General features: G+C 36.9%; 55 protein-coding genes, 3 pseudogenes and 1 riboswitch (2 of these 59 running past the window's edge). Of the genes and pseudogenes, 12 read left to right on the top strand and 46 right to left on the bottom strand.

The window, feature by feature from the left end:
* The 3 genes from ACTWP4_RS04900 to serC form a co-directional block, all read right to left on the bottom strand.
* Positions 1 to 292: the 5' portion of a hypothetical protein gene (locus ACTWP4_RS04900; RefSeq protein ID WP_443127640.1), read on the bottom strand. It extends 272 nt beyond the left edge of the window; the window shows 292 of its 564 coding nt (coding positions 1-292); it begins with the start codon at positions 290 to 292; the stop codon falls past the left edge of the window.
* Positions 293 to 334: 42 nt separating this feature from the next.
* Positions 335 to 1,177 (bottom strand): AraC family transcriptional regulator, encoded by an 843-nt coding sequence (locus tag ACTWP4_RS04895; RefSeq protein ID WP_443127639.1) that lies wholly within the window; start codon positions 1,175 to 1,177, stop codon positions 335 to 337.
* A gap of 121 nt (positions 1,178 to 1,298) precedes the next feature.
* Complete coding sequence (gene serC / locus ACTWP4_RS04890) at positions 1,299 to 2,378, bottom strand: 3-phosphoserine/phosphohydroxythreonine transaminase (protein WP_443127638.1); 1,080 nt, start codon at positions 2,376 to 2,378, stop codon at positions 1,299 to 1,301.
* A gap of 57 nt (positions 2,379 to 2,435) precedes the next feature.
* Positions 2,436 to 2,517: riboswitch (ZMP/ZTP riboswitch) on the bottom strand.
* Between the two features lie 208 nt (positions 2,518 to 2,725).
* Here serC and ACTWP4_RS04885 point away from each other — a divergent pair.
* The 4 genes from ACTWP4_RS04885 (at position 2,726) to ACTWP4_RS04870 (ending at position 5,525) form a co-directional block, all read left to right on the top strand.
* Positions 2,726 to 3,433 carry an HAD family hydrolase gene (locus ACTWP4_RS04885; RefSeq protein ID WP_443127637.1) on the top strand — a complete coding sequence of 236 codons (708 nt, stop codon included), beginning with the start codon at positions 2,726 to 2,728 and terminating at the stop codon, positions 3,431 to 3,433.
* Position 3,434: 1 nt separating this feature from the next.
* On the top strand, positions 3,435 to 3,809 hold the full coding sequence (locus ACTWP4_RS04880) for a PilZ domain-containing protein (protein ID WP_443127636.1): 375 nt from the start codon (positions 3,435 to 3,437) through the stop codon (positions 3,807 to 3,809).
* A gap of 25 nt (positions 3,810 to 3,834) precedes the next feature.
* Entirely contained in the window at positions 3,835 to 5,001 is a 1,167-nt protein-coding gene (locus ACTWP4_RS04875; RefSeq protein WP_443127635.1) for an MFS transporter, read from the top strand.
* A 107-nt stretch (positions 5,002 to 5,108) separates the two neighbouring features.
* Positions 5,109 to 5,525 carry a DUF4395 domain-containing protein gene (locus ACTWP4_RS04870; RefSeq protein ID WP_443127634.1) on the top strand — a complete coding sequence of 139 codons (417 nt, stop codon included), beginning with the start codon at positions 5,109 to 5,111 and terminating at the stop codon, positions 5,523 to 5,525.
* Positions 5,526 to 5,582: 57 nt separating this feature from the next.
* On the opposite strand, the gene ACTWP4_RS04865 is transcribed toward ACTWP4_RS04870, so the two are convergent.
* Together ACTWP4_RS04865 and ACTWP4_RS04860 are read right to left on the bottom strand one after the other, a co-directional pair.
* The gene (locus tag ACTWP4_RS04865) at positions 5,583 to 6,194 is read right to left on the bottom strand and encodes a hypothetical protein (protein WP_443127633.1); all 612 of its coding nucleotides are present in this window, start codon (positions 6,192 to 6,194) and stop codon (positions 5,583 to 5,585) included.
* 249 nt (positions 6,195 to 6,443) lie between these two features.
* On the bottom strand, positions 6,444 to 7,172 hold the full coding sequence (locus ACTWP4_RS04860) for an EcsC family protein (protein ID WP_443127632.1): 729 nt from the start codon (positions 7,170 to 7,172) through the stop codon (positions 6,444 to 6,446).
* A 114-nt stretch (positions 7,173 to 7,286) separates the two neighbouring features.
* On the opposite strand from ACTWP4_RS04860, the gene ACTWP4_RS04855 reads away from it, so the two are divergent.
* Entirely contained in the window at positions 7,287 to 8,021 is a 735-nt protein-coding gene (locus ACTWP4_RS04855; protein ID WP_443127929.1) for a MerR family transcriptional regulator, read from the top strand.
* A gap of 271 nt (positions 8,022 to 8,292) precedes the next feature.
* Here ACTWP4_RS04855 and ACTWP4_RS04850 read toward each other — a convergent pair whose 3' ends face one another.
* Positions 8,293 to 9,423 carry a GGDEF domain-containing protein gene (locus ACTWP4_RS04850; RefSeq protein ID WP_443127631.1) on the bottom strand — a complete coding sequence of 377 codons (1,131 nt, stop codon included), beginning with the start codon at positions 9,421 to 9,423 and terminating at the stop codon, positions 8,293 to 8,295.
* Positions 9,424 to 9,685: 262 nt separating this feature from the next.
* Here ACTWP4_RS04850 and ACTWP4_RS04845 point away from each other — a divergent pair, with 262 nt between their 5' ends.
* On the top strand, positions 9,686 to 9,865 hold the full coding sequence (locus ACTWP4_RS04845; RefSeq protein WP_443127630.1) for an H-type small acid-soluble spore protein: 180 nt from the start codon (positions 9,686 to 9,688) through the stop codon (positions 9,863 to 9,865).
* 374 nt (positions 9,866 to 10,239) lie between these two features.
* Complete coding sequence (locus ACTWP4_RS04840; RefSeq protein WP_443127629.1) at positions 10,240 to 10,419, top strand: hypothetical protein; 180 nt, start codon at positions 10,240 to 10,242, stop codon at positions 10,417 to 10,419.
* 479 nt (positions 10,420 to 10,898) lie between these two features.
* Here the strand turns inward: ACTWP4_RS04840 and ACTWP4_RS04835 are convergent, their stop codons facing one another.
* Positions 10,899 to 12,938, bottom strand: a complete 2,040-nt coding sequence (locus tag ACTWP4_RS04835; RefSeq protein ID WP_443127628.1) for a catalase — start codon at positions 12,936 to 12,938, stop codon at positions 10,899 to 10,901.
* A gap of 443 nt (positions 12,939 to 13,381) precedes the next feature.
* Here ACTWP4_RS04835 and ACTWP4_RS04830 point away from each other — a divergent pair, with 443 nt between their 5' ends.
* On the top strand, positions 13,382 to 13,831 hold the full coding sequence (locus ACTWP4_RS04830) for an AraC family transcriptional regulator (protein WP_443127627.1): 450 nt from the start codon (positions 13,382 to 13,384) through the stop codon (positions 13,829 to 13,831).
* 60 nt (positions 13,832 to 13,891) lie between these two features.
* Here the strand turns inward: ACTWP4_RS04830 and ACTWP4_RS04825 are convergent, their stop codons facing one another.
* Together ACTWP4_RS04825 and ACTWP4_RS04820 are read right to left on the bottom strand one after the other, a co-directional pair.
* Positions 13,892 to 14,632: a class I SAM-dependent methyltransferase gene (locus tag ACTWP4_RS04825; protein ID WP_443127626.1), complete on the bottom strand. Its 741-nt coding sequence runs from the start codon at positions 14,630 to 14,632 to the stop codon at positions 13,892 to 13,894.
* A 91-nt stretch (positions 14,633 to 14,723) separates the two neighbouring features.
* A complete protein-coding gene (locus ACTWP4_RS04820; RefSeq protein ID WP_443127625.1) occupies positions 14,724 to 15,440 on the bottom strand; it encodes a YwaF family protein in 717 nt (238 codons plus the stop codon).
* Between the two features lie 613 nt (positions 15,441 to 16,053).
* Here ACTWP4_RS04820 and ACTWP4_RS04815 point away from each other — a divergent pair.
* Positions 16,054 to 16,455 (top strand): hypothetical protein, encoded by a 402-nt coding sequence (locus ACTWP4_RS04815; RefSeq protein WP_443127624.1) that lies wholly within the window; start codon positions 16,054 to 16,056, stop codon positions 16,453 to 16,455.
* Positions 16,456 to 16,599: 144 nt separating this feature from the next.
* Here ACTWP4_RS04815 and ACTWP4_RS04810 read toward each other — a convergent pair whose 3' ends face one another.
* The 5 genes and pseudogenes from ACTWP4_RS04810 to ACTWP4_RS04790 form a co-directional block, all read right to left on the bottom strand.
* Complete coding sequence (locus ACTWP4_RS04810; protein WP_443127623.1) at positions 16,600 to 16,917, bottom strand: hypothetical protein; 318 nt, start codon at positions 16,915 to 16,917, stop codon at positions 16,600 to 16,602.
* 88 nt (positions 16,918 to 17,005) lie between these two features.
* Positions 17,006 to 17,473: a hypothetical protein gene (locus tag ACTWP4_RS04805; RefSeq protein WP_443127622.1), complete on the bottom strand. Its 468-nt coding sequence runs from the start codon at positions 17,471 to 17,473 to the stop codon at positions 17,006 to 17,008.
* A 225-nt stretch (positions 17,474 to 17,698) separates the two neighbouring features.
* Positions 17,699 to 18,256 (bottom strand): GNAT family N-acetyltransferase, encoded by a 558-nt coding sequence (locus ACTWP4_RS04800; protein ID WP_443127621.1) that lies wholly within the window; start codon positions 18,254 to 18,256, stop codon positions 17,699 to 17,701.
* Between the two features lie 62 nt (positions 18,257 to 18,318).
* On the bottom strand, positions 18,319 to 18,723 hold the full coding sequence (locus ACTWP4_RS04795) for a DUF3888 domain-containing protein (RefSeq protein ID WP_443127620.1): 405 nt from the start codon (positions 18,721 to 18,723) through the stop codon (positions 18,319 to 18,321).
* 82 nt (positions 18,724 to 18,805) lie between these two features.
* Positions 18,806 to 19,255, bottom strand: a pseudogene (locus ACTWP4_RS04790) (GrpB family protein).
* A gap of 26 nt (positions 19,256 to 19,281) precedes the next feature.
* On the opposite strand from ACTWP4_RS04790, the pseudogene ACTWP4_RS04785 reads away from it, so the two are divergent.
* A pseudogene (locus ACTWP4_RS04785) lies at positions 19,282 to 20,057 on the top strand (ATP-dependent metallopeptidase FtsH/Yme1/Tma family protein); the annotation flags it as partial.
* Positions 20,058 to 20,162: 105 nt separating this feature from the next.
* Here ACTWP4_RS04785 and tatC read toward each other — a convergent pair.
* The 14 genes and pseudogenes from tatC to ACTWP4_RS04715 all read right to left on the bottom strand — a co-directional run bounded on the left by tatC (position 20,163) and on the right by ACTWP4_RS04715 (position 39,596).
* A complete protein-coding gene (gene tatC, locus ACTWP4_RS04780; protein WP_443127619.1) occupies positions 20,163 to 20,888 on the bottom strand; it encodes a twin-arginine translocase subunit TatC in 726 nt (241 codons plus the stop codon).
* 60 nt (positions 20,889 to 20,948) lie between these two features.
* Positions 20,949 to 21,164: a twin-arginine translocase TatA/TatE family subunit gene (locus tag ACTWP4_RS04775; RefSeq protein WP_443127618.1), complete on the bottom strand. Its 216-nt coding sequence runs from the start codon at positions 21,162 to 21,164 to the stop codon at positions 20,949 to 20,951.
* Complete coding sequence (locus tag ACTWP4_RS04770) at positions 21,164 to 21,358, bottom strand: hypothetical protein (RefSeq protein WP_443127617.1); 195 nt, start codon at positions 21,356 to 21,358, stop codon at positions 21,164 to 21,166. The genes ACTWP4_RS04775 and ACTWP4_RS04770 overlap by 1 nt, the downstream gene beginning before the upstream one ends.
* Before the next feature lie 162 nt (positions 21,359 to 21,520).
* Positions 21,521 to 22,951: an alkaline phosphatase PhoX gene (locus ACTWP4_RS04765; RefSeq protein ID WP_443127616.1), complete on the bottom strand. Its 1,431-nt coding sequence runs from the start codon at positions 22,949 to 22,951 to the stop codon at positions 21,521 to 21,523.
* A 488-nt stretch (positions 22,952 to 23,439) separates the two neighbouring features.
* On the bottom strand, positions 23,440 to 25,269 hold the full coding sequence (locus ACTWP4_RS04760) for a fibronectin type III domain-containing protein (RefSeq protein WP_443127928.1): 1,830 nt from the start codon (positions 25,267 to 25,269) through the stop codon (positions 23,440 to 23,442).
* Between the two features lie 572 nt (positions 25,270 to 25,841).
* Positions 25,842 to 26,750, bottom strand: a pseudogene (locus tag ACTWP4_RS04755) (IS1380 family transposase); the annotation flags it as partial.
* Positions 26,751 to 26,847: 97 nt separating this feature from the next.
* Complete coding sequence (locus ACTWP4_RS04750) at positions 26,848 to 27,555, bottom strand: SAM-dependent methyltransferase (protein ID WP_443127615.1); 708 nt, start codon at positions 27,553 to 27,555, stop codon at positions 26,848 to 26,850.
* A gap of 39 nt (positions 27,556 to 27,594) precedes the next feature.
* Positions 27,595 to 28,185, bottom strand: coding sequence for a DJ-1/PfpI family protein (locus ACTWP4_RS04745; RefSeq protein WP_443127614.1), 591 nt, complete (start codon positions 28,183 to 28,185; stop codon positions 27,595 to 27,597).
* A 16-nt stretch (positions 28,186 to 28,201) separates the two neighbouring features.
* Positions 28,202 to 29,137 (bottom strand): hypothetical protein, encoded by a 936-nt coding sequence (locus ACTWP4_RS04740; protein WP_443127613.1) that lies wholly within the window; start codon positions 29,135 to 29,137, stop codon positions 28,202 to 28,204.
* Complete coding sequence (locus tag ACTWP4_RS04735) at positions 29,109 to 29,459, bottom strand: hypothetical protein (RefSeq protein ID WP_443127612.1); 351 nt, start codon at positions 29,457 to 29,459, stop codon at positions 29,109 to 29,111. The genes ACTWP4_RS04740 and ACTWP4_RS04735 overlap by 29 nt, the downstream gene beginning before the upstream one ends.
* 87 nt (positions 29,460 to 29,546) lie before the next feature.
* Positions 29,547 to 30,059 (bottom strand): D-glycero-alpha-D-manno-heptose-1,7-bisphosphate 7-phosphatase, encoded by a 513-nt coding sequence (locus tag ACTWP4_RS04730; protein WP_443127611.1) that lies wholly within the window; start codon positions 30,057 to 30,059, stop codon positions 29,547 to 29,549.
* A gap of 858 nt (positions 30,060 to 30,917) precedes the next feature.
* Positions 30,918 to 33,227 (bottom strand): RNA polymerase recycling motor HelD, encoded by a 2,310-nt coding sequence (gene helD, locus ACTWP4_RS04725; protein WP_443127610.1) that lies wholly within the window; start codon positions 33,225 to 33,227, stop codon positions 30,918 to 30,920.
* A 105-nt stretch (positions 33,228 to 33,332) separates the two neighbouring features.
* The gene (ppsA, locus tag ACTWP4_RS04720; RefSeq protein WP_443127609.1) at positions 33,333 to 35,930 is read right to left on the bottom strand and encodes a phosphoenolpyruvate synthase; all 2,598 of its coding nucleotides are present in this window, start codon (positions 35,928 to 35,930) and stop codon (positions 33,333 to 33,335) included.
* Positions 35,931 to 36,410: 480 nt separating this feature from the next.
* Positions 36,411 to 39,596, bottom strand: coding sequence for a glycosyl hydrolase 53 family protein (locus tag ACTWP4_RS04715; protein WP_443127608.1), 3,186 nt, complete (start codon positions 39,594 to 39,596; stop codon positions 36,411 to 36,413).
* A 308-nt stretch (positions 39,597 to 39,904) separates the two neighbouring features.
* On the opposite strand from ACTWP4_RS04715, the gene ACTWP4_RS04710 reads away from it, so the two are divergent.
* Positions 39,905 to 41,071 carry a DUF4317 domain-containing protein gene (locus ACTWP4_RS04710; RefSeq protein ID WP_443127607.1) on the top strand — a complete coding sequence of 389 codons (1,167 nt, stop codon included), beginning with the start codon at positions 39,905 to 39,907 and terminating at the stop codon, positions 41,069 to 41,071.
* Positions 41,072 to 41,362: 291 nt separating this feature from the next.
* Here ACTWP4_RS04710 and ACTWP4_RS04705 read toward each other — a convergent pair whose 3' ends face one another.
* From ACTWP4_RS04705 to ACTWP4_RS04630, 16 genes are all read right to left on the bottom strand, one after another.
* Positions 41,363 to 42,184, bottom strand: a complete 822-nt coding sequence (locus ACTWP4_RS04705) for a PHP domain-containing protein (protein ID WP_443127606.1) — start codon at positions 42,182 to 42,184, stop codon at positions 41,363 to 41,365.
* On the bottom strand, positions 42,174 to 42,896 hold the full coding sequence (gene phnL, locus ACTWP4_RS04700) for a phosphonate C-P lyase system protein PhnL (protein ID WP_443127605.1): 723 nt from the start codon (positions 42,894 to 42,896) through the stop codon (positions 42,174 to 42,176). Before phnL ends, ACTWP4_RS04705 begins: the two co-directional genes overlap by 11 nt.
* Before the next feature lie 2 nt (positions 42,897 to 42,898).
* Entirely contained in the window at positions 42,899 to 44,089 is a 1,191-nt protein-coding gene (gene phnM, locus ACTWP4_RS04695; protein ID WP_443127604.1) for a phosphonate metabolism protein PhnM, read from the bottom strand.
* 13 nt (positions 44,090 to 44,102) lie between these two features.
* Positions 44,103 to 44,942 (bottom strand): ATP-binding cassette domain-containing protein, encoded by an 840-nt coding sequence (locus tag ACTWP4_RS04690; protein ID WP_443127603.1) that lies wholly within the window; start codon positions 44,940 to 44,942, stop codon positions 44,103 to 44,105.
* Positions 44,935 to 45,801 (bottom strand): alpha-D-ribose 1-methylphosphonate 5-phosphate C-P-lyase PhnJ, encoded by an 867-nt coding sequence (locus tag ACTWP4_RS04685; protein ID WP_443127602.1) that lies wholly within the window; start codon positions 45,799 to 45,801, stop codon positions 44,935 to 44,937. The genes ACTWP4_RS04690 and ACTWP4_RS04685 overlap by 8 nt, the downstream gene beginning before the upstream one ends.
* Positions 45,791 to 46,906 carry a carbon-phosphorus lyase complex subunit PhnI gene (locus ACTWP4_RS04680; RefSeq protein ID WP_443127601.1) on the bottom strand — a complete coding sequence of 372 codons (1,116 nt, stop codon included), beginning with the start codon at positions 46,904 to 46,906 and terminating at the stop codon, positions 45,791 to 45,793. Before ACTWP4_RS04680 ends, ACTWP4_RS04685 begins: the two co-directional genes overlap by 11 nt.
* Entirely contained in the window at positions 46,906 to 47,508 is a 603-nt protein-coding gene (phnH, locus tag ACTWP4_RS04675; protein ID WP_443127600.1) for a phosphonate C-P lyase system protein PhnH, read from the bottom strand. The genes ACTWP4_RS04680 and phnH overlap by 1 nt, the downstream gene beginning before the upstream one ends.
* Positions 47,509 to 47,533: 25 nt before the next feature.
* Positions 47,534 to 47,956, bottom strand: coding sequence for a phosphonate C-P lyase system protein PhnG (phnG, locus tag ACTWP4_RS04670; protein WP_443127599.1), 423 nt, complete (start codon positions 47,954 to 47,956; stop codon positions 47,534 to 47,536).
* Between the two features lie 93 nt (positions 47,957 to 48,049).
* Complete coding sequence (locus tag ACTWP4_RS04665) at positions 48,050 to 48,775, bottom strand: GntR family transcriptional regulator (RefSeq protein ID WP_443127598.1); 726 nt, start codon at positions 48,773 to 48,775, stop codon at positions 48,050 to 48,052.
* Positions 48,775 to 49,425, bottom strand: coding sequence for a DapH/DapD/GlmU-related protein (locus ACTWP4_RS04660; RefSeq protein WP_443127597.1), 651 nt, complete (start codon positions 49,423 to 49,425; stop codon positions 48,775 to 48,777). Before ACTWP4_RS04660 ends, ACTWP4_RS04665 begins: the two co-directional genes overlap by 1 nt.
* Positions 49,426 to 49,449: 24 nt before the next feature.
* The gene (gene phnE / locus ACTWP4_RS04655; protein ID WP_443127596.1) at positions 49,450 to 50,280 is read right to left on the bottom strand and encodes a phosphonate ABC transporter, permease protein PhnE; all 831 of its coding nucleotides are present in this window, start codon (positions 50,278 to 50,280) and stop codon (positions 49,450 to 49,452) included.
* Positions 50,277 to 51,062, bottom strand: coding sequence for a phosphonate ABC transporter, permease protein PhnE (gene phnE / locus ACTWP4_RS04650; RefSeq protein WP_443127595.1), 786 nt, complete (start codon positions 51,060 to 51,062; stop codon positions 50,277 to 50,279). Before phnE (ACTWP4_RS04650) ends, phnE (ACTWP4_RS04655) begins: the two co-directional genes overlap by 4 nt.
* 16 nt (positions 51,063 to 51,078) lie before the next feature.
* Positions 51,079 to 51,849 (bottom strand): phosphonate ABC transporter ATP-binding protein, encoded by a 771-nt coding sequence (gene phnC, locus ACTWP4_RS04645; RefSeq protein WP_443127594.1) that lies wholly within the window; start codon positions 51,847 to 51,849, stop codon positions 51,079 to 51,081.
* 30 nt (positions 51,850 to 51,879) lie between these two features.
* The gene (locus ACTWP4_RS04640) at positions 51,880 to 52,815 is read right to left on the bottom strand and encodes a phosphate/phosphite/phosphonate ABC transporter substrate-binding protein (protein WP_443127593.1); all 936 of its coding nucleotides are present in this window, start codon (positions 52,813 to 52,815) and stop codon (positions 51,880 to 51,882) included.
* Positions 52,816 to 53,035: 220 nt separating this feature from the next.
* Complete coding sequence (locus tag ACTWP4_RS04635; protein WP_443127592.1) at positions 53,036 to 54,430, bottom strand: NAD-dependent malic enzyme; 1,395 nt, start codon at positions 54,428 to 54,430, stop codon at positions 53,036 to 53,038.
* Between the two features lie 43 nt (positions 54,431 to 54,473).
* Positions 54,474 to 54,641: a hypothetical protein gene (locus ACTWP4_RS04630; RefSeq protein WP_443127591.1), complete on the bottom strand. Its 168-nt coding sequence runs from the start codon at positions 54,639 to 54,641 to the stop codon at positions 54,474 to 54,476.
* A 223-nt stretch (positions 54,642 to 54,864) separates the two neighbouring features.
* Here ACTWP4_RS04630 and ACTWP4_RS04625 point away from each other — a divergent pair, with 223 nt between their 5' ends.
* A complete protein-coding gene (locus ACTWP4_RS04625) occupies positions 54,865 to 55,623 on the top strand; it encodes a DUF2087 domain-containing protein (RefSeq protein WP_443127590.1) in 759 nt (252 codons plus the stop codon).
* 269 nt (positions 55,624 to 55,892) lie between these two features.
* On the opposite strand, the gene ACTWP4_RS04620 is transcribed toward ACTWP4_RS04625, so the two are convergent.
* Both ACTWP4_RS04620 and ACTWP4_RS04615 read right to left on the bottom strand, forming a co-directional pair.
* Positions 55,893 to 56,525, bottom strand: a complete 633-nt coding sequence (locus ACTWP4_RS04620) for a YesL family protein (RefSeq protein ID WP_443127589.1) — start codon at positions 56,523 to 56,525, stop codon at positions 55,893 to 55,895.
* A 487-nt stretch (positions 56,526 to 57,012) separates the two neighbouring features.
* A protein-coding gene (locus ACTWP4_RS04615; protein ID WP_443127588.1) for a carbohydrate ABC transporter permease crosses the window boundary here: on the bottom strand, positions 57,013 to 57,671 show its 3' portion. Its footprint extends 241 nt past the window's final position; only the last 659 of its 900 coding nucleotides appear in the window; its start codon lies beyond the right edge, outside the window; its stop codon occupies positions 57,013 to 57,015.

Genomic DNA, 57,671 nt, shown 5'->3' with positions numbered 1-57,671 from the left:
TAATAAATGGCTGTAAAATGTGCAGCGAGTAAAATACTAGTCTTACTCGAGCGTTTGACAAATGATAGTTATTGGTCGAACGAGTCATATTGGCCATAATTCCGCCAAGATCATCCCAGGCAAGCAGTATGATAATAATTTTTTGTAATAAGCTGGTGTGTTCACTGATAATAGGAACGAAAAATGCTAAAACAATACCCATAAACAGAGAGAAGATATTTATCAACCATAAGTCCACTTGCCTTGGTTCCATTCCAAAGAAAAACTTAAATTCATTTTTTAACAAGCTCATACAACCATCTCCTGTATAATTATTATAATTTTAACTATACATTCAACGGTGATGGTTGTATTGTATAAAATCAGCATCATGTAATATAGATTGCTCGACAACTCCTTTGTTTGAATCATAATACGCTCTTGGTGATACGCCTGAAAACCTTTTAAATTCTCGGATCAAATGTGATTGATCATAAAACCCTATGTCTGTTATCAATTGTCCCCATTCCGGAATAGACTGAAAATGATTAAGTATTTGTGTAAAACGAATAAGCCGACTATATTGTTTAGGCGTAACACCAATAATGGTTTTAAAATGCCTTTCTAGTTGGGATACAGATAAATGATACTTATTGGCAAGCTGACTGATAGGTATATTTCCATTCTGAGATATCAAATGTTGAATAATCCATTCCATTTCTATATTTCTATTTTCACTGTATATTTTCTCTTTCATAAAGAACCTGTTAGCTAATTGAACACGTTCACTATTACAACGTGCAAGCAATAACTGATTCGGCAATCGATGTATCCTCTCTCCACAATCTCTACTCGGAATGATTCTATTCGTGAAGTCATTAGAATTCGCCTCCAAAATGAACGGCAAAGCAGACGGTTTAAACACAATTGAAAACAACCCTAAATCACCTGTATGGTAAAAATACCTTGGCTGATCTTGTAGGGGTATGAGTGTAGATTTAGGCATCACGTTCAGTTGATCCTGGCCCACCTCAAAGTACTGACCCTTATATACAACAATGAATTCTGGATAATGTAAGGGAAATATCTTTTCATGTACCCCTTGAGGTTCGGGTGAGCACTCCAGTGACCAGTAGCCGTAAATTAATGTTGACAACCGTTTTTCGGGTGGAAATTGCATATATCTTCTTCCACTCATGCTTATATTCTCCTTTAATCTTTCTACTTAAAGTTCTAATTTTTATTAAGGAAGCTTTGGGACACTATGGAGAAAGTATATTTAAAAAGGAAGCAGTCGCCACAACGCTGCTTCCTTCTCCCTAGTGATATTCTTTTTCAAATTTCTTCATAAAGGCTATTAAATCTTCTACACCTTCAACTGGCATCGCATTGTAGATACTTGCGCGCATACCACCAACAGAACGGTGACCTTTTAACGTTTCTAGTCCTTCTGCTTGTGCCGCTTTAACAAATTCCGCATCTACATCATGGTCTGGTATTACAAACGGAATATTCATAAGAGAACGACTATCTTCTTTTACCGGTGAAGCGTAAAATGAAGATTGTGCCACATAATCATAAAGCAATGCCGCCTTCTTCTCATTGCGTGCTTGCATTTCGCTTAATCCGCCTAATTCCTTCAACCATTCAAAGACAAGCTTTGCAATATATACGCCAAAAGTTGGTGGTGTATTGTAAAGAGAGTCACTCTCACTATGTGTCTGGTAGTCTAACATTGTCGGACACTGTTCAGACGCATTTCCGATTAGATCATCACGCACGATCACTACCGTTAAACCTGCAGGTCCGATGTTTTTTTGTGCACCGGCATAAATCACACCAAATTTAGATACATCGATCTCTTCAGATAAGATATTAGAAGACATATCTGCAACTAGTGGAACATTGCCAGTGTCCGGAATCTCACGGAATGAAGTACCTTCAATCGTATTATTCGTCGTAATATGCACATAATCTGCTTCAGGATCTATGTTGCTTGTATTAATCTCCGGGATATAAGTGAAGTTCTCATCTTCAGAAGATGCAATCTCGTTTACTTCGATAAACTTCTTCGCTTCTTTCATCGCTTTTTTAGACCAAGAACCAGTGTTTACATAGTCTGCCTTGCCATTTTTCTTTAAGTTCAATGGAATAGCTGCGAATTGCTGGGAAGCACCGCCTTGGACAAAAAGTACCTTATAATTGTCAGGGATTTGCATCAATTCACGTAATAGGCTTTCGGCTTCCGTGATAATATCAGTAAAAAGGCCGGAGCGGTGACTTAATTCCATCACAGACATACCGGAGTCTTTATAATTTGGTAATTCTGCTTGCGCTTTTTCCAAAACTTCTAATGGTAACATAGAAGGTCCTGCTGAGAAATTGTGTACTCGTTTCATCTTTAACCACACTCCTAATTAAAATTAAACAGAAAGAGGTAAGGAATAATATATCCTTACCTTCGCCCAGGCGAGCGGCTATCGATACTACGTGCTCCCTTGCGGTTAATCCGCACCCTCGCCAGTTACACATAGCCTTTTACTTTGTGAAAATTATAACAATATTCAAACTATTTTTCAATTAATTTTTCGTAAATGTTCTAAATAATAGTTGAAGAACTATTTTATCTTCACTCTATCCTACAAAATAATTTTCCCAAAAAAAATAAGTAAGAAAATCGTAACAGTTTCCATTTACAATGTGTGATAAAATGGCTAATAGAGAACTTAATGCTAGGAATGATAACATGCAGACGATAATCTTTGATGTTGATGACACTTTATACGATCAGTTACAGCCTTTTCGAAATGCGGTTGTTCAGCAGTTAGATACATCCTTCTCCGAATCGGAGATCGTATCTTTATATAAAATAAGCAGAAAATACAGTGATGAAGTTTTTGAAAAGTATATGAGTGGTGAGATTACTGCTCTAGAATTACAAACTTACCGCATCACCAAAGCTTGTGAAGAATTTGGCATAGCCCTCAGCTATGATCAAGCAGTTCGTTTCCAGGAAGTATATTTTACGGAGCTGCAAAACATACAATTGTTTGATCCGATGAGACAACTGCTCGAACAATTGTCCGAGCAAGGTAAACAGTTAGCGGTTTTAACCAATGGTGAGCTTGACCATCAGATGAGGAAAGTCAAGCAGCTACAGCTCACAAACTGGATTCCTGCTGATCATATTTTTGTCTCTGGAGCCGTTGGGCACTCGAAGCCTAGCCTCCAAGTCTTTGAACACATTGAGAGAAAACTAAAGTTAGAGAAACAAGAAATACTCTATATTGGCGATTCATTTGAAAATGACATCTTCGGAGCAAAAAAAGCAGGATGGAATGCCGTTTGGGTGAACCATCGAAAACGAAAAGCTTCACACCATAAAGTAAAACCCGATTATATCGTAGAATCTCCTGATGACATTTTAACGATTGCACCTAAGTGGAGGGATTAGCTTGCGATACAAAAGAGAAGAAGGCTTCCGTTATACATTTAAAATTCCTTTAGAGGCTACTTTTCAAATTACGAAAATAAATGATGAACAAACAGAAAGCAAGACAGGGAAAGCATTTATTTATGATATAAGTCCTAGAGGATTAAAGCTTTCTACTGAATTTGATTTGCACTACAAAAAAAATCAGATTGAAGTAAGAACAACCTTTACATTACAGTCTGAACATACAGTTACCGGTGAAATCGTTTGGCAAGATGAGAATTACCGAGAAGGCTATTTCTATGGCATTGACTTGCATATTAGTGACGATTCATCGAGTTCTATTGTTCACGAGTTAAAACATTATGTGAAAGATAATCATTTCCATCAGGATTGACTTCTTTCGTTTTGGAGTGAGATTGTTGAATTCAAAAAAAGTACTAGGCATATTATTTGCTGTCATGTTCTTTGTGATGGTTGGATTCGGAATTATTATTCCTGTCCTGCCTTTTTACGCAGAAGAACTTGGCGCATCACCATTTGAGTTAGGTTTATTAATGGCAACCTATTCGGTTATGCAATTTTTATTCGCCCCAATGTGGGGGAGATTTTCTGATAAAATTGGACGAAAACCTGTATTAATGATTGGTATTGCCGGTTTGGCACTATCATTTTTCTTGCTTGCCCTAGCAACACAATTATGGATGCTATTTGCCGCCCGTATTATTGGTGGCTTATTATCTGCTGCCAACATGCCTACCGTAACGGCATATGTGGCAGATATAACTAGTGAAGAAGATCGTGGTAAAGGAATGGGAATTATCGGTGCAGCTGTAGGTCTTGGTTTTATCTTCGGTCCTGCTATCGGTGGTGTCTTTTCCTCCGGTAATTTAGCGATTCCGTTCTATTTATCAGGTATTTCTTCTTTGATTACCTTTATGCTAGTTGCGCTTGTCTTAAAAGAATCGTTAACTGAAAAAGGTGTAGAACATGGAAAAAAACGACCATCTTTATTGGAAGCATTTAAAACACCTACTGCGAATTTATATGTTTTGCAATGGTTTGTTTCGGTATCTTTAGCAGGGCTTGAAGCGACATTTGCCTACTTTGCGTATGATCGTGCCGGTCTTGGAACGGTTGAGCTTGGCTATATTTTTATGATCATGGGTTTAGCAGGAGCAATTGTTCAGGGTGGTTTAGTTGGCCAAATGACGAAAAAATTAGGAGAAGGAAATGTGATTCAAATCGGAATCATCGTCTCCGCTATCGGTTTTACACTTATTTTGTTTATACAGAATTTCCTTACCGCAGCGATATTTCTGACTGTCTTTGGTTTAGGGAACGGTTTGATTCGTCCAAGCGTATCATCACTGCTAACGAAAAAAGCAACATCCGGCTATGGACAAGTTACTGGACTTTTATCTTCTTTCGATTCCTTAGGCCGAATTGTCGGACCACCACTTGGCGGAATGTTGTACGGGATGGCGATCATTATGCCTTACGTATCTGGTATCATTTTATCCGTTCTGGCTCTAGGTATTTATTATTTGTATAAGAGTCGTACAAATACCACAGTGGGACACGCATAATATCGAAAGCATGTTATCTGATAGGGTAACATGCTTTTTTATATATTCTACTTTCACACGATTGAATTACTGTGTATACTTGGATTAACACTAAAGGAGGGATTCCAATGTCTATCCCTAAACCACTTGTTCAAACAAACCAAACATTTATATTAATCACTGTTTTATTCGGTTTGTTCATTCATCCGATAATTTTACTATTACCTTTTGTCATCGGAGTTATTACCTTAATAACGAAAAATAACCCGGTAATCCGAATAGGGAAAAACTTTTTGAAAAAGCCAGCCAACGCCTATCCACTAGAAGATAAAGCACAGCAAATCTTTAACCAATGGATTGCTACAGTTTGTATTGGGCTATCGCTATTATTCTTTACTCTGCAAATCAATTGGCTTGCTTACACTTTCAGCACTATGGTTGTAATAGCTTCCGCCCTCGCCCTTGCTGGGTACTGTATCGGATGCACCATCCGTTATCGCTACATGATGTGGAGACATAAAAGAGGTTCTGAGACGCAGGGATAACCATTCCCGTTTTTCATTAAAGCATGCTATCTGGAAGAAAGATAGCATGCTTTTTGCTTACACTCTGTTTTTCAACGATCTTCCTTCTACTTTTAGTAAAGAAGAAAATATGCGCATAAAGACTTCATAGTGATCTTCTTCATCACGTAATTGCTCTTGGTAATGCCGCAAATGCCTTGCAACATCTTCTCTTGTGCGGATATCAAATTGATAAAATTCTCCGATAGGGAAATATAAAGAATCACAAAAAGGAAGGAGAATACCGGCAGTTATCGAGCCTTGCTTTGGATAGGAAAAGGTGGGCAGAGGGTGGAAAATTTCTAATGTTTTCTCCGTCTCAATATCGACTGCAACAAAAGCATTAGCACCAATACGATTACCGATATAATAGTACGCTGGAGTAACATGTCGCCATTCCTGGAACCATGATTTTAAAACAGGCCATTTTTGAAAGTAGCGTTTATTTTCTTTTACAAAGTCTAGGAAACAATTAAAGGAAGGATTTAACTTTACTTCATAGGCGAGGCGCCACCAAAAAAGATTTTCAACGATAGGGTCGTGCTTATTTTCGGGGATATTATAATCATTGGCAAATTCTTCGAAACCGGGACTAAGATCTGGCAAGTATTTTTGATAAGCATATTTCACAAACTTCAAATAAACATTCATAAGCAATTCTCCCCGAAGCTCCTCGGACAGCGTCATTTCATGCCGGAATTTCACAGGCCTTTCTTGCGGTTTTGAAAACCGGAAGTCATTTCTTTCATTTCTTTGAGTCATTACATCAATCCTCTCTTTTTAAATTGATTGCACCAAAGCACACATATATATTATTCGAGGTAATCTTGCAAATTCCTGCAAAAAAAATAAAAGTTAGTTTAGTTTGAAGGAAGCACAGGGGAAGCAGCCATAAATTGGTCATTCACCCTGTATCTTTGTTCTATCAAACACTCTTAACCGGTAGCTATTTTTAGCGGTGTGACCAAGTTGATCGAGAAGGTTATAGTTAGCGTAGGCTCCAACGATAGCTCCCAAACCTGGTACCATTTGCAATAATTTAACAAGGTCGATGTAGTCACGGTATTCTTGCTGGAAAACGCGCCAATCCATATCTGCTAAACGGTCTTTCTCTTCGTCCCAGTACTTAATTAAATGATATACTTCTCTTCTTTTATTATCATTAGAAAAAGCGAGTTGAAAAACATGCAAGATAAATAATCTTTCTTCATACTTCGATGTATCAAAACCATAAATCGTTGCCACTTCAAATAAAAATTTCATCTTAATGGATAATAGCAACGGAAAATCAGCCAAACCTAAAAAGATACCACCCGCTCCGGTTCCAGCACCTTCAATCATAGCAGTTTTTCGATAGTTCTCTAATTTCTGCTGTAATAATACTTCCTTATCTTCTAACAATTCTCCGACATCCTGGTTCTTTCTTGTGGTAAAATCAGAACCAACTAATGTCGTTTGAACCATATGCTTAATCGCTTCAGTCATGATTTGATGTGCTTTTTCCGGTATATAACTGTTGATTTTATTTTGTGCTTTTTTCGACAGTTGTTGAAAGGTACTTTTTCTCTTTAAAATCTTTAACTCCCAATCGAGCATTTCCTGATATGCCTGTTGCTCATATAGATTCATTTTACATCTCTCCATTTTCATTCTTAGTCATTCATACGTATCATCACACGAAAAGTTTCAAAAACCTCTTGACCATCACGTTACGTTATAGCTTAAGATTTACTTGAAAGGGTGATCAGTATGCAAGTCAAAGAAGTAGCTGTCTTAACTGGTATAAGCGTGCGCACCTTACACCATTATGATGAAATCGGTCTATTATCACCTGCTAAATCCGTGGAAAATGGCTATCGTATTTATTCCGATGAAGACCTGGCAACCCTTCAACAAATTTTATTTTTTCGAGCATTAGATTTTCCATTAAAGAAAATCAAAGAAATCATGTCTAGTTCTTATTATAACCGTTTAGAAGCACTAGAAATGCAAAGAAAGATGTTATTGGATAAACAAAAGAATATCAACACCATGCTCGAAACCATTGAAAAAACCATTCAAAATGAGAAAGGAGATTACCATATGAGTAAAGAAGAAAAATTTCAAGGCTTTGATTTCAGCAACAATCCCTATGAGGAAGAAGCAAGACAACGCTGGGGAGATAAGAAGGTAGATGAAGCTAATCAAAATGTTAAAAACATGACTAAGGAACTGCAAGAAGAAATGAACCAGATATACAAAGAATTAGCTGCCATTCGTCATGTCGACCCTACTTCAAAAGAAGCACAACAAACCATTAAAAAGTGGTATGATTTTTTAAACGACCATTTCACTTCCTATTCACCGGAAGCATTTCAGGGCTTAGGCATGATGTATGTACAGGATGAACGATTTACCAAAAATATTGATCAATTTGGTGATGGCCTCGCCAAATTCATGAGTGAAGCGATGGACGCATTCGCAAACAATCAAAAATAAGCTGTAACTAAGTGATCGTTGGTCATAGTACCGATGATCACTTTTTTTGCACGTTCAAAAAGATAACGGTCATTACCATTGTAGAGCATACTATACAGTGAAGGCCACCCGCTTCAACTCTTTCAAGACGGTGTTCTCCGTGGAAAGGAAAGTATGTAGCCGAAGCGATTTTCTTGCCCACGATAACTTATAATAAACGACATGACTAGTCAACTATCTCTTTATTTATTTGACATTTTAAACATCCTACCTTACTAGAAAAAGCCCACATTCATGTAGGCTCCTTTATTTGAATGGCTAATGGTTGATCTTCGTTGTCATACATTACTTGATTTTTACCATTTCGCTTTGCTTTGTATAGTAATTCATCTGCTTGTTGAAAAAAGGTCTCCTTCGACATATCAGAGGTTAACCCCTTTAAGCCAACACTCACCGTTATATTTTCATTCAATTCCTCATGATATTGATTCGCTATATACAATCGAAGACTTTCAATTGTTTCATATGCTTCTTCTAAACTTTTATTTGTAAGAAGAACGGCAAACTCCTCACCACCATATCGTGCAACTATGTCATCTTCTGTCACCTGTTCAGCTATGGCAGTTGCAACTCGTTTTAGAACTAAATCACCTTTAGTATGACCATAAGAATCATTAATCTGTTTAAAGTTATCGATATCGACTAAAGCAAGTTGTAGTGGCATCCCTTGTGAAATACTTTGTTCATGCAAAAAATCTAAATATTCATGGAATGTCTTATGGTTATAGTGGCCCGTTAGCGCATCAACCTTTGATAACCGTTCCATCATGGCACTTTTTACAATTAATTCTTTTTCTTTTTCTGCTGCTCGTTGAAGGAATTGAAATACTTCATTTCCTCTTTCTAATATAAGAAGATACGCCACATAACCCGCCCATAATACGATATGATAGGAAAAATACGAGTAAATAGTCCCTGCTTCTCTAATAGATGGTAATGCATATATGGAGGATAGCGCAATTAAATTAACGATCAAACTAAAGCGTAGCTTCCTTTTATCAAAGTAAATTAAACTGACTGCCATCGCTAATAAAAAGAGAAGTTGTAATCCAGGTACGTTGGGGTGGCTGACAATAGTTACCAGTGCTGCAAGTGTGCCGGAGATCATTAATAATTTCGAACTGTAAACTTGTTTATGATGAATGACGTAATGTGTAATCAATAAACTGCCCACTTGAATAGAGGAAGGGATTATTAATTTATATATAGTAAAACTAGTAATATTATCAGGGTAAAAATAAATAGTTACTACTAAACCAATTGTCTGCCCCAAAAAGGCAATTATTACCATCAACCAATATATATAAAGGATTTTCTTAGTCCAAAGCTTATTATTTAAACGTGTCGGTTTTGTCCCTATCATTCTTTTACCACCTTTGTCACATCCGAGCTAACTCTATTATACACAGGTCATCGGGACTATTCACCCATTATTTTCAATTAGTTTATATTTTTTGGAAGAATGACTAAAAAAATACATTTTAATTGGTAAGTAAAAAAATGACTCAATACCTAATTTAAATACATATTTTTCCCACGTTCCATTATGAATGTAAATCTTATGTTTAGTTAGCTATTCTAAAGGTTATCGAAAAGTGTAAGCAATATTAAGGAGGTTATTTTGAATGAATCTAATGAGAGCAAAAGAAATTAAAGATGATCCAGTTATGAAGGATGTTGTCTATAACGGTAAATATGTTTATATCGAGGATGTGAATGACGAAACACAGCAAGCCCTAGTAAGATATACTAAAGAAGCAGCAGGAGAATTCGAAGTGGATGTTACAAACTTAGTAGAGAAATAAAAGGAATTAGAACGTTTATAGCAATTGAGGGCATTGAACTTCTTGCATGAGCTGAAACACTAAATGAAAGTGTTTCAGCTTTCTTATTATTATATTACAATTTCATTACAAAAGATTAAATAAACTTATTTCATGATTAAAACTATAAATCGGTGGTATTTAATAATTAAGATATTCATAAGATGGATTTGTAAGATTATCTAATGGGGATTTGATTTTAGCTAATTTTCCTCATGAATCTTACACACAGGCATTTTTGAATATGGTATTATATTTATGGAAGTGGAGCTTAATAGGATAAGCATTTCACAGCCAGTTTAATCCGCTAGCCTAAATCGTTATTGCTCCAAAAAAATTTCAAGGAGGAATTCTGTATGAGGTGTAAAAGTTGTAGTGGTGAAGGGTTAATACGTTGTCCAGATTGTTCTGGTGAAGGTATCGATTACGGTATTCACAAATGTGAAACTTGTGCTGGCGAAGGGGAAATGGCTTGTTCCACATGTGAAGGAAGTGGAAAAATAGGCTTCTTTGAAAAATTAAGGTCAAAAGCATAGATATAAAAAACTGTTCAAAACCCAAGGTGGATTTTCACCTTGGGTTTTGAATGCTCACTTCTAGTTAATTCCTGGACGTCAAGTTGTAAAGGACTCCAGTGGGCAGTGATTAATCCAACTTACGGACATTTTGTTTGGGTTTTGCTAAATTTTGTCCATAAGATTACTTCTTATAGACAATTTAATAGGAATTTTTATTTTTTGTCCGTAAGATTGGTTCTTATGGACATTAAAATCCAATGACTCCTTATTATGTCCGTAAGATCTATTCTTATGGACACTTTCCAGGCTTTTCTGCTTATTTTGTCCATAACAATAGATAAGGTGTTCAGTTAACCCTCAATCTATAAAAAGGCTCCGTATGTAATTCAGAAACAAACCGACAGACTATAATGGAAGCACGGAGAGACATCTCTGCATATCAAAAAACCCAAGGTAAAATGTTTACCTTGGGTTTCTTATGGTCATTTTCTCCTCTTTTAAACAACATGTCGGTCCCAATGTCTGTGGACTGCTATTGCATCGATAAACTCCTTCGAAAAATCGGATGAATTTCCACTTAGAACAACCCCAGGGCTATCTTTCATATCAGCTACATTAAGAAGGTCTTCTCCGACATTGATAGCACCTATCGGCTTGAAATGAGAATATGCCTCATGTACAAAGTAGATTGCTTTCTTATAAAAATCTTTCTTTTCTTCGTTACCTCCAGCGACTAAAACAGCATCAAACAGGACCGAATCTGCTGTTAAAAAGGTATGATCCACTTGATATAATTCGCCTTTTTTACTTTTAACAGAACCTAATTGGTCACTGATTAACTCTAGCTTAATACCTTGCTTTTTCAGATTCTCCAATACCGGTTGTACCTCGGTTTCGTCAAAACCATTACCCATAATTATAGCTACCTTTCTTGTCACTACTGATTTCACTGTATTTTCCTGACTAAGTGCTGGTGAAGATTTCGTCACCTTTATATCTTTTGACACAGGAGGTTCAACACCTATTGCTTCTGCAACTTGTTGCGCCAGTTCCGTACTTACATTAGAAAACATCTCGACTACTTGTTTCTGAACAGATTCACTTTCTACTTTTCCTAATTCAAAACTAAACGCATTAATGATATGTTGCTTCTCGGCATCACTCATACTATTCCAAAATAACGTAGCTTGCGAAAAATGATCCTTGAAGCTTTCACTCCGGGCACGTATTTCATGACCATCTACTTTTTCTTCGTAATGCTTATAGCCTCCTTCTGCCTCTGTCGACGGTTCAGGGGTATTCTGAGCCAATGAATTCTTATGGTAGCTGACAGGTCCTTGATTAATAGTTTGTCTGCCGTATCCATCTCGTTGATTATTATGGAATGGGCATACCGGCCGATTAATTGGCAGTTCGTGAAAATTCGGTCCTCCCAAACGAATCAACTGTGTATCTGTATAAGAAAACAGGCGTCCCTGTAATAATGGATCATTGGTAAAATCAATTCCCGGAACTACATGACCAGGATGGAATGCAACTTGTTCCGTTTCGGCAAATACATTATCGACATTTCGATTCAATGTCATTTTGCCGATAATCTTTACTGGCACGTCTTCTTCCGGCCACAACTTGGTTGGATCTAATATATCAAAGTCAAAACTAAATTCATCTTTTTCGGGAATCATTTGTACCCCTAGTTCATATTCAGGGTACTCCCCATTTTCAATAGACTCCCATAGGTCTCTTCGATGGAAATCTGGATCTTTACCGTTTAGTTTTTGCGCTTCATCCCATACTACTGAATGTGTTCCTAATACTGGTTTCCAATGAAATTTAACAAAATGGGATTTCCCTTCTGCATTAATAAATCGGAATGTATGGACACCAAATCCCTCCATCATCCGGAAGCTTCTTGGAATCGCCCGGTCTGACATGGTCCACATAACCATATGAGCAGACTCCTGGTTATTCGCCACAAAGTCCCAGAAGGTATCATGGGCAGAAGCTGCTTGTGGCATCTCATTATGTGGTTCAGGCTTTACAGCATGTATTAAATCAGGGAATTTCATTGCATCCTGAATGAAAAAGACAGGTATATTATTCCCTACCAAATCATAGTTTCCTTCTTCTGTATAAAATTTAGTTGCAAACCCTCGTGCATCACGCGCTAATTCCCCTGATCCTTTACTACCCGCAACAGTTGAAAACCTCACAAATACGGGTGTTTTTTTCGATGGATCCTGTAGAAAGTCAGCTTTCGTGAATTCCTTCATTGAATCATACACTTGAAATTCTCCATGAGCAGCAAAACCTCGCGCATGTACGATTCTCTCCGGAATTCGTTCATGGTCAAAGTGTGTCATCTTTTCCCTGAAATGAAAATCTTCCATTAAGGTTGGTCCACGTTCTCCTGCTTTTAAGGAGAACTCATCTTCATCTTCATGAACTTTCACACCTTGATTTGTCGTCATCTTCTTCCCACGGTCGTCTTTTGTGAATTGCTCTAACTGTTCCTTCTTGCTGTTATGACTCTTCACTTTAAATCCTCCTTGTGGAATTGATGAGAAGTTATTACAGAAAACCTCTTCCCGTGAGAATAAAAGGTGAAACATCCCATTTACAATAAAATCATATGAAGGCTGACGAATATGGATCAGATCCGGTCGGCGTGAATTTAGCGGAGGGAATTTCAACTTAGTTTCCATGTTGGAACTTGTCAAAAAACATAATATTTCCCTGGAAATAATCGCGACCTCTGGTCTTTGATGAGACGAAAACCACAACTAGACATACTAAAGTGTCTTCAAGAACATAACTGCATCGTCGCACACAAAAATGCTTAGATTTAAATCCAAGTAATTTCGTTTATGTAGTACACCACTTACAACAAGTTTAAAAATTAAAGTGTATATATTTTTTAACCATGTTATCGTCATCATGTGTCTAGTAACAGAATAAACGAGGAAAGGGAGAAGTAAGTATGAAATTCAAGATCGAAACACTTCCAAACTATCGTATCGCTTATTTGCGTCAAGTTGGACCATATGGCCCTACAAATATCAAAGTAATGGAGAAGCTAAAAAAATGGGCTAAAGAGAAAAATCTTCTTAAATCAGCAACCCTTTTTGCAATTCCACAAGATAACCCTGATACAGCAACTCCTGACAAATGTAGATTTGATGCTTGTATTGTGATTTCAAAAGATTATCAATTAGATGAATCAATGAGTGAAAGTGAACTTTCTGGTGGAAAATACCTTATATACGAAGTCAAACATACAGCAGAAGATATTCAACAAGCATATACTGACATTTTCCCATTACTACTAAACAACGGATATCAAATGGATAACAAACCCATCCTAGAAAAATACACTGATGATATGATTTCCAATCCTTATTGCGAGATATGTATACCTGTTAAATCTTAACAATAAAAGCAAAAAAGAAGAACAAGTTGTTTATCAAATACTTCTTGTTCTTCTTTAATCTTAAAATGAATTTCTTGATTTGATAACAATAAATGATGGTCTCCGTTTTTCATTTACTAATTTAGGCATTTTCTGTAACCCAACAGGTATTGACTGTGGTTCTATTATCTTTTCTAACACAAGTCCGTTTTCTATTAATGTATTTACTAATGTAGAAATCGTTCTATGATATTTAATAACACCATCAATATACCAATGCTGTTCTCTTTTCCCTTCCTCTTGATAATTATCTAAAGACCAATGTAATTTATTACCATCGACATCCTTTACCCAACCATTCATCTCTTTTTTAGCTGTTACAATAGGATGTTCCGTTGAGAATATAAATTCCCCATTTTTCGTTAATAAATTTCTAACCTTTTTAATCAGATTTGCGTAATCTTCCACATAATGAACTGCCAAGGAGCTTATGACTAAATCAAATTTCTGATTCTCTAATTCTAAATCTTCTATTGATATACAAATATAATCTATGTTGTTGTGTGCGTTTTCTTTTTTTGCCTTCTCTATCATATTTGCTGATATGTCTACACCTAAAACCTTCGATGCCCCGTTTTCAATACAATATTTTGCAAATTCACCAGTCCCACACCCTAAATCCAAAACAGATTTACCATCCAGATTTGAAATTGCTGATTTTATTGCGGGCTGTTCAACAAAATCATTATAGGTAATGCCACTTTCTCGTAGTGCACTATATTCTTTAAAGAATTTTGGATCATCATAAATATTTTGTTTCAATAGTATCCCCTCCAATATTGTGTTACCTTGCGATACCAGTTTACCAAATCAGCAGACAAAACATCTTTGGATTTCACAACCAAAACATGCTTTAAATCTTATTTCTTTTTTGAATTTTAAAAGCGAGGTATAAAAGCATAAATAAAATAAGTGCAATAACTTCAAGGGACAAAATATACCACGGATAAGGTCCTAAAAAATCAATTGGACTTGCATTGCTAGGTTTTTCAGCTAAAAACATATAATTAGATCCTATTATTTTATTGACGATAAATACACAGCCTGCCATTATATTAAGAACAATAAATGCTCTAATCACCGACCCTAATGTGGGTGTATATTCTTCGATCCATACCATATAAAAACATGAGAGTATAATGGCGATATGGGCAATAAAAAACTGAAAGAAACGCATATGTGGAAACCCGAAAAAAAGCTCTGGGGTGACGAGGGCTACGAATGCTCCTATCATACTTACAAAAAAAGAAACTTCGAACACTTTATAATTTCTTGTAAGTAACATGATCGTACATAAATATAAGGAGATGGAACATAATTGGAAAGGTAAGTTGATCATTACATCCCACCTATCATGTAACAGATACCAAAAGTGAAAGGAAGCCTCTCCAATTACAAGGAATGCAACTAAAGTATATTTGAAAAACCGCTTATACTTTCTTGTTATGCTTTCTCTAAATATATACATACATGCTAGTAAACCCAATGTAAGGAGTACCACACAAATATGGGAAAGAGAAAACAATTGAAATGGATATTCTGCGCGATTAAAACTAAACAACCCCTGCATAGTTTCATCCCCTTTTTTCAAATTTTTCTATTTTTTGTTATAATATAGACTTTTATAGTAGAATAAACAAAGGTTTACAAGGTATCTAGCAACTTCAAATGCCATAAAATAATTTAAAACACTTTGTTAGGAGTTTTATTATGTTTGTAAGAAAAATAAGATCTTCAATAACCGTAATTATTCTAGTTTCTTTGTTATTATCATTTTTATTTCTTTTTTCACAAAACACCAATTTTATCGGCCGTTTCGTTACAGATGTACTATTGTACGTAGTATATCTTGCTCCAATTATACTCCTTTTCGGATTACCAACAACCATTATCATTGAAAGGTTTTTTAAGCATAAATCTGAATTTCTGTCTATGCTTCTTCATGTTTTATTTGCCATACTTTTTATACTATTATTTTATGTAATGCAATCAAGTTATGAGTCTTTCATATTATTTATGGAAAGTACATCTAGTATTATTTTCGCTGCTTTATTATCTTCCATCCTAATTTGGGCGGTTGATTACTCATTTAAGCGACTGATAGCTAATAAACCTAATGATTGAGGTAATTAGGGCGTTGTTGAAATTACAGGAAAAAATAAATACCTATCGAGGAGGACAAAATGCTTAAATCTTTATGTCTCACCGAAAAATTTCTCTTATGTTTGACCATTTTACTCATAGTTTTATCTGGGTGCAAAAATAATCAAGAAAATACACAATCAGAAACAATAGGTAATCCTACACCAAAGGATTTTCTTGACGATGGAAATGCAGATATTTTTGTTTTGGGTGATATTGTCTATTCAAATGTTGAAGACGTTGACTGGGTTAAAGAACTAAATTACACAATAGGTGAAAAAGTTGGAGAGATTACAAAACAAACTGATAAAGCAAAAGATTTTAAAAATGGAACTTCTAACAAACTGCCTATTGGAACAAAAATATATGAAACAGATACACCTATCTATATTGCCATTATAAATGACATGGAAATTCCCTATCTTAAGATGATTGAAGGATAACAGATATTTTCTGGACCTCTTAAATAGAGTTCTTTTTTTAACATCTCAATCGTTGTACAATTCAGTTATTTCTTTTTAAAGCTCTATAATTTTCAATTTAAATCAGGAAAAGTAGCTAACTTCTATTTTTGTTATTCAAGAAAGTCATTCTTTATTTAATCTCCTCTTTGAGAATCTGAATAATGCGACTACTAAACAAAGCATGCTGACTGCCCACAAAAAACCAGAGATCCCTATTAGAAGTGAAATTTCTTCAGATGCCATTGGATGATCGTAATTAAAATTAACCGCTTTTAACGCAAAATAAATGGCGACAGATAATAATATTAAATGCAATAACGTCCAAATATATCCTGAACTTTTATTTCGTATCCAAAGAAAAATTGTAACTAATATAGTAATACCTATAACAGTCGAAAATCCACCAATTAACATTCCCATCACTTCTTGCTCTAATGGCATAAGATACCTCCTCATTTTATGGTACTCCCATTTTTATCGCATCAAAATAGTCACATCTACTATTCTTTTTTTTTCTTATCCGTGCTTTTCATCTCCCTATACCAGCTCCTTTAGGAGTTTTATGATTAGATAATAAATACAATTTTTCTTTCAGATAAGATGTTAATAATAAAAAATGAAAATATATATTTGCCGCTATAAATCCCAAAATGGCCGACCTTAATAACTCATATAATAATAGGTCATGGAGCGTTATGATTAGATATACAAAACTAACTACTATTCCTCCAAGCGAGTAAATAATTAATCGAACTAGATAATAAACCCATTTTGGCTTATTATTTACCTTCTCAGTTAGCCGATCGATTAGAATAGAAACGGGTAACCCACCGAGAATATATATTGCACCCGAGTAAACTACGACAAAACTAAAAGTTTCTAAAGAACCAAAATAATAAACATTAGGGCTACGTTCAGAAATTGGAACATAGGTTATCCAAGCATAAAGTAATGCAAAGAGAAGTGTTGATAATATGACTACTAAAAATCGCTTCATTTTTATACACCTCACTAACTACACACAAATATAGTCCATTTACACACTCTCTAAAACGTGTTTCTGAGTTCCTTCAACTCTTCTTTATCACTGGAATCTATCTCTTAGTATCTATCAAGCACCAACCTCTCTTAACTTAGATCCATTGTATCTCCCCTATAGATCATAACAAAATGTCTTCAAAGCATCACAATAACAATTATATCAAGAGTAGATTTAGTCTCTTTATTCTTGTTTTTGGTACTCCCACTCTTCTCGTAATATCCCCATTTTTATCGCGTCAAAATACTCTCCATCTACTATTCTTGCTTTTCTTATCCGTGCTTCTTCCTTCATACCAACCTTTTCTGCTACTTTTATCATTCTGCTATTTCCTGACCATGTAGACATCCCTAATCTATGTATATCAGAAGACTTGAACAGGAAATCAATCCATAACTGATAGGCTTCCGAGCCATATCCACCGTTCCAATAATCTTTATCATATATAACAATCCCAGTTTCAAGCCAATTGGTATTTTTATCAATCCAATGAGCACCAACGTAACCAAGTAACTTACCTTCTGCATATATAATAAGGGAATCACGGAAACCATAAATCTTATTATCCTTCAACCACATATTACGATATTCCTCTTTTGTTTGCCTTTCTTCCGGTATATAAGGACCATTCCATTTTTTTGCTTCTTGTTTTTCCTCTTCAAACTTCCAATAGTATAGTTCATCAACAGCCGCTTCTGTCGGTTCTTTTAATACTACTTTATCTCCTGCTATTTCAACCATTATTGATTATTTCTCCCTTTCGATTCTATTTCCCTTGCTTCAATCAGATCAGAGGCTATTAACTAGTTAAAATTATTCAAAGGGTATGTTTTTAAATGTTCATAATCGATCAATTTACCATCTGCACTTACTATAATTACATCTTCACCATAAGTAATATGAGCACGATAATAAGGTTTAACTTTTAATGTGATTTCATATGCTCCGCCTACTCCATAAAGCTGCTTTATTTTTAGTATTTCCGTATCATATGAAGCCCAGGTTAGCCCCTCTGGTGCATCCTTATCATCTTTATAAATTTCAGTTATCGCTCGATCAATTGGCTCTCTTAAGCTATTGATAAGTGCATATTTAAGTGTATCAGATAACTCCGTATCGGCTTCATTTATTGTTTGTGAGTGAGCTGGTACCTGATAACTTACTAAAAAGAAAATGGTGAAGATAAGACTAACTGCTTGTTTTTTCATGTTGATCACCTCTGTTTAGCTTGAGAAAACGAAACAGATCTTATTCACTGAAGAAAAAAACACCAAATAGTCTGTAATAACTTTATATTTTCTTTAAAATTTCATCTACAAACCTCTTCTTTTCTGCTGTATATGATGGTTCCTCTTTTGGGAATTTCCATGCTAAATATTGCTTTAATACATCATACTCTTTTGCCTTTTCTGGATTGGAATTCAGATAATCCCTAAAATAAGTATGTTCTTTCCACCAGCTGCCTTTGTATTCAACCACATGCATAATATGTGTTTTCGTTGGGCTTTCTAAGTCCGTAAACTTAGCAAACACTACTTTTCCATCGAGTCGCACTTTCGATAAATGGTAATATCCTGTTTCTTTTAATCATTCTTCATCAAATTTCCTGACGTCTTCTAAAGTATCAACACCTACTAGTATATCAATAATAGGTTTAGCTATGATGCCTTCTATAGCGGTGCTTCCGAAATGTTGTATATCTTTAGTGTTTTCTCCAAAGATTGATTGTAATAACCCCATATCCCCCAGCCCAGACCCTAAGCCCCATGAAGTTTGGTAAAAGTAATGCGAAGGTTTACGTAGAAGCCCAAACAGGTAAGACTTTTGCAAATGTGGCTGGTCAAGAAGAAGCGAAGGAAGCTTTAGAAGAGATCGTTACTTTTTTAGACAATCCAGAAAAATATAAAGAAATTGGGGCGAAAATTCCTAAAGGTGCTTTACTTGTAGGACCTCCAGGAACAGGTAAAACATTACTAGCAAAGGCCGTAGCTGGTGAATCTAAGGTTCCCTTCTTCTCCATTTCTGGCTCTGAATTTGTAGAAATGTTTGTAGGGATGGGTGCAGCGCGTGTAAGAGATTTGTTTAAGCAAGCACAAGAAAAGCTCCTTGTATTGTGTTTATAGATGAGATTGATACGATTGGTAAAAGTCGCGGAGCAAATGGACCGGGTGGGAACGATGAAAGAGAGCAGACCTTTAATCAGCTTTTAACTGAAATGGACGGTTTTGACGCAGATAAAGGTGTTGTCATCCTGGCAGCATCCAATAGACCTGAAACATTAGATAAAGTATTATTAAGACCTGGAAGATTTGATAGAAGAATCCCAGTAGAATTACCTGACTTAGCCGGTCGAGAGGCAATTCTAGAAGTTCATTCTAAAAATGTAAAGTTTGAAGATAATGTCGACTTCAACTTAATCGCTAGAGCTACAGCTGGAGCATCTGGCGCTGATTTGGCTAATATTATAAATGAAGCAGCACTTCGAGCAGTTCGTTTAAATAGGAAAAATATAAACCAAAGTGATTTGGAAGAATCTGTTGAAGTAGCAAATGGGGGTCAGACCCTCCTAGTGGACACTTGTCCATATGTTGGGCCTGACCCCTTCACCTTATTTTTTTGCTCAAAACACATTATCGGAAAACATAGTTTATGCTGCAGATAAGTCTGATTTTTGTTTCCGTCGGTACACTACCTTAGATAATAAAACACTACATTCATATAAAAATAGCAGTGGAATAATAACAAGTATGTCTGATAGAAAATCTGGAGGTGTTATTAGCACAGCTGTTACAATCAAAATAAAATAGGAATACTTTCTAGCTTTTTGCAAACTATAAGGATTTAGCACCCCAAGAGTAGTTAAAAACATGATAACAACAGGAATTTCAAATAGAAAACCAAAAGGTAGTACCATATGAATTAAAAATAGAAAGTATTTCTCTGTCGTGAAAAATTCCATAAACATGTCTTCTGACAGCGATAGTAAAAATTGAAATACTAACGGGAAAATGACAAAATAACCAAAACAAATACCCACAATAAAAAGAAAAAATAGTGCTGGTATATATGCTAATGTTACTTTTTTCTCTTTTTCAGATAAAGCAGGTCGTACAAAGAGCCAAATCTGAAGGGAAGCAATTGGTATCGTACCCGCTATTGCAACCACAACTGCGAGCATTAAATAAACCCACAAAATATCACTTGGACCTAGAACTGCTAATTTTATTGATAGATCTTGGATTAACCAATGATAAATATTCTTTACATAAACTAAAGCCAAAATTACAAATAACATAAAACATCCAATGACAATAATTAGACGTTTACGTAATTCACTTAAGTGGTCCACCAGATTCATCTCTTGTTTATCCATTAAATCACCTCTAAAAAAGAAGATGAAAGCATGGAAGTTACCTACATCTTCTAGAATCTCTTATTTAGCTACTTTTGTTTTTTTTGGTTCTTCTATTTCTTTATCCTCATTATTGTCTTTGTCCTCATCTGCTACCAAATCACGTGTTGATTTTTTAAATTCTCTTAAAGTAGATCCGAATGCACGGCCAATTTCAGGTAGCTTGGATGGGCCAAAAATAATTAATGCGATGACAAGAACAAGAATTAAACCAGGTATACCAATATTCTGTAACATTAAAAAACCTCCATTGTTTTAGATAGCTTTTTTTCTTTGTGATAGAAATTATATAATTTATAATCTGCCTGTTTCCCACAAACTTCACATTCTAACTCTTCAAGTAATTTATAATCATCTGAGATAGATTGAATATGTGGAAGAAAAATCACTTTTAAGGCTTTACGAACATGCTGTTTGCAAACAAAAACCACATTATATACTCCTTCCATAACCAAGAAAAATTACATACTGCTAACTTTTATGACACCTTCACTTTTGGAAATAAACTTGCTGCAATGAAATATAAAAAAAGATGTAAACCATACAGAATGCTAGCTTACATCTTTTTTTATGGTATCCTAAAAGACGCTTTATTACATTTTTACTCCATGGCGCTCAAATGCAGCAGCTTCTAGGACGGACATACCCTGTACCTCGGCAGCCTTAGCTACTTGTTCCGAAACTTGCGGTGCAAGATTGGCTGGAGCAGCAAAGGACATTTCTCTTGCGCGCGCAGCGTTTCTGCGTTGGAACGGTCCCCAAATGGCAAAGGTTTTGCCTGGACTTTGAATATTGAGAAAAAGTGTATTTCCATCAGACGAAAATATTGGTCCTGCTAATTCTGCGCCACTTAGACGATTTGCTGCAAATGGATAAACTTTCCCTTCAGGGGTAATTCCCAACAGTCGATCTTGGCCTCTACCATCTTCCGCAAACCAAAGGTCGCCCCAAGGAGTACAGCAGATATTATCTGGATACTCCATATTTCGTGCATTATTCCCCTCATAGAAAAGCTCCAACGTATTCGTGTGAGGAATATAACGATATACGCGTCCAAGTTTTTTATCGCCAGCAGAGGTATCATCGAACCAGAAAACACCCTCTTGGAAGAACGCTCCCTCAAGTCTAGAGAACTGAATGCAGTTTTGTTTTTCAGCGTCCTCGCGGCACCAATGAGGATCTACTTCCTTCCAAACGATTTGAAATGTTTGTCCAGTTTTAAATGTGCTTGCGGCTGGATCGGTTACTGCTTCGATCGCAGCAGCATAAAGTGTTCCGCCTTTTTGTAACGAACCTGATTTTTGGCTAGTGTCATTTGGAATAAAACGATAGAAGTAGCTTGGACTTGCATCCTCAGTTAAGTACACATAACCTGTCGATGGATCAATAGCACAAGCTTCGTGAGAAAAGCGTCCCATTTCCTTAATTGGAGTTTTGGTCATATCGCTCTCCGGTTGTGACGGGTCAACTTCGAATACATATCCGTGTCCCTCAGAACGGGTTTCTTCACAAGTTAGCCAAGTACCCCAAGGTGTCGCTCCGCCAGCACAATTTCTAATTGTACCTGAAGAGGTAACATATTCTTCGATTACTTCACGATTTGCGCCTACTTTTAAAGCCGTTGTACCACCTTTAGCATTCGAATCATAAGGATTTTTTCCAAATGCTGGACCACTGGATAATTCATGATTACGTACAAGAATAGTTGTATTGTTTGGTCCTTCAAATGCTGCCATTCCATCGAATGCTCCAGGGATTTCGGTTCCGTCAGTCATCAAGTCGCCTTCTTTGGAGATAATTTTGTAATGAAAGCCTTTTGGGAGATCAAGAATACCATTCGGATCCGGAACCAAAGGTCCATACCCACCAAATCCACTAGTTGGATTATCTTTAGAGTCCGCAAGTGCTTGTGAACCAAGCCCCATTACTCCAGTAGAACCAACAGTAAGGGCAAGTGCGCTCATTCCTCCCGCTTTTAAGAAATCTCTTCTGTTCAACCCATTCTTAGAATTTTGTTCAGTCATCTTCATCTCTCCCCATCTATTTATTTATAAATCTAGTAATAGATTAAAGGAAAATTATTAAGTTAGAACCAGAATTTTGTAAATATTCAATTAAAATATGTTAAGAATGTTTAAGAATCGGGCAACTGGTTCCAAAGTAAAAGTGTTAGGCACTCGGAAAAGACAAATGTCCTTTTCAAGTGCCTGACACTCAAATCTGTATGTCATACATAACTTTCTTTTAAATCGCAAAAATAAATAACAATAGATAGAGGATACGAAATAACATCGATTCGCCTCTTTTTATTACTTCATTTCCTTCATATTTACAAGAACGTTCGTTCGCAACACAATAAAAAATGTTTTAAAAATAAAGTGCCAAGCACTTTGAAGAGATAAATGTCCTTGTCTAGTGCTTGACACTATAAATTCATTTTCGAAAAAAGGTGTCAGGCACTAGAAAAAGACATCTGTCCTTTTTAGTGCCTGACACTTTTGATGTTTATTATTTATTGAATTACATTACCATTCTCATCGAAATAAATCTTTTGCACATCATCATATACACGGCGCTCTGTACGAACTAAGTCATAATTATCATCCAATATTGGGAAGATATACACTGGTGATAATGTTAATTCAGCACCTTCTTCAGTCTTTACGAAGTCCATTTGTAAATGACCGTAATGTAAACCACCGTCAATTAAATGCTTCACTCCATTTTCATTTGTTTCCCAAAGTTCTGGCTCATCATTGGTTGCGCTCCATTGTGTATAAGTATTGAAGTCTTGCGGCACATAATTACCATTTTCATCCTCAATCATCTTTTCACCGCGTAATCCATCAGCTGCAACACCTACATCATAAGAATGGAAACCACTGCCATCACCATCCAAATCTACCCAGCTACGTTCAAACATTTCATCATGTCCTGAAATAACAGTAGCTACACCATATTTCTCAAACATAGGGGAATAGACGCGCATTGCTACACCAGATTGGTTGTCTGCGTGGTCGTGATTTGGTGGTGCACCGTGAACACCGCTAGAGTATGCAGCATGGTGGAATTGAACTAAGATAATTTGTCCTTTTTCACGTGCATCTTGTAATTGTTCTTCTACCCACTTGTATTGCTCCGTGCCCGGATTAAAGTTTGGTAAATCAGTATCCGCTGTTGTCTTTCCTTCAAATAACTTTGTGTAAGCATCGTTATAATTTTCAGCTGTAAATTGACCTTGTGTATCTGTAGTGATGAGCGGATCACCAATTACTCCTTGCTCAGCCCATACCGATTCGTTTAATACAGTATCATTTTCACCATACTTTTCACCCGTTAATGTTTTTCCAGCGTATTCATCAGGAATTCCATTGGTCGAATCCAAAGTTAATAAAGTAATTGGTCCGATATCTGTTCTGTAATAGGAATCTTTGTACTGCGGATTATCCGCGTCACCAGAAGTATCGAAGTATTCATGGTACCTATTACGAGAAATTACTGCTGGTTTGCGATCTTCAGCACTACCATAACCACCATTAATAGATGCATAAGTTTTCCAGTTTCCTAGAGCTGGTAATAGTGGCGTAGTAGAAGCGATATCTGTATATTCACCTGCAAAGTGACGCCAAAACTCATCCCAGGCAGGTTGGTACCCTGAACCTTGCGCTAAATCCCCAGCAATAATTAAAGCATCTGGGTCTACAGTTTCGATATGTGCTAAGTTTTCGTTTAAAGCAGTTTTCTGAACTAAAGGGTAACGGACTTGAAACATTCCATTCCGTGTTTTATTACCAAATTTCTGATCAAAAGCAGATCCTACACCTGGGCGTTCCTCCGAACCCGGAGCATAAGGATTCACTGTATGTAATTCCCATTCACGATGTTCTAGTGCGCCTTTTGGTTCTGTTTCCGTATCAGAAAAAGCGACTAGCGTTAACTCCTCCCAATCCTCACGTTCTGGATATGTTTCAAAGGAAGAAGTAAAAGTTTTCTTTCCTTGTTTTACTGTAAACTGATATTTTGTATTTGGTCTTAATCCATTAATTGTGACAGAGTGCTTATAGTTGGAATCCGATTCGAGCCATGAGCCTTTCGTAATAGTTTCCTCTACACCATTGCCACTATCATACTTCAGTTCTTGATCTAGTTCCTTTTCTGTGTACTCCATTAATTCCATATACTGTGGCGTAGAAGTACGCTTTTGCGCCTTTACTCCCCTACCTGCTACAATTACTTTTCCAGATTTATTCAACTCTGATATCCAGTTAATAGTCATAGAAGTGCTAGTAGGAGATTGTAAGTATGGTAGTACCCGGAATCCCGTTTCTGGTTCACGTAATATTGACTCTTAACCTACTTGGTTCAACTTTTTATTTCCAACAGCCCCATCTGTAACTAGTGGACTTGTAACTAGTAAAGAAGCAATCGTTGAAAATGCTAGCCCACGTAATACTAAACTCTTTTTCATATCCGTACCTCCTATTTATTATTCGGTACTAATTATACAGACGGAATGTTAGAGTAGTGTTAATCTATTGTTAAGAGATAGAATAGTAGGGAAAATTAGACTATTAAATTCTATGAAAATAACGTGTCAGGCACTTGGAAAAGACATATGTCCTTTTTAGTGCCTGACACTCAAATCTATTCAAAATCTATTCATATAGTTTAATCTTCAACTAAATTAATCCTGAATTATTCATACCTCAAAGTTAAAGCAGGAATGAAACCCCAATCGATGCTATTTTTATTTTTTCTGCAAGAATCATCTGATAATTTCACCATGTTTGAAAAAGGACACAGTGACTGCTAGAAAATGATTATTTTTGGACAGACTACTCCCTTGGTTTTTGGATAGGTTTTCAATAAAATGTAAAATAAATAGAAATGACGGATATTCATTCTAGCTGTAGTTAGCACGTCCCAAAAAAAGGATACATAGACGAAACTAGAAGCTAATTTAAAGTACAGGGATCGCCCTGATCGGACTAATTTGCTTGCTACTTTAATGAGCTTCGTTCTGATCGTTTGAATTTGCATGTTCTTTTTCTCATCAGGAAAACATAATGTGCTTAGCCAGTTCGTTAAGTTATATGCCAACAAACTTAACATCATCTTTACCTCATTCACTTGAAAAGAATGGCTGTTCATTTTATCGAAAAAGAAGCCATTTTTCGCTTCTTTGATATAGTTTTCCATTGTTCCTCTTTTTTGATAGGAACGAACAATAGCTTCTGGTGTAAAAGCATCAATTAAATTGGTCACAAAGAAAGCATGGGTGAAAAACAATTCACCTGCTGGACGAACCGATTGTATGATCACTTTTCTCGGTTTGGACCATGATTTCGCTTGGTATTCGGTTTCCTCATCATAGCATTCTGCCTTTGTCACATCAGATGGCGCAGTGGAAGGATGCAGTTCATCTGCCAATCGCTGCAAGTTTGTGTTGGATTTCAGGCGAATGACGTAATAGACCAATTCATCTTCACATAAATCAGACAAGGCCGGGACAGCAAAACCACTATCTCCACGTAGGAATGGGGTTATCTCTGGAAACGTTTCATTATAATGTTCGATGAGAGGTTGTATAAAATCCACCACTCCATTGGAGGTATAAACATTGCCTGTTCTTAGTTTAGCCTTCATAAAATCGCCTGTTATACCATCGAACGCAACCAATGGGTGAAAACCGACTGTACCATAATGGGTATTGTACGCTGCGGAATCCTGTCCACCATATGTATCGGCATGAGTGGAATCCAAATCAAAGATAAGTGCCTTTGACTCTCGAACTTGATGTATTTTATCCAAAAGCTCTTGGTTACCCTTATTCCTTCTCTACTGCAAATAAGTTTTTCCAATTAGTCGAGTGAGTAACTAATTTTATATTACCCTTATTAACACCTAGCATCTCAATCACTCACCTTTTCACCTTGATTTTCAACATCGAGTTAGCACTTGCTTGAAATTCATATGGAACGTTTACCTCTTCTACTTCACAACCCTCAGCAGTAAGATAACTTATTATTTTATCTAAGTGCTCATAACGTTTTCCTGCCAAATCAATTAACGGAAAAATACGAATTTCCTCTTTCGTCACCCTTAATAATTCATCTAATGTTTCGATATGAAAGGAATAATCTAATTGATCGGCATACATAAACAAGAAATGTGCAGATAGCAAAATGTCAAACTCACCACCCTTAAACGGTAAGGTTGGCAGATTAACAGCAATATACCTGTCATTTGAATTTTCCATATCGTTCGTACAATCATGCAACGCACTTAACCGACTTTTCCTCAGTCCTTCTATATCTTTAAAATAATCCCACTTATAATTACTTTTTGCCTTCTCCATATGCTCCATTGCGTGTTCGATATCTTGAAGACCTTTTTGTTTTAAACTTTCGACTGAATGATCATATGCAATATCACAAGCTGTTATATCCAACCCTAATTTGTTACCGACTGCAGTAAACGAACATGCTCCTCCTGGGCAATCAAGTATTTGCTTTCCTTGGAGGTCAGATTCCGAAAGCGAAAACATTTTGAGATATTCTTGATAGGTCCTGCCGATAAATATTATTCTATTTAAATCTAACTTTGTATTTTGATCAGTTTTACTCATCTACATTTCTCCTATTATTTACTTCTTTTCATACAATCGTTACATAACAATATCGTATTCCATTCTTTTTGCCGTATTATTGGCTACCTTAGAACCAAGCAATCGTTTTACAATATGAAAGGACATATTAATTCCCGCTGATATTCCGCCAGATGTTACGATATTTCCTTCATCAACAAATTTTACTCCTTCTATCACTTCCGTTTCAGGGAACTCCGATCGAAACCGTTCAAGACTAGACCAATGCGTTGTTGCACTTTTTCCCTTTAATAATCCTGCTTTAGCTAGCAGTAATGATCCAGTACATACCGAAGTCATTAACTGAACTTTTTTCATCTCATCTGCAATCCAGTTTATTACATTAGGATTATGTATTTCTCGTTCCCTTGCACCTAAGCCGCCAGGGATAATTAAAATATCAAAGTCTGGCATGTTGGCAAAACTATAATCAGGCTGTACCTTTAAACCATTCCGAGCGTAAACTAAATCACCTTTTTCAGATACAGTTTCAACCTTAAATGGTTTATGTTCACTTTCTATTGTTGTAACAGAAAAAACCTCAAATGGACCTGCAAAATCCAACACTTCCACATCATTAAAAATAAAAATTCCTACTCTCCAAGAACTCATGTTTATCCCGCCTACTTTATAGATTTTCTATATCGTCTAAAAGTCCGAATGACTTAAAAATTTTATACCTATCGATCAGCATGATTCCTTTCCAATTCCTTCTGGCAACAGCAAATTCTTCAGGATAGCTTCCCCATTGCCAGGGAATATCCCAAGTACCTTCCTCAGAAAGTTGCTCTATATAAAAGTTCAAATTCTGCTCTACTAAATCGCTCATATCTTCATAAAGCGGATGCTCCGGACTATCAATAAAATCAAGTGGCAGAGGTTTATAACCAGTTGACCATGCTGAAACATCCCTATCGACACACTTTTCGATTAGTGTATTTATTTTATCCGAGGCATCTCTTAGTAAATGGTCATCATTATACATAGCGATGATTTTCAATAATTGCTGATAATTATTGATCTCATGACTGTCCATTTGATCACTACTCATCAAGTGATCCATTGCCTTATCTATCAATTTCCAACCTAACTGTGCTGTTTCACTATTATCTGGGGACCAATGAATGAAGAAACCAGCTAACTCTGCACTAGGATTGAACATCCAGTTATCTTGTACTCCCTCTTTCCAATGCCACCATGGTGCGTGGGGATGTTGATTGTTTTCAGGCAAAACCGATGACCAAATTCCCGTACTTTCATTACAGGTTTTTGATAAATACGCAAGCATAGATTGTACAATTGCTTCGTCAGATCTGGCTCCTATTTCCATTAAAATTTTACCAGCTGCCCAGGTAGCCATTGGGGACGAATCTGGAGTCCAAAAATCTGGTTCAATACCATGACCAAAGCCTCCGTCTTCATTTTGAAAGGCAGATAAATAATGAAGAACGTCGTGACGGGGTTCGTCTTCAAACAGATATCTCCAACGTGCAGCCTCTAACGGTCTGACATTTCGTTTTATCCACGCACTCGACTTACCTATTGATTGTTTGGTTAGTTTCATTTGAAAAACTCCCCTCGAATTTGTTTTGGTCTTTTTGTACCAATCTTTTTAATAGAACTTGAAGCACTAGAACAATAATGAGCATATTTAAGAGTAAACCACCGAGATTAATATGCATGCCTTTATTTCCATTAAATATGTTAGACAATAACCAGCTACTGTATGGGTTATGCTGATAAATCGTTATATACTCTAATGGAAAACCAAAATGGTAAGTGCCCCACCAATCATTGTCACTTGCAAAATCACTAGGGATAAATAACGTTAGCACGATACAAAAAAGACAACTCCACTTTAGAAATTTCTTATTTAATTTTTTCACAAACTACCTCCACATTTTCTTGCTCTGGTATCTTGAAATTTCACACTACTCGTTACTGCTTTCTCACTACAAGATTTATTCTCTGCTTTAAATATATGTTGGTAAATCCTTTACGGTTTTCAATTGATATATGTTATCTTCTTGAAACTCAACACCTATATCGATTCCAAAACCTTTGATTCCCATATTAATAGCTAATTTTATATCATCTACTGAATCACCAATCATAAAGGATTCTTCTAAATTAATTTCTGGATATTTTCGCATTGCTTGCTCAATCATCCCTATGTTTGGTTTTATACAATTACATCCTTCGCTTTTACCGTGCGGGCAAAAATAAATATCAAGAATTTCAATGTTTTCACGTTTTAAACTATTTATCATTTGGTTTGTAATATGATGGTATTGGTCCATCGTAATATATTCTTCGTTAATAATATATTGGTTTGTAATGATAATTATTTTATAACCCTTCCGTATGACTTCTTTCAGTGTATTTACAGCCCCTTCTATAAATACTGGGTTCTCTACGCTACTCCATTTATGATCAGGATAATCTTCAATGATTGTGCCATCCCTATCAAAGAATGCAACTTTCAACCCTTCTCCCCCTAACCTAACGGAATGAACAAAAACTATAGACATCGTCCATACCTTAAACACATACACCATAATAAATAAAATAAAAACTTTAATTATCTAGTTGTTTAACTAATTATGATAATCTCCATTCTGGAATTAAGGAATGGAATTTAAAAACGAAACTCTGACGTGGATAACTGTGTACAGAGCTAAAACTGTTATGTATGTAAGAAGCCAAATATAGAGTGATTGATTTTAAAATAAATACAGTAGCAACATACCAATCGGGAATGGTACTAACACAATTAACCATATTGGAGCGCCTAAGTTTTCTGTAAGTCTCCTAACGAAACTACTGAAAAACCGATGACAATAGATTGCCAGATAGATATATCATTGGTGATTAATTGACAGCCTAAAAAATAGGACAAAGTAGTAAGAACAACAGATAAAATGAGACTATGATTAGTGAAACTTATCAGGGTGTTAGCGTCTGTTATCCACGACTTCAAGCTTCCTTGTGTTACTTGAAGCGTGAGGTCGGGGTCTTACAGACGGTTACCACTGTGATAAAACAAAACTTAAAAAATAACTCATATTACTCTCTTTTTTGAATTAAATTTATATTGATATTAACTGCATCGATTTACATTTATTTTACCATAAAAATCCATATCTTTTCGGCAAATTTATACCCTGTTTCACACTAATTATGAAAGGGCACTGGCTATCGCTACCTATTGCATGCTAAACTAATTCATTTAATACTGGGATTCCCAATTAATTAAAAGCACCTGTACCAGTAAGTAAATCACAACTGGCACGGTGCTTATTTTTTACTTATCATTAATCAACTTTCAGAGACACAAGAAATCCTTAATCAATGTTCACCACATATTTATCTTCCGGTACCTCTAATATAAACGGGCTTCGTTTTCTATCTGCTAACATCACCAATTCATGCATCGCCCTCGTACAAGCGGTATAAAAAAGAGTTCGTTCTGCTTCGCCTGCATACATTGCTTCTGAGGCATCAGGAATAACAACTGCATCAAATTCAATCCCTTTGGCCAAATAAACCGGTAGCAACAAAATTCCTTTTTGGTAGGAACGCGTTTCCTCATTTATGTTGGTAACCGATAGCGAATCACTCAGCAGAGCAAGCATCTCATCACATTCTCGCTGTGTCTTACAAATAAGCGCGATTGTTTCATGGCCGTTATCCTGCAATGCCTTTATTTTGGCAAGTAATGTCGCGACTTTATTTCCTTGATGGATAAGCAACTCGGGTTTCTGACCTTCCCTGTTAAACGGCTCAATCATTTCACCCTCTGGGGCAAAATAGGTTGTGAAGTCGACGATTTGTTTGGTTGACCGATAACTCTTGGTCAAAACAATTCGTTCGTAACTTCCATCTTCATCACTCGGTACAAGCGGACTTCCTTGAATGGCATGGGTATAAATTGCCTGGTTAATATCCCCTAGCAGGGTCATTCTTGTATAAGGAAACTGTTCCTTGATATAAGCAAACTGAAATGGAGAATAATCCTGCGCTTCATCAATAAGCAAATGGCGTACTGACCGGTCAGCAGTATCTCCTAATATACGGACTTTAAAATATAGATATGCAATAGCCTCTTCCCACGCCAAGTACCCGTTGGAAAGATCTTTAATCGTCCACTCTCTTATATCATCCCAACCTTCGGGTGCATTCTCTAGAGTCCAATCGGTAAAAAACTTCTTATACGTTTTTAAAATATGAACAAATTGAAATTGCTTTATCCTTTTTTTCAAACTCGAAAAAGCTTTTTTTACGACTTTTTGACGCAGAAAACCCTCCTCTGTTTCTCCTGCAGTTAATTCGTTCGGATCCTGTTCTTGCATACGGTAATGCGCCTGTAAATATTCCTCTTTGTCTAATAACTCAATCTGCTCCATAACCCAATCCTTGTTTTTTTCTTCCTGCTGTTGCTTTTGTATTTCACGCAAAAGCCATTTTGCAACAAGTTCCAATTTGTTCGGAATCGAAACAGTCGGATCCAAAGAATAGAAATAGTCTCGAATTTGTTCTTTAGTGACAAGCACCCGTTTGCGGAATAAGACATTTTTAAACAGCAATCCACCTTTAGCCAAACTTGACATGTATTCATCCAAATGTTGTTTAAAGTCTATACTTGATTTATAGTCAATACACGCTCTTTTCATACGATAATGCGCGTCACGTATTCCTGTCAATTCAGCTTCCATATGCTGAAATGGTGACTCAACGGTTAGCTTATTTCCAATTTTGTCCACAAGGTATTCATAAAATGTTGTTTGCCGCACATTCGCTTCCCCAAGTTCAGGTAGTACATTGACAACATAACTGCTAAATAGCGGGTTTGGTGAGAATAAGACAACATTATCCTTATTTAACGTCTCGCGATATCGATACAATAAATAAGCAATACGTTGCAATGCTGCAGATGTTTTACCGCTTCCTGCCACCCCTTGGACAACTAGATAGCGATGCTGTTCATCCCTGATAATTTTATTTTGCTCTTTTTGGATGGTAGACACAATACTTTTCATCGTGGTACTGGCATTATTTCCAAGCGCTTGCTGCAACATTTCATCGCCTATGGTGACTCCCGTATCAAACATCCCTTTAATGACACCGTTACGGATGATAAATTGCCGTTTTAACGTCATCTCACCTGTAATGGTGTCATCGATTGTTTGGTATTGAGCCTTGCCAGAGGAGTAATCATAATAAAGACTGGAAATCGGTGCTCGCCAATCGTATACAAGGAATTCCTCATCGTTATGGTCCATTAATGAAGCAATACCGATATAGATTGGTTCACTAGTTGATTCGCCATCCTCTTGAAAATCAATACGTCCAAAATAGGGATTGTTTTTCAATTTTTCTAACGTCTTTAACTCTTCATCTATTTTTCCATGGATTTGTTCTCGTTCGGATAATAATTCTGCTTGCTGCTTAATACTCGCATGTGTTTCGATGACATCATCAGGTTCTTCCAAGTTTACGCTCACATCTTCCCAAAAGTTTTGACGCAAATTGATAACACTTTCTTTTAGGCTAGATAATTTTGCATTTAATTTTTCCTGTCGCTGATCGATCTCCTCAATTACATAATTCACACGATGTTGTTCCGTTTCTCGATTTTCATTTTCTTTACTCACCAAACATCCCCCATTTAACATATAATACTAACTTTAACTATTAACCTAATATCTCAAATGTACGTCCTGATTGCAGTGTCTATTATTGTTCCCACAAGCAATGGATTATAGTATTTCTATATACCCATCTGTTCCATTCACCCTGATCCTTTGTCCATCCTTAATCAGCTTCGTAGCATTTTCCACCCCGACAACTGCTGGTAAGCCATATTCACGTGCGATAACTGCTCCATGAGTCATCAGGCCACCAACTTCGGTGACGAGACCTTTAATGGATACAAACAATGGTGTCCAACCAGGGTCTGTAAAGGAAGTTACTAATATATCTCCATCTTCAAGATCGGCATCTTCCATGTGTAAGAGCACACGTGCTCTCCCCTCTATAACTCCGGAAGAAACAGGTAGACCTACAATCGCATTGGCTGGAACATTTTCTCGTTTGTACTCACCAGTAATGATTTCACCTTCAGAAGTAATAACACGTGGGGGAGTTAGTTTTTCATATAATTTGTAGTCGTCTTTTCGTTTGCTGATGATCTGATAATCCAATTTTTTTGTACGTACTGCTTCGTGAAGTTCATCAAAAGTGAGATAAAATATTTCTTCTTTGTCATGAATAACGCCAGCTTGCACGAGCTGTTCCGCTTCTTTCATTAAAGCCTGCTTATAAATGAAATAGCGGTTAATCCAACCGTATTTTGGATATTCACGATAACCGATGAAATTCCGAATTCGGCGGATCATTCGCTTTGTCTCTTCAGCTTTCTGTTCACCATCCGGCAATTGGATTAATCGAGCTAATAACTCTTGTTCTTTTTCCAAAGCTTCCTGGCGACCTTTCTCAAATTTTCGATTGCCGGCATTAGTCTCAAAGGTTTTGATGTTACCCAGAATCATGGGAACCAGTGTAATTGGTTTTTCACTCCAACGCGTTTTAGAAATATCGATTTCTCCGGCGCATCGCATTCCGTATTTATTGAGATAAGCATAGATTGCGTCTTGAGCTTCCTGTCCACCCTCGAACTTAACCAGTTCATCCAAAAAGTTATCATCTTTTACATGCTGTAAATAATCAATGATTTCCGGATAAGGACGAATCACATCGGCGACACCCATTAATGCCAGACCCATTTCTGAAGTAATATTGTTGGGTACCGATTTAGAAAGCGTATCTGCTGCGTTTTTTTCACCTAACCACTCGTTCATTTTTTCATTGATCCATAATGAAGCATTTATGGCAGTCATAAACACAGCCGTACTTCTTGAGTCAAATAAGATCTTCTTTAATTGCTGGATATCTTCTAGAATATAATCTAATAAATCCGATCCTGATTTCGTCTGGATGTTTTGTTTTAACTCTTCTACCGATGCTTGATTACTCTTAATCAAATCAGAAACGATGTTCGGATTGTTTTCAATTTGTGCCAGCATATCTGAATCACTTCTGTTGGGAATCGGTGCTGTTTGATCATTTGGTAACAATTTTATGAAATCTCGCTCTATTATGGTCATGAGTGCACCTTTTATGAGCGGATCGGATCCCACGGTATTTAATAGAGTTTCCCGACCGACAGGTGTAGCCAGCCTAGGCGCAACATCAAGAAACAACCTCCCACCGGCTTTACACATAGGTGCAGGAGTTATTAACAGGTATAAAGACATTCCCAATGGTTTCATAGGGTCTGTCATCATTTGTTGATGACCAACAGATAAATAGACGTGATTTTCTTGGGTCTTTCCTGCTTCAGGGATCGGGAAAAGCGTAGTGATTGGACGGCTCTGGACAATATAAAATGTTTCATCAACTAAACACCATTCGATATCTTGCGGGCAGCCAAAATAAGCTTCAATCTGTCTTCCGATACGTGCTAGTTGTAAAATTTGTTGGTCAGTAAGTGTTCGAGCATTTTGCTGATCAGAACCGATCTGTTGTGTCTCCGTACCGCCTTCTTTTAATCCATAGATAGCCAATTTTTTGGTTGCTATCATCTTATCGACGATTTCCTCTTCCTGCACCTTATAACAATCGGCAGATACTAAGCCAGAGACCAGTGCTTCTCCAAGTCCAAAACTGGCATCGATTGACAGTAGCTTCCGGTTAGAAGTAATCGGATCAGCGGTAAATAAAATCCCTGATGCTTGCGGGAAAACCATCTTTTGAACAATAACGGATAAATAAACTTGACTGTGGTCAAACCCATTTTTCATCCGGTAGATAACCGCACGATCTGTAAAAAGGGAAGCCCAACATTTGCTGATATGCTGTAAGATCGCTTCTTTTCCGACGATATTTAAATAGGTATCCTGTTGACCAGCAAAAGAAGCGCGTGGTAAATCTTCAGCTGTCGCACTAGAACGCACTGCATATGCATCTTCATCGCCAAACTGCGAGAGGTGGTAAGCAACTGATTTCACAACATCGGAAGGAATGTCTACTTCCATAATGATTTCACGAATCTTCCTGCTTATTTTACCAATTTGATCTCTATCCTCTACTTTTAGTAGTGTCAATTGATCTAACAATGCTCGGAAGACTTCATTTTGTTCGAGGGCTTTTTGATAAGCTTCTGTTGTAACACAAAATCCTTCCGGCACTTGTATTCCATGAACCTTAGAGAGTTCCCCTAAATTCAATCCTTTTCCTCCGACGAGCAAATGTTGCGTTTTATCGACCTCACGAAACTCTAGTACATATGGTTTCACTTCTTCCCCTCCCAATTTATCTCTCAGCACCAAGACGAATCATATGACAAAAATTGCTCATCTGATCAACCAATTACACCGTCACTCACTCCTGCTCCTGGCGAAATTATATGTTCATATCAAACACTCCTTTTTAAAAATAAAAATAGGGGTTGACTAAAGAGAACTTTGTGGTGTATAATTAAAGTACGGATATTTATACATAATAAAATTATAAATGTGCATCTATATAAATTTACCACAGTTTATCATGTTTATCAATATATTTTTTTATACGATGTGCACTATAATGGAACATAATGTTACAACTTTAAACTATTTCACAAAACAAAGCTCAATTTCTTAGTATAAACATTAAGAAATTGAGCTTTTTTCGTTCCCTCCATTTAAGAGAAACCGATAGCTGACTTTCATAAGTATCACAGACATCTTTATACCTAAGAGATACCCTTTAGCCAACATTTGACTAAAGGGTATTTTTCATTCATATATTTTTCTTTTTCGCATTATGAAAATCGTACTGAGGCCTATCAAAATAAAGGTAATGCCTAATACAATCCAATTAAATTGGTTTGTTGCTGTATCTGGCAATTTTTCGCCAATTGGATCATTAGAAACAGCAGGGGGAGAGTCTGCATCTGCAAGCTCAAACACACCATAAATACTAAAGTGATCTACATTAGCTGTCACTTCTCCCGTTTTACTATCATAATCGATGACTTCCACTTCTTCTTGTTTCACACCATCTTCATCAATATAGAATACTTTAAGATCATCCCAGTTCGTTACCTTGGCAGAGTCAACCGTAAACGTTATGGTCACTGGCTGATCAAAATCTATCTTCTCACCATCTGCCGTTAACTTGAAATCGATTAGCTCACTTAAACTTTCCTTATGCTGAGCTTGAATGTCTTCAGGTACCTCAGCAAATTCAAACGCAATATCTCCTTTACCTTTTAAAATAGCGACAGGAAGACTTACCTTTATATCTTTATAGGTTAATTCAATTTTTGCCTCATTATCCAGTTGTTCCACCACATCCCGCTGTATCGCAGTAGTTCTTTGTTCGTTCTTCACTATATAGAGATCTTTTGATACTGTTTCTAGATCATCTATATCAGACACTGTTTTTTCATCGCTTTCGGGTTGTGGGGTTGGCTCAGGATCTTCTGGTTTTGGTTTCGGTTCTGGTTTCAGATCAGGTTTTGGCTCTTGATTTGGTTCTTGATAATCCCCGACTCGTGTGAGATAGAAATCATCCAGTGTTCCCCATGCCCCAGCACTAGCTTTAATACTTGCCCCAATAGTGATGGAACCGTCTGTAACTAGAATTTCACCAATCTCGGATTGAACCCAGTTTGCCCAGCCTTCTACATGCGTTTCTGTCTGGTATTGCTCATCTGAAGTGTTCGCAAATAGCTGCATATCAGATTCAGTAGCGTCTCCACCTTGAATAAACATGGATAAATGATAATATCCTGGTTCTAAATTCGTAATGGTTTGTGTTACTTCAAAATCTATCGGAGCATCTGACCAAAAATCAAGCGAATAATCACCTGTTCTTGAGTTCGAGCGATTTTCTTTTACAGATGCGTGTGGTTCTACTCCATCAGGGAAATTGACCTCCCACACATTTGTGTCACTTTCCTCAAAACTTGGATTGGATACAAAATTTTCTGGTTCAATAGTAAGATTAGCTTGTACAGTAAATTCGCCTTCTATCTCGCCATCGATCGTATAAGAGCCTTCACCGCTTGCTATAGCTTGGTCTATTCGTTCCTGATTCCAAGTAACTGCTACGGTCTTTTCGCTTCCATCATTATACACTGCTGTTACACTTTCAGGTAGCTCGACTTTTTCTCCGAGCGTGACCGTTACAGATATGTCATTGACCTGATCAATTTTCAATGGCGCTACAGCACCTGTATCTATATATTTAAATACGTTTAACGATGGTAATGGATGTCCATGAAAATCAAATAACGCCTGATTATCTACTGCACTACCTCCATACCATTCCCCAGCATCTTCAGGATCGTATTCTGCTGCATAACTGGTGGCCCAACCAGATCCATACTCTTCCCACAACTCTTGATTGTGTTCCCAGTCAATATTATCCGGGTCGCCTACCGGGATCCATGCCGGCTCCCAATAAAACACACCAATTCCTGCATCACCAACATTTGCTACCGCTTCAAATACATCACGTACGGCTGTAGCTTGTCCTTGAACAGAAACTGGATAATTAATCGTTTGTCCAGAATCTTGTGGTGCGGTATTTCCATGACCGTCCCCATCTTCACTTGTATACGTATAGGAAGTTTCAGCAAGCATGACCTGCTTATCATAATTATCGGCCACGTTTTTTAATACCGCGGTTAAATTATCTAGTGTACCATGCCAGAAAGGATAATATGAGCTGGCAAAAACATCATAGTCTACATTATTCTCTTCAAGCATGGAAGCAATATTATCATATCTTCCAGTCGTTTCTGGATTCGTGAAATGTAAAGCTACCAGAATCTCAGAGTCTATTTCTCGTACTGCCTTACTTCCTTCATTAAATAACTGAGAAATATTTGTCCAATTCGTTTCTCCAGCCATGGCATTATTCGTTTCGTTACCGATCTGTACCATGCCTACATCGACACCAGCATCTTTCATTTGTTTTAAACTATCTTTTGTAAAGTTATATAGTGCAGATTTCTTTTCTTCAAAGCTTAATCCCTCCCATCCTTTGGGTGTTTGCTGTTTACCAGGATCCGCCCAGAAATCAGAGTAATGGAAATCGACTAATAGCTTCATACCGTTTTCTGTCGCTCTTTTTCCAATTTCGATAGCCTTGGCTACGTCATTATTTCCGCCACCATAGCCATTACCTTCTGCATCATATGGATCATTCCAAACACGCACACGTACATAATTCACACCCGCATCGGCAAGCGTTGTAAAAATATCCTGTTCTTGTCCAGCTTCGTTATAGAATGGAACCCCACTATCTTCTAAAGCAAGAATACTAGACACATCGACACCTTTGATAAAATCCTCGCCCAGACCATCGACTCTCTCTACAAATATATCTGCTTCAACTGGTTCTGGAACTTCTTCACCACTATCTTCTAAAGATACTAAACGAAAATTATCTAAATATCCCCATGCTTTTGGTTCACCAGTTATAGTAGCTCCTAATTGAAAGTCAGCAGCATTTTCCCCAACCTCAAATAGCAATCTGACTTCCTCCCAGTTGTCCCAACCGGTAGTTGCAACAGCTTCCGAAGTATGATCACCAGCAAATAATTTTACTGTTCCAGCTTCCCCATCCGTTCCTCCCATAGATTGAACAGATAAGGCATACTTACCCGGCGGTAGATCGGAAATGGATTGTGTTATCGTAAAAGACTGTCCCTCGCTCCCTGTTTCATTTACCCAATAATTAAAAGAAAAATTCCCTTCATATGCATCAGTATGAGCGGAATTTAGTGTGACCCCATCCCAATTAATTTCATCAACAGTCCAAGACCTATCTTCAAATAAGTCGGTTTCAAAACCGCCATTTGTTAATAAATTATCCTGTGATGCAGCCTCCACGTTTGCACTTGCAACGAACGGGAACATGCTAACGACCAGTAGCAACGCCAAACATACTATCCCTGCTTTTTTTAACAAAATCAACTTCCTCCTTCTTTATAAAGTGAGACTTATCAGGGTGTTAGCGCCCGTTATCTCTCACTTAACTTCTTTGATTTACTCGAACCATGAAGTGGGGTTTTACGGACGATTAGCACCGTGATAAATTATTTTTATTAACTTACCACCTGTAATTATAAAGCGTTTTCACTATGATTAATATATTAAATTCTTCTGCTAAACTTTCAGAATATGAAATCCTTTTTAAGATTATTAGATAGTATCAACAAAAAGTGAAACATGATATAGTGATGTATGGAGAGAAATGATGTAAGGGAGATACTTAAATGAACAAAAAAGACATCGCAAATATTCGTAAGCAGTTCAAAATAGATAATGATTTAATGAAAATTCATGAGATTTTTAATGTTTATATTATGAAGGAATCAAGTGATATCTACCACCAGCAAAGTCAGGTTTTCGACATGCTTGACGAAGATGAAAAAGAGTTATTTATGACCAATTTCAAAAAAGTATTAACAGGCCAATTGGATGAAAAGCTCTTTGAACTGAAATTTCAATCTGATGTGGATAATCCGACTCAGCTTATTCTGCATAAAGGATTATTAACAGCCGAAAGCGAAGACTGGAAAGACCAAATGCTACAAATAGTCGAGAAAATGCTGCAGGACAGGCAATATGAGATGGATATTGTCGTGACCTTTATTCGTGGAGAATACTTAAAACCGATGAAACGGAGTAATGAGGAAACGGAAGAAAGTGATCGTGACTCGGTTTATTCCCATTCGTTTATTCTATGCAGTATTAACAAAACCCAAGATCCAAAAAAAGAATTACATTTTGATTATGTAGAAAAAGCATTTAAATACAATGTAGTGGTGGATCCGGTTATTAATTTAAACGCACCGATCGGGGGGTTTTTATTCCCTTGCTTTACCGACAATGCTGCTGATGTGAATCACGTTCTTTATGCATCAGGTAAGGCAAACGAACCGGATGAAGCATTCGTGGAAGATGTATTAAATGCAGAAGAAACGATGACAGCAAAAGAAGATAAAATTGTCTTTGAAGAGGTCGTTCGTGATGCTGTCGGCCATCAAATTAATACAGCAACACTCGCAAACGTCTATGAAGAAATTCATCGTATGACAGAGGATAATGATGAGGAAGAAACACCAACATTGGATTATAAAGATGTAGAGCAAGTGTTAAAATCCAGTGGTGTAGAAGATGTTGATACGGAGAAAATGGAAACAGCTTTTAAAAACGTGATCGATGATACTAACTATGAGTTAAAAGCGCGTAATATTGTGCCGAAGTATTCATCTAAATCGATTAAAATCAATACAAAAGTAGCTAATATTGCGGTCAGTCCTGAGGAATTACGCCACGTTAGACAAGTGACGTTAGACGGTAGACGTTACTTAATGATAGAAGTAGAAGAAGATACTGTTATTGACGGGTTTACTATGATTCCAGAGGCTTTTAAATAATGCTTCTAAGGTGGTAATCACTCGTTTTCACCGCCAAAGCTTCTTTTTTTCAAACTTATTGGAATAAGATGATCATAAACAACAAATCTTTGGCATGATTGCTGAGATTTGTTGTTTATCTGTGTTTTATCTACAAATCTTTGGCATTACTGCTTACATTTGTTGTTTATCTACGTTTTTCCTACAAATCTCCAGCGTTACTACTTACATTTGTCGTTTATCTGCGTTTTTTCTACAAATCTTCAGCGCCACTACTTAGATTTGTTGTTTATCTGCATTTTATCTATTTGACTACTTGGATTGAACAAAATGGGCAGAAGGTAATTCCGGGCTTAGTAAATCTCCTATTCCAATTTCTATTCCAAATTCTCCGTGATAATCTGTTCCGCCTGTTTTGAGAAGTTTATATTGATCAGCCAGTTCTATTACTCGCTGATGATCTGTTTCTGTGTGATCAGGATGGGCTAACTCAATGCCTCCTAAACCTATTCCGACCAAATCAGGGATGACATCATAGGAATTTAATTGACCTGGATGAGCAACAACAGCAATACCGCCATCTAAGACAACTGCTTCTACTGCATCAAATACGTCTACATATGTAATGTCTCTTTTCGCAACTCCTTCACCCTTAAATAATGCTTGATATATTTTTTTATAATCCTCTGAAGTGTAAGATTCCGTGGTGATATGACGCATAATATGTTGCTTGTAGATAGTCTGTGATGGTTTTGCTGTCATCGCAATTTCATTTGGATCAATACGATAACCTAATGAACGAATTTGTTCGATTTGCCAGAGTGAATTCTCATGTCTCTGTTTTAATAACGGGGCACATAAGTTATGAATATTTGGTGCATCTTTTCGGTAATGATAACCTAACACGTGAACCTTTCTATTACGCTTATAATCATAGGCGGAGATCTCAATGCCTGGGATAACATCAATTCCATATTTCTTCCCAGATGCTTGAATTTCTGGCCACCCCGAAACTGTATCGTGATCTACAATACTTATATGAGTTACACCTTCTTTTGCTGCTTGTTTCAACAACTCTTCTACAGAATCTGAACCATCAGAATAATGACTATGTACATGTAAGTCAGCCTTCATGCAAAACACCTTCTACCGCTACCGATAGTCTATTGGTTTTCATATCGAATACTTTATCACACAATCCTTCCATAAATTCAATATCATGAAAGATACCGACTAATGTTGTACCTTGTTGCTTTAGTTTTTCAATCATCTCCCGCACCTTAATTTTTGATTGTTGATCCAAGCTGGCAGTTGGTTCATCAAGCAGTAACAACCGCGGCTTTTTAACAGTGGCCATTGCAATATTTAATCTTAACTTTTCACCGCCAGAAAAGGTATTCGGATAACTATCCCACAATGCCGGATCCATTTCGAAATGGGTTAATGCTTTTTCTGCTTCTGTACGAGCTTTATCTTTCGTTTCGCCCATTTCCAATAACGCGTTCTGAACAAGCTCTCGACAGGTCGTTCTCGGCATTACATTTAAGAATTGAGATACATAACCAATTTCATTTTTACGTAAGAAAATCATTTCTCGTTCTGTTGCCTGAGCTAGATCAATTTTGCCTAATTGTTTGGAATGATAAATAATTTCGCCAGCATCCGGCAGATAGGTTCGGTAAATACTTTTTAAAATGGTAGACTTGCCACTACCACTCTTTCCAATGATTCCGATAAACTCCCCAGAGTCCATCGAAAATTGGATGTTATCAACAGCAGGAATCGTTTTATTTAGGTGATGAATGGTAAAAGCCTTACCAAATCCATTCACTTCTAATATTGTCATGCTTATACCTCCTTCTCATTCATACGATAATTCATCGTTGTCATTAACTCGCCATTTACCATGGTACTAGTAAGCATTGGATAGCTATCCTCCATACGTTCGATAACAAGTAAGTCCGCTTTCTTTCCTGGTTTAATCGAGCCAATCTCATCATCCATTGCGACCGCCTGAGCCGGATTCAATGTCACCATCATAAACATCTTGTGTAAATCCTCGCCTTTATCATGTAATTGAAAAATGGCATGAAGCAATGCAGCTGGATAATAATCACTACATAAAATATCGGCATAGCCATACTCTATCGCTTCTGTGGCGGAAAGATTACCAGAATGAGAACCACCTAATAATATATTTGGTGCCCCGACAATAGTATGAAGTCCTTGTTGTTTTGCTGCTCTTGCTACATCAAGTGTGATCGGAAATTCACTTATTGTCGTTCCGTACGATTTCACCAACTCCAGCTTTTTGACATGATCATCATCATGGGAGGCAATCGCAATTCCTTTAGCTTGAGCTAACTCGGCTACCTCTGTTATTTTTTCCATCGTTAACAGTTCGTTACTTGTTCTTTCAGCAATCAATACATTTACTTCTTCATCTGAAATATTGCGATGGACTTTGATATTTTCCCGGTAAATTTCTAAATTACGATACTGGCCTTGGCCAGGTGTATGATCCATAAATGATAGCAAGTGAACTTTATCTTCCTGAATGTTATCCACTAGCTGATCAATTCCTTGAATATTATCTAGCTCAAACCGGGCATGTAATCTATGGCGAATCATGTGCAGTTGATGATGTGCCTGATGGATCGTATCAACCATTTGCTGCATGTTATCAGGATAACGAATGTGTTTGCGGGTAACTTTTTCTTTACGATAAAAAGAAAGTGAGTGAAACATTGTAGTGATTCCATGACTAATTAAAATCTTCTCTGCTTCTCTTAAACTAAGATTAAAATCCATTACACTTGAAGGTCTTGGGGATACCACCGACTCAATATAATCAGAATGAATATCAATAAATCCAGGGGAAATATAACCACCGTTAGCATTGATTAATCGCGCCTCTTTATAATTACTTACCTCCCCTTCATGAATGATTGCATGAATGGCATCACCTTTTACCACTACGGCATGATTTTCTAATATGGTATTCTCCGTTATTACCTTTCCATTATGAATAATGTACAATGTTATCGGCCTCCTATAATAACGAATAAACAAGCTGTTGCGTATACTCATGTTGCGGATCTTCCAGGATTTGATCTGTTAAACCATTTTCAATAATTTCTCCATTTAACATCACAATAGAACGATCGGCTAGCATACGTATCACTGCTAGATCGTGGGAAACAACAACCATACTGATATGCAGTTCACGTTGAATTTGTTTAATCAAATCCAATACACTAGCTTGAACGGATAAATCCAAACCTGTCGTAACTTCATCTAAAAACAAAATAGGTGGATTATTCGAAAGTGCCTTCGCAATCTGAACCCGCTGTTGCATACCGCCCGAAAAATGTTGTGGTTCTTCTTTCATTCTTCTTAAAGGAATATGGACATTTTCCAGCAACTCTTTACTACGCTTTTCAATATTGCTAACATTGCGATTTCCGGCTGCGATCATTTTTTCGGCTATGTTACCAATGGAAGAGAATTTCATTTTGAGTCCATCTACAGGATTTTGATAAACCATTCCGTAGATGTAATTACGAATATACCTTTTTTGTTGAGAAGAAAGGGTTAAAACATTTTGACCTGTTAAATCTGTTTGATTAATGTACACTTCTCCAGATGTCATATTATTATCAAAATAAAGTCCTTTAAGCATAGTTGATTTACCACTGCCACTCTCTCCAACAATCCCTAGTACTTCTCCAGGATACAAGTCAAAGGAGACATCCCGAACAGCGTGTACGGTACCACAAACGGTACAATAATTTTTTTCAATATAAACACTTTCTTTATCAAGGCAATGGGGACAGCCTTCACCAAATTGTTTTTGTAAATGTTTGACTTGTAATATCGGCTTTTCATACATAACTGTTCTCCACCTCTACCTTCTCTTCGCTATTTAACTGCTCCATACAGTAGCTGGTATCATTGCATTGATAGCTTCTCTCTCCTGTATCTGGATCAATTATTTCATCAAGAAATACGTCTGTTGATCCACATAGCTTACATGCTTTTCCTTCAAATGATTCAATAGCAAAAGGGTAGTCTTCAAATGCTAACGATTCAACGCTCGTATATGGCGGAACAGCAAAGATTTTCTTTTCCCTGCCTGCACCTAGTAAAATTAACGCTTTGGAATGATGCATTTTCGGATTATCAAATCTCGGGATTGGACTTGGAGTCATTACATATCGGCCATTGACGTAAACAGGATGTGAGGCTCCGGTAGACATTCTGCCAAATTTCATAATTTGCTCAAACAAAAGCAGCCATGCGCCACTATAATCATCCTCTGCATGCATTCTTTTCGTCATATATTCTCTCGCATCCACTTTTCGCAGTGGCTCCGGGTTCGGCACTTGTAATACGAGCATTTGATCCTCTCTTAATTCTTTCTCTGGAATACGATGCCGAGATTGGATAATATCAGCTTCTTCAGTATTTTCGGTAACAGAAACACCTGTCGTATGCTGGACTAATTTTTTTATACTAACAGCATTTACAGATTCATCTGCACCCTGGTCTATCACTTTTAATACATCATTTCTGCCGATAAGAGAAAGCGTCAGTTGTAAACCACCAGTTCCCCAACCTCTTGCTATTGGCATTTCCCTCGATGCGAATGGGACCTGATAACCTGGAATCGCCACCGCCTTTAATGTTGCTCTTCGTATCTCCTTCTTCGACCCTTCATCAAAAAAAGCAAAATGCGGTTTAGCTATCATTGGATGCTCCCCCTTTCTTAACTTGACGAACACTATCCAATTTTGATTGGAACGTAACATAATGTGGCAGCTTTAAGTGAGAAATAAACCCGGTTGACTCAACCGAATCTATATGTAACAACACAAATTCTTCATCATGGGTTGGAAATTCAGCATGCGGGTTTTCTAAACATTGATCCAATATACTCATGGCTATAGCTTTTGTTTCATTTTGCCCGAAGCTGATCCCATAGCCTATTTCAAATTCCAATTCTTCTTTTTGATTATTTTTCTTTACGGTGACTGGTACAAAAGATTCCACCTCAGTTAATTGCACATCTCCGATATAAAATAAATCATCCTGCTCACTATCTTCTTCATATGGATGCTGGACGTGAATTGGAACCGAACCAACTCTAACTTCTCCAATAGTTGGGTGCACCTGTCCGTAACCACGCAAAGATGCATAACCTAAAGAAGTAACAGCACCAGTCTGACCTCTTGTTAATACTTGCAGCCTTTCACTTCGTCCAGTCGGAAATTGAATGCTTTCCTTCGTAATATCTTTAGGAGGCGTGTCATTCAATGGATATGCTTCAAATAACCCTTCAGCCCGTAGGTAATCAACTACTTTCGGAAAAAACTGAAGTTCCCTATCTGCATGGTCCTTATTCATTCGTTCGCGATATTTTAGTAGCCAGTTTTGATTCTCCTCTTTGCTTTCTTTCACTAAATTAAAGTCCAGTAACCGATGTGTATAATCAGTTGTAGAACCTAGTAGTTGACCTCCCGGAATATCTTTGAAACTGGCAGAAACCCTTCTTTCGACAAACATATCCTCGGTATCAACCGTTTCACTGTAGTAATGACGCGGTAAAGTGGAGCGGTGAGCCCGCAGTAAGAAAACCGCTTCTTCCATGCTTCCTCCAGCTTGCTTGATAGCAAGAGCTGCCAAAAAAGGGGCATATAAGCTCGCTTCAGACATAACCTGGTCCACTAAATTACGCATTGTTGCTAAAATGGTATTGATCTCAATCATTTCTTCGCCCTTTAAACGATCATATTTCAACCTATCCAGAGACGCTTCAATCGCTTCTGTACCACCTTTTACTGCAACATATCCCATTAGTCCACCTCCATCGTAATTACTGATGTTGTTCTTGGTATACAGGCAATCTGGCTTAAAAAATCAGCTAAGATTAAATCAATCCCTAATGGATACTCTTTCACCTTCTCGTTCCTTCTTAGCCAAAACCTCTGATTGATTCCTGTTTGTAACTGCTGTATACCATTTATTCCAGGACCGCTTAAAGAAAGTTCAGCATTATTAGATAAAAGATCACTTTCGATGAGCCATGTTGCTGATAGCTGTGGATCAAGGAGATTGCCAGTCTTACATTCTAGTAAAGCTTGCTCCATTTGATATTCTGGTGCATCCTGAAGCAGTAAAATAAAATCTGCTTTGTCAACCGGTGCTATCCGAGACATGGTATAAGACGAAAGAATTTCTTTTAATCTGTCTTTTTTCTCTTCACTTGCTACTACATGAAATGTCACTTCTGCATCTAATACGGTTAATGCACATAAAAAGAAGGCATGATTACAAGTGAAGTCATCTTCTATCTTTTCTGTTATATGGTTCAGCTTTGAAATGCTCCCCGGCCTGGACATACTGTGTAAAACTTTCCGGTAAACTTGCTGTATATCATGAATTTGATCAATAACCATTTCTATCACCTCAAGACAACATAAATTAAACTTCCATCGTTTCAAAATTAACTTTTGTTTTTAATATTTCAGCTTGTTCTTTCATTTTTCGTTGATAGATTTTTTCAGCTGCGGCTTCTAATTGTTTTTGCCATGTAAGAGTCTCAGGTAAATTAATTCGGTAGGCTGCATCAATAATCGCCAGATGCTTGGCAAGCTCTTCTTTCATACCAATAACAATTCCGATTCCTATCGATTGGTTTACCTCTACCTTTGCTTCAGTTACTAAGGCTTCACCAAGGTAAAATAAAGATTTTTTTGCAGTTTCCCTCATTTTAATCATGGTCAGTCCATAGTGAGGTTCTTCCATTTCACGATATTCGTAGTTTTGCATAACGATCTCTGCCAGTTCTTTCGCTAGTGCACCACCATCTTGTATCAATATTTCTGTTCGTTGTTTTCTCTTCATTTGCCTAAACCTCCTTACACCTTCAGAGTATCTTGTTGCCAAGTTACTGTCTTTACTATAATTGTTAAGATTCTGTAAACAGATAAAAAGCGATCAGGAATCCCTGCTAATGTTGTATTTGAATTTTTTACTACGGTATAAAACTTTTGTATGCTCTAATATCTTGTCTGAAGAGGCATCTAAACAATTACTCTCTATCATAATCAGTGGTTCCATACTTTTACATGAAAGCAATTGTTGTTCTGTCAGTGTTGGAAAAGTAACACTGAGCAAGCTATTTCGGTTAACAAGTTCCATGTACCCAAGTTTTCTGTAATAGGAAAACATCGATTGAATACTGGAACCATCTTGGTAAATATCCGGAAATACCCTTTGATTGATATAAGAGGTATGTATAGCAATCGGTTCCTCCTGAATAAAACGTAATCTGCTAATCTTATAGACATTATCTTCAGGGTCCGCTGCCAAACGGTCATAGATTTGCTGATCAAATTCGATCCGATCACAACAAATATTCTTTGTAATCAATTGGTGACCAGACTGTTTCATTTTGTCTGTAAAACTGGACTTTCCATTGAGATTTAACTCCACTTGAAATGATTCATTTTTAATATACCTGCCAATACCTCTTTGCGAATAGATAAAACCTCGCTCCTCCAGCTTGGCTAATGTCCTGCGAACAGTAGTTCTCGGAACACGATATTGGTCAGCCAACTCATTTTCTGAAGGAAGTTTTTCCCCTACCTTAAACTTCTTAGCAATAATTTTTTGCATCAGATCATCCAGTATTTTTAATTCAATATCTACCGAGATTTTCATTACCTCCCGCCGGTACGCTTCACTCTATATTTGGATAAGAAACATTCGATGTTATTTAAATCCCGAAACCTTTCTTCCAACACTTCTCTTGGCCAATTCCACCATGCTATTTCCTGTAATTGGCCCGCTATTTCAGTTGAAAAACGGTCTTTGATCCATTTCGCCGGTATTCCAGCTACTATTGTATAGGGTGCCACATTCTTTGTAACAATAGCTCCTGCTCCAACAACAGCTCCATTGCCGATTGTTACGCCAGGCATAATAATGGCATTATGACCAATCCAAACATCATGCCCAATATGAACTGGATTACTGCGACGCCAATCAAAAAATTCATGGTCATCTTCATCAGAAAACCCATAACGTGCCATTCGATAGGTAGCATGATGTTGTGTCACCCTCCAGGTAGGGTGATTACCCGGGTTAATTCTGACGTGTGAAGCAATCGAGCAAAACTTTCCAATCGTTGTATAAATAATTTGGACATTACCAGCCGTATAACTGTAATCACCTATCTGTGATTCGCTAATTTGGGAATTCGGGCCAATATCTGTCCAACTCCCTAATGTAGTATCCGTAACATTTGCGGTAGGGTGAATAGCGGGATTCTTTGTTAACTTGTTTTTATCGGAGCTTATAGAATGAGACATATCCTCTTCTCTCCTTAGCGCTTTTTATACTTTAAGCTTCAGACGATTACTGATCATTTCAACGGAAAAAATCATGACAAATATTACGATAGTAATAAACAAAGCACTATTAAAATCATAGGTTCTCATCGCACGTGTTAATTCCCATCCAATACCACCAGCACCTACTAAACCGAGAATAGTAGATTCGCCAATGTCGATCTCTAAACGTAAAATAGTCCAAGATAGCAGTGCCGTAAAGACAGTTGGAATAACACCTTGGGCAATGATTTGGAACCAGTTAGCACCCGATGCTTTTAATGCTTCGATTTTTCCATCATCCATTTCCTCAACAGATTGAGCGAATACTTTAATTAACATGCCAAGACTATGAACCGCAATAGCTAGAACTCCTGGTAATGGGCCTAATCCAACTGCCACTATAAAAATAAGTGCCCATACAATGGTTGGAATGACCCGCATTAACGTTGCAAATCCTTTCACTATTCTTGCAACTAATTTATTGGCTGTTAAATTCTCAGCAGCTAGAAAAGCTAACACTAAAGAAATAACAACTGCAATTACCGTTCCTAAAATAGCGACTTGTAATGATTCAATCGCAGCTGGAATGACATATTGCCATTCGCTAAAATTTGGCGGAAACATATCCCCAAGCATTGCGAAAAACTCAGCGGTACCTGCCCACAAGTTCGTGTAATCAATATTTAACTGATAAAGGCTGATCACAAATAGTATTACGCCACAAATGACAATCGCTTTTAAAAACCTGTCACCTTTGGGCTTGGGGGTGTCTTCCTGGTCACTCGACACCAGAGTATATATATTATGCTTCTCCTTTTCGATTTGCTGGCTCATATAATTCGCTCCCTTATCTTGCTAGTTAAAAACTCCGTAGAAAGAATCAGTATCAGCACTAAAATAATCGCCATGCTAACTTCTTTATACTGAAAAAGCTTGATACCTTTCTGTATTGCGAAGCCGATACCGCCGCCACCTACCATTCCAATAATGGTCGAGGCACGGATATTTAACTCTAAGTTATATAACGACCATGCTACAAAACCGGGGAAGAATTGCGGGAAGACACCCTGGGCTAATATTTGAAAGTAATTAGAACCAGTTGCATGAAGTGCTTCAATTTTTCCTGTATCAATTTCTTCTAAAGTGTCTGCAAACACCCTTGTTAAAAACCCGACGGAACCAAGAATTAATGATAAAGTCCCCACTGTCACACCAATACCATATGATGCCACCAAGATTAACGCCCAAATCAAACCGGGAATATTACGGATAATCGAAGTAAATGCTCTTACTGCTACCTTGATAACAGGATGCGGTGTTGTGGTACTTGCAGCGAGGAAAGACAGCACTAGTGCAATACCTGCTCCTACCACCATACCAACAAACCCCATATATAAAGTTTCTAAAATAGCCTCTAGTAAACTATTGGAAGCTGATATATCAGGAGGTAACAAATCAAGAAACACAAAGTTACTAATTAACCCGATGCCAGAAAAAACTTCATAAAAGGAAAAGTCAGTACCAATCGCTGACCATACTGTCAATCCGCAGATAAAAACAAGGATTAGTATTGTCTGAAGACGCTTTGTTTTTCTTATATCTTTTATTTCTGCCATTCACGATCACCTTTCCTTATTGGGCATTTACCAATGGTGGTTTTTTCGTATCATAAATTTCATCGATTACTTTGTCTGACAGTTGTGAAGGTTGTCCGTCAAAAATAATCCGACCGTGCTGCATTCCAATAATTCTGGTAGCATATTTCAGAGCTACATCTACTTGATGCAAATTAACAATCGCTGTAAGCTGATCTTCCTTGCAAATATTATAGATGTGATCCATGATATTTTTAGAAGATGCAGGATCAAGACTAGCAATTGGTTCATCTGCCAGAATAAGTCGAGGCTTTTGTGCCAATGCCCGTGAGATACCAACGCGTTGCATTTGTCCTCCACTTAACTCGTCAGCTCGTTTGTATTTTTGTTGTTTCAGCCCTACTCTTTCCAAAATCGATTCTGCTTCTGCAATATCCTTTTTATTAAAGATCCCAAGTGATCCTTTGATTGTGTTAGTGTACCCTAGACGTCCATGCAAGACGTTATTCAGTACGCTTAAACGATCAATTAAATTAAAGTTTTGAAATACCATGCCAATTTCTCGTCGGATATGTTTTACTTGTTTAGACTTTGATCGATTGACTTTTTTCCCTTTAAAAGTAACATTTCCCTCAGTAGGTTGTACTAAAAGATTGATGCAACGCAGTAATGTGCTTTTCCCTGCCCCGCTCGAACCGATTACCACAACGAATTCACCTGGATGAACTTCAAAACTAATATTACTTAGCGCAACCGTGCCATCGGGATATACCTTCGTCAAATGTTCAATATTCAATATCGGCTCCATTGTACTGATCCCCTTTCACCTATTAGAAAATTATTGACTTAATAATTCTTCCGGGCTCATATTTAACGACTCAGCTGTATTGCGAATAATATCATAATCACTTTCTTCAACAGGAATATAGCGTGATTCTGCATCTCCTGCTTTCTCAAAAAACTCTTTATTGTCATAGTTGTAAACAAAGTCTTGTATAGCCTCTACTAAACTTTCAGGTAAATCTGCTCTGTAGCTGAGTGGACTTGATGGAATCGGATCAGATTTAGCAATAATTCGAAAGTCTGATTCAGAAACCATTCCACCTTCAATCGCACGCTCTACACAAGTTGAACAAACACCCGCAGCATCTGCATCTCCTGCCGCAATCGCAAGGATAGAATTATCGTGACTTCCTGAGAAGGAAACACTTGAGAAATAGCTTTCCAATTCATCATTTGTAATTCCTAACTCTTCAATAAACATCGATCTTGGAAATAAGTGGCCTGAAGTTGATGCAGGGTCAGCGAATAGTATACTTTTTCCTTTTAACTCTTCGATGGTTTGTACTTTTGATTCATCTGGTACGACGATCCAACTGTTATAAGTAGCCGTTTCTTCACTTTTAGCACGTACTGCAAAAGGAATTGCATCACTTCTTTCCTGTGCGATGATATAAGAAAATGGTCCAAAGCTGGCTAAGTCTAGTTTTTTCGAACGCATTGCTTCGATAACAGCGTTATAATCTTCTCCTTGAAACAACTCCACTTCTATTCCTAACGCTTCCGACATATCCTCTACAAAAATGTTGTGCGCACGTGACAGTTCATCTTCTTCTCCTGGAAGTACACCGTAACTAATCTTTTTCGGCCATCCTTTTTCATTCACATCACCAGAAGCATTTGCATCATTTCCACAAGCTGCTAATACTGAAATCATGCCAAGTAGCACCAATACCCACAATTTTTTCGTAACCTTTGTCCATTTTTTGCTCATTTCCAATTCCTCCTTAAGTAATTTCTATACTACACTCCCAACATAACTTGGTACCATGAAGAAACTGTTAATAACAGTTTAAGTTTTGTAAAGAAAAGATTTCATGATGACAATGAATCCATGAGAAAACCCGTGAGATGTAATTGCCAAGCATGTAATATAAAAAAAAGACTTATCAGATTGATACCTGATAAGTCTTTTCCACGGCTGGCATATAAGATTATGTTTTTCGCGAGACTCCACTTTCAACAGCTGCTTGAACTACTGCTCTTCTTACGCGCTCTACTACCTTTTCATTAAACACACCTGGAATAATGTAATCCTCACTTAGTTCATCCGATTCAATGGTATCTGCAATTGCTTCTGCTGCGGCTACTTTCATTTGTTCATTTATAGAGGAGGCTCTTGCATCCAATGCTCCTCTAAAAATACCAGGGAAACAAAGGAGATTGTTGACTTGATTTGGGTAATCGGACCTTCCTGTTGCCATTACTCTAACATGGTCACGGGCAATATCTGGTGAAATCTCTGGGGTTGGATTGGCTAACGCAAAAACGATCGGATCTTTCGCCATGTTCTTCAGATCCTCTTCCTGTAATATATTCCCTCTAGAAACACCGATAAAAATGTCCGCATTTGTCATCGATTCAGAAAGTGAAGCATCCACTTTCTCAGGATTAGTATGATTCGCGTACCATTCCCACATCTTATTGTCATACTGATGATCACGAGTGATACTGCCTTCTTTATCTACCCCAATAATATTTTCAGCACCTGCAGCTAAAAGCATTTTAGTTATAGCAATACCAGCTGCACCGACACCACAGACGACAACTTTACACTCTTTCAAATTTTTCTTCGTCAGCTTTAAGGCATTCAAAATACCTGCTAATACAACTATTGCTGTTCCATGTTGATCATCATGAAAAACAGGGATATCTAATTCCTGTTTTAGTGTTTCTTCAATTTCAAAGCATTGCGGTGATCCAATGTCTTCTAAGTTAATCCCACCAAACCCTGGACTGATCGCTTTAATGGTTCGAATAATCTCATTTGTATCTGTCGTATCAAGGCAAATGGGATAAGCATTAATATCAGCAAATCGTTTAAACAGCATTGCCTTCCCTTCCATTACTGGCATTGCTGCTTCTGGACTTATTTGGCCTAACCCAAGGACAGCTGTGCCATCTGAAACAACCGCAACAGAATTGCTTTTAATGGTTAAGTTATAGGCTAATAAAGGATTAGCATTGATCGCATTACAGACCCTTGCTACTTCAGGAGTATAAACATGGGAAAGTTGTTCTCTGTTTTTTAAATCCAATTTGGGTTTAATATCGATCTTCCCACCTAAATGGACAAGGAACGTTCGATCGGAAATGTGCTTCACATATACTCCATCACTATTATTTAAAGCTTTAATCACTTTTAATTGTCCCGGTTCGTCATTTACCTTTATCGTAATATCTCTGATCGTTTCCTGGGGAGTCTCTTTCTTTACGTCAATTGCTACTAAATCTGCATCATTTTCATGAATAAGTGTTGCGATTTGACCGATATTTGCCTTTGCTTTTTCAATTTCCAGACGGATAATGATATGCATATTGGAACGCATAAGGGTGGCCTCCTTAAGTATAATAGGTATAACTTACAGTTAATTAATCATCTAAATCATTTTTAGCAGCTTTTATAACCTGTGAGTTCTTTTGTTCTACATACTTTCCTATAACCGATGAATTTATTCCCTGTCTGACTGCTGTTTCAATCACCACGTATAAAATAAAAATCGAAATAGCAAATATCAATAGTTTCATAATTAATTCCATTTTATCACCTCACGTATATTATATTTCCTATCGAGCTTAATTTAAACCAATTCCCTCCGACAAATAAAACAAACGAATTATTATAACGATCATGAATAAACAAATATTATTTATAATTGTTTGGTTTTTAGTTTGACAAAAGGCAAACAGTATATTAATATGTTGGTTGTTAGTAAAACATTAATAATTTTGGTTAGTTTCTCATGAAAGGAGTGTTTAGATTATGGAATTATCAGATATATTCTGGAATGCTTCAATAGAAGAATTAAAGAAAGGTTTTGTCGAAGGGGAAAACCTTTTCACGTGTTTGCTTTGCGGGAAAGATATTGAAAAAGGAATGGTATACTCCTTTCAAGATAATTTATATGAAGCGGAACGATACATGCGTATTCACATCGAAAAGAAGCATCAATCTGTTTTTGACTATTTAATAGAAATGGACCGTAAGCTTACTGGCATCACCGATCATCAAAAAAGTTTGTTACGCCTTTTCTATCAAGGAAAAAGCGACAAGGAGATTCAGAAGGAACTTGATATTGGCAGTACTTCTACAATCCGCCATCATCGCTTTTCCTTGAAAGAAAAGGAAAGACAAGCGAGAAATTTCTTAGCGATGATGGAACTATTAAAAGAGAAAGATAAGCATGCACCAGCATTTGTACCTGTTCACCAATCTGCAACAATGGTAGATGATCGGTATAATATTACTGAAGATGAGCGAACAAAGATCGTCGACAAGTTCTTCCCCGATGGAGTAGAAAATGGGTTAACTAAATTTCCAGCTAAGGAAAAACAAAGACTTGTGATCCTAAAGGAGATCGCTCAGCAATTAGACGATAACCATAAATATACGGAAAAAGAAATGAATCAAAAGCTTGAGCATTACTATAAGGATTATGTGTTGGTTCGAAGGTATTTAATCGATTATGGTCTACTAGACAGAAAGCAGGATGGCAGTCAGTATTGGGTGAAGCAACAATGACTGCCACCCTTATTTTTAAAGAGGAATCAGGCTTATGGCTCTTGCGCAATGCACCTGGTGTGGGATATTATATTCTATTGCGTAGTATCGTTGTACTGCGCAGCAAATGAATATCTTTTGTTAGTTTTCCCTTTAAAATAAACACCCATTCGTTGACTGGCTGTATTAATAAGCCCTACAAAGGTTATTGAAAAAAATAATGGATCCAAACCAATTGTTTAAGAAACCCAATATTTACTATAGAACCGATTAAAAAAGAAAACCGCAAATTAGTAACTGTTTCCTAACTTAATAGGAGTATTTATATTCGGTAAAGATAATGAGATTATTTTCATAAATACTAACGCAAACAGACTAACTCCAAAAACAGGAATTAATCCAGGAATCGATCTTAACATAAGAGAAATAATTATCAAACAGATGATTAATAGCATGGTATATAACGGTCGTCCAATTACTAGTACAAAAGCATACTTAATACATTCAAATATACTTAGATCGAAATGGACAAATATAGGAAATACATAAATCGTTGTAATCAGATATACCATAAAGACAAGCAATAAAAAAACCTGTATTGTCTGGTTCAATATGCTTGGTTCCAGTTGCATAAGTATATAGATGTCTACAACAAGTATAGCACCTATTAATGAAATCACAGCCGCCAATAAATTAGATCTTGCAAATTCTTTCTTATAGGTACTCCAAAACAATGATGAGATAGGCGTATCTTCATCTTGCATAATTAGCTTTCTAGTTACTGCAAACAATGCTGTTGTAGCTGGAAATATACCTAATATCACTATCCCCATTAATGTAAACAACACCCATAAAATATTTAAAAAAAATAGTTTAAACACCCAGTTACCTAGTCTCATATACCATTCGGATATATTTTCCACCTGTCCTGCCCCCTTTTTAAACACGATAACTTGGTGCTATCGAATATTCCCACTGTTTACAATAGAAATGATTATGCTTTAACAATTTTGTGACAGTATAATGTTCTTTTCAAAAATTTACATTTTCACCTATACAATATGTCTCTATAAAAGATGTCTTTAACTACCACCTAGTTTATCTTGTAAGGATATTCCTAATATCTTTGGCAAAGAAAGTAGGTGGAAGTCATTTACATCTCATATATGGTTATTTTTCGAATAGATTTTCTTTACATAATCTGGTATATGCTTAGAATAGATGTTTTAGTGATCTTATCCGTCCAGATTCCAGCCTCACATTGTGAATTCAGGATTATTGTATATTTGCTGCTAATTCCATTGATGTAAAAGCATAGTCAATTCCAATGAAGGCAATACATTCTTTCTAAAGACTTACAGCCATAATCATTTAAAAAAAATCAGATTGGTTAGTCCCACATATTGATAATCAACCTTTTACGGACCCTATTAAAACACCTTTTTCAAAATATTTTTGGAGGAATGGATATATAATTAATACTGGTAATGTGGATACAATAATTACTCCATACTTAATTTGGTCCGCATAACGTTGTGCATAGCCACCGCCTGTTGAGCCAGACCCTTCATTGAATACCTGATTTGAGATTAGAATGTCACGAAGTATCATTTGTAATGGTTGTTTGTCGCTAGATCTAATATAAATCAATGCATTAAAGAAATCATTCCAGTGATATACCAAGTAGTACAGCCCAATAACTGATATTACCGCTTTAGACAATGGTAAGACAATACTGAAAAAAAACTTAAAATGGCTACACCCATCCATTGAGGCAGCTTCATACATTTCATTTGGTATGTTATTTTCAAAAAATGTTCGAGTGATAATTAAATTAAAAACATTTATAGTTAAGGGGTTAAAAACAAACACCCACATAGTATTCACTAAATTTAAGTCTTGCATAAGAAGGTAAGTTGGAATCAAGCCTCCATTAAAAAACATAGTGAAAATGAAGAAAAACATTAAAGGTCGTCTTGCCCGAAACTCTAGTCTGGATAGTACATATGCAGCTGGTATTGTAAATAATAGATTAACCGCAGTACCTACTAATGTGTACACAATTGTAT

Source organism: Gracilibacillus sp. D59, assembly GCF_052246695.1.
GTDB lineage: Bacteria > Bacillota > Bacilli > Bacillales > Amphibacillaceae > Gracilibacillus.
The sequence above is the reverse complement of the archived record's forward strand: the minus strand, read 5'-3'. Positions and strand labels throughout refer to the sequence as shown.

Excerpts from the sequence above, each read along its gene's own strand:
- ACTWP4_RS04895 (WP_443127639.1), bottom strand. The coding sequence starts at position 1,177 with ATGAGTGGAAGAAGATATATGCAATTTCCACCCGAAAAACGGTTGTCA.
- serC (WP_443127638.1), bottom strand. The coding sequence starts at position 2,378 with ATGAAACGAGTACACAATTTCTCAGCAGGACCTTCTATGTTACCATTA.
- ACTWP4_RS04885 (WP_443127637.1), top strand. The coding sequence starts at position 2,726 with ATGCAGACGATAATCTTTGATGTTGATGACACTTTATACGATCAGTTA.
- ACTWP4_RS04870 (WP_443127634.1), top strand. The coding sequence starts at position 5,109 with ATGTCTATCCCTAAACCACTTGTTCAAACAAACCAAACATTTATATTA.
- ACTWP4_RS04865 (WP_443127633.1), bottom strand. The coding sequence starts at position 6,194 with ATGAATGTTTATTTGAAGTTTGTGAAATATGCTTATCAAAAATACTTG.
- ACTWP4_RS04860 (WP_443127632.1), bottom strand. The coding sequence starts at position 7,172 with ATGAATCTATATGAGCAACAGGCATATCAGGAAATGCTCGATTGGGAG.
- ACTWP4_RS04850 (WP_443127631.1), bottom strand. The coding sequence starts at position 9,423 with ATGATAGGGACAAAACCGACACGTTTAAATAATAAGCTTTGGACTAAG.
- ACTWP4_RS04845 (WP_443127630.1), top strand. The coding sequence starts at position 9,686 with ATGAATCTAATGAGAGCAAAAGAAATTAAAGATGATCCAGTTATGAAG.
- ACTWP4_RS04840 (WP_443127629.1), top strand. The coding sequence starts at position 10,240 with ATGAGGTGTAAAAGTTGTAGTGGTGAAGGGTTAATACGTTGTCCAGAT.
- ACTWP4_RS04830 (WP_443127627.1), top strand. The coding sequence starts at position 13,382 with ATGAAATTCAAGATCGAAACACTTCCAAACTATCGTATCGCTTATTTG.
- ACTWP4_RS04820 (WP_443127625.1), bottom strand. The coding sequence starts at position 15,440 with ATGCAGGGGTTGTTTAGTTTTAATCGCGCAGAATATCCATTTCAATTG.
- ACTWP4_RS04815 (WP_443127624.1), top strand. The coding sequence starts at position 16,054 with ATGCTTAAATCTTTATGTCTCACCGAAAAATTTCTCTTATGTTTGACC.
- ACTWP4_RS04810 (WP_443127623.1), bottom strand. The coding sequence starts at position 16,917 with ATGCCATTAGAGCAAGAAGTGATGGGAATGTTAATTGGTGGATTTTCG.
- ACTWP4_RS04805 (WP_443127622.1), bottom strand. The coding sequence starts at position 17,473 with ATGAAGCGATTTTTAGTAGTCATATTATCAACACTTCTCTTTGCATTA.
- ACTWP4_RS04800 (WP_443127621.1), bottom strand. The coding sequence starts at position 18,256 with ATGGTTGAAATAGCAGGAGATAAAGTAGTATTAAAAGAACCGACAGAA.
- ACTWP4_RS04795 (WP_443127620.1), bottom strand. The coding sequence starts at position 18,723 with ATGAAAAAACAAGCAGTTAGTCTTATCTTCACCATTTTCTTTTTAGTA.
- tatC (WP_443127619.1), bottom strand. The coding sequence starts at position 20,888 with ATGGATAAACAAGAGATGAATCTGGTGGACCACTTAAGTGAATTACGT.
- ACTWP4_RS04775 (WP_443127618.1), bottom strand. The coding sequence starts at position 21,164 with ATGTTACAGAATATTGGTATACCTGGTTTAATTCTTGTTCTTGTCATC.
- ACTWP4_RS04765 (WP_443127616.1), bottom strand. The coding sequence starts at position 22,951 with ATGACTGAACAAAATTCTAAGAATGGGTTGAACAGAAGAGATTTCTTA.
- ACTWP4_RS04750 (WP_443127615.1), bottom strand. The coding sequence starts at position 27,555 with ATGAGTAAAACTGATCAAAATACAAAGTTAGATTTAAATAGAATAATA.
- ACTWP4_RS04745 (WP_443127614.1), bottom strand. The coding sequence starts at position 28,185 with ATGAGTTCTTGGAGAGTAGGAATTTTTATTTTTAATGATGTGGAAGTG.
- ACTWP4_RS04740 (WP_443127613.1), bottom strand. The coding sequence starts at position 29,137 with ATGAAACTAACCAAACAATCAATAGGTAAGTCGAGTGCGTGGATAAAA.
- ACTWP4_RS04710 (WP_443127607.1), top strand. The coding sequence starts at position 39,905 with ATGAACAAAAAAGACATCGCAAATATTCGTAAGCAGTTCAAAATAGAT.
- ACTWP4_RS04705 (WP_443127606.1), bottom strand. The coding sequence starts at position 42,184 with ATGAAGGCTGACTTACATGTACATAGTCATTATTCTGATGGTTCAGAT.
- phnL (WP_443127605.1), bottom strand. The coding sequence starts at position 42,896 with ATGACAATATTAGAAGTGAATGGATTTGGTAAGGCTTTTACCATTCAT.
- ACTWP4_RS04690 (WP_443127603.1), bottom strand. The coding sequence starts at position 44,942 with ATGTATGAAAAGCCGATATTACAAGTCAAACATTTACAAAAACAATTT.
- ACTWP4_RS04685 (WP_443127602.1), bottom strand. The coding sequence starts at position 45,801 with ATGATAGCTAAACCGCATTTTGCTTTTTTTGATGAAGGGTCGAAGAAG.
- ACTWP4_RS04680 (WP_443127601.1), bottom strand. The coding sequence starts at position 46,906 with ATGGGATATGTTGCAGTAAAAGGTGGTACAGAAGCGATTGAAGCGTCT.
- phnH (WP_443127600.1), bottom strand. The coding sequence starts at position 47,508 with ATGGTTATTGATCAAATTCATGATATACAGCAAGTTTACCGGAAAGTT.
- phnG (WP_443127599.1), bottom strand. The coding sequence starts at position 47,956 with ATGAAGAGAAAACAACGAACAGAAATATTGATACAAGATGGTGGTGCA.
- ACTWP4_RS04665 (WP_443127598.1), bottom strand. The coding sequence starts at position 48,775 with ATGAAAATCTCGGTAGATATTGAATTAAAAATACTGGATGATCTGATG.
- ACTWP4_RS04660 (WP_443127597.1), bottom strand. The coding sequence starts at position 49,425 with ATGTCTCATTCTATAAGCTCCGATAAAAACAAGTTAACAAAGAATCCC.
- phnE (WP_443127596.1), bottom strand. The coding sequence starts at position 50,280 with ATGAGCCAGCAAATCGAAAAGGAGAAGCATAATATATATACTCTGGTG.
- phnE (WP_443127595.1), bottom strand. The coding sequence starts at position 51,062 with ATGGCAGAAATAAAAGATATAAGAAAAACAAAGCGTCTTCAGACAATA.
- phnC (WP_443127594.1), bottom strand. The coding sequence starts at position 51,849 with ATGGAGCCGATATTGAATATTGAACATTTGACGAAGGTATATCCCGAT.
- ACTWP4_RS04640 (WP_443127593.1), bottom strand. The coding sequence starts at position 52,815 with ATGAGCAAAAAATGGACAAAGGTTACGAAAAAATTGTGGGTATTGGTG.
- ACTWP4_RS04635 (WP_443127592.1), bottom strand. The coding sequence starts at position 54,430 with ATGCGTTCCAATATGCATATCATTATCCGTCTGGAAATTGAAAAAGCA.
- ACTWP4_RS04630 (WP_443127591.1), bottom strand. The coding sequence starts at position 54,641 with ATGGAATTAATTATGAAACTATTGATATTTGCTATTTCGATTTTTATT.
- ACTWP4_RS04625 (WP_443127590.1), top strand. The coding sequence starts at position 54,865 with ATGGAATTATCAGATATATTCTGGAATGCTTCAATAGAAGAATTAAAG.